General features: G+C 70.5%; 43 protein-coding genes, 1 tRNA gene and 1 pseudogene. 12 read left to right on the forward strand and 33 right to left on the reverse strand.

What is annotated here, in order from left to right; translation table 11 throughout:
• Positions 1-193 precede the first annotated feature (193 nt).
• Together ACFHWY_RS23445 and ACFHWY_RS23450 are read right to left on the reverse strand one after the other, a co-directional pair.
• A complete protein-coding gene (locus ACFHWY_RS23445; RefSeq protein ID WP_416582404.1) occupies positions 194-1246 on the reverse strand; it encodes a C40 family peptidase in 1053 nt (350 codons plus the stop codon).
• Complete coding sequence (locus ACFHWY_RS23450; RefSeq protein WP_416582405.1) at positions 1243-1815, reverse strand: hypothetical protein; 573 nt, start codon at positions 1813-1815, stop codon at positions 1243-1245. Before ACFHWY_RS23450 ends, ACFHWY_RS23445 begins: the two co-directional genes overlap by 4 nt.
• Positions 1816-2116: 301 nt before the next feature.
• Between ACFHWY_RS23450 and ACFHWY_RS23455 the strand changes: the two genes are divergently transcribed.
• The 7 genes from ACFHWY_RS23455 to ACFHWY_RS23485 all read left to right on the forward strand — a co-directional run bounded on the left by ACFHWY_RS23455 (position 2117) and on the right by ACFHWY_RS23485 (position 10482).
• Positions 2117-2302 (forward strand): hypothetical protein, encoded by a 186-nt coding sequence (locus ACFHWY_RS23455; protein ID WP_416582406.1) that lies wholly within the window; start codon positions 2117-2119, stop codon positions 2300-2302.
• A 3-nt stretch (positions 2303-2305) separates the two neighbouring features.
• Positions 2306-3082, forward strand: a complete 777-nt coding sequence (locus tag ACFHWY_RS23460) for a hypothetical protein (RefSeq protein WP_416582407.1) — start codon at positions 2306-2308, stop codon at positions 3080-3082.
• Between the two features lie 91 nt (positions 3083-3173).
• Positions 3174-4535 (forward strand): hypothetical protein, encoded by a 1362-nt coding sequence (locus ACFHWY_RS23465; protein WP_416582408.1) that lies wholly within the window; start codon positions 3174-3176, stop codon positions 4533-4535.
• Positions 4532-6022, forward strand: a complete 1491-nt coding sequence (locus ACFHWY_RS23470; protein WP_416582409.1) for an SCO6880 family protein — start codon at positions 4532-4534, stop codon at positions 6020-6022. The genes ACFHWY_RS23465 and ACFHWY_RS23470 overlap by 4 nt, the downstream gene beginning before the upstream one ends.
• Before the next feature lie 21 nt (positions 6023-6043).
• Positions 6044-7486 (forward strand): hypothetical protein, encoded by a 1443-nt coding sequence (locus ACFHWY_RS23475; RefSeq protein ID WP_416582410.1) that lies wholly within the window; start codon positions 6044-6046, stop codon positions 7484-7486.
• The gene (locus ACFHWY_RS23480) at positions 7483-9318 is read left to right on the forward strand and encodes a type IV secretory system conjugative DNA transfer family protein (RefSeq protein ID WP_416582411.1); all 1836 of its coding nucleotides are present in this window, start codon (positions 7483-7485) and stop codon (positions 9316-9318) included. The genes ACFHWY_RS23475 and ACFHWY_RS23480 overlap by 4 nt, the downstream gene beginning before the upstream one ends.
• 27 nt (positions 9319-9345) lie before the next feature.
• Positions 9346-10482 carry a toprim domain-containing protein gene (locus tag ACFHWY_RS23485; protein WP_416582412.1) on the forward strand — a complete coding sequence of 379 codons (1137 nt, stop codon included), beginning with the start codon at positions 9346-9348 and terminating at the stop codon, positions 10480-10482.
• Positions 10483-10535: 53 nt separating this feature from the next.
• Here the strand turns inward: ACFHWY_RS23485 and ACFHWY_RS23490 are convergent, their stop codons facing one another.
• From ACFHWY_RS23490 to ACFHWY_RS23510, 5 genes are all read right to left on the reverse strand, one after another.
• Entirely contained in the window at positions 10536-11609 is a 1074-nt protein-coding gene (locus tag ACFHWY_RS23490) for a GIY-YIG nuclease family protein (RefSeq protein WP_416582413.1), read from the reverse strand.
• Positions 11610-12177: 568 nt separating this feature from the next.
• Complete coding sequence (locus tag ACFHWY_RS23495; RefSeq protein WP_416582414.1) at positions 12178-12687, reverse strand: DUF4913 domain-containing protein; 510 nt, start codon at positions 12685-12687, stop codon at positions 12178-12180.
• Complete coding sequence (locus ACFHWY_RS23500; protein WP_416582415.1) at positions 12684-13820, reverse strand: hypothetical protein; 1137 nt, start codon at positions 13818-13820, stop codon at positions 12684-12686. The genes ACFHWY_RS23495 and ACFHWY_RS23500 overlap by 4 nt, the downstream gene beginning before the upstream one ends.
• A gap of 19 nt (positions 13821-13839) precedes the next feature.
• Positions 13840-15279, reverse strand: a complete 1440-nt coding sequence (locus ACFHWY_RS23505) for a relaxase (RefSeq protein WP_416582416.1) — start codon at positions 15277-15279, stop codon at positions 13840-13842.
• Positions 15276-15692, reverse strand: coding sequence for a hypothetical protein (locus ACFHWY_RS23510; RefSeq protein ID WP_416582417.1), 417 nt, complete (start codon positions 15690-15692; stop codon positions 15276-15278). Before ACFHWY_RS23510 ends, ACFHWY_RS23505 begins: the two co-directional genes overlap by 4 nt.
• A 361-nt stretch (positions 15693-16053) precedes the next feature.
• On the opposite strand from ACFHWY_RS23510, the gene ACFHWY_RS23515 reads away from it, so the two are divergent.
• Positions 16054-17049, forward strand: a complete 996-nt coding sequence (locus ACFHWY_RS23515) for a gamma-glutamylcyclotransferase (RefSeq protein WP_416582418.1) — start codon at positions 16054-16056, stop codon at positions 17047-17049.
• A 416-nt stretch (positions 17050-17465) separates the two neighbouring features.
• Here the strand turns inward: ACFHWY_RS23515 and ACFHWY_RS23520 are convergent, their stop codons facing one another.
• Positions 17466-18605, reverse strand: a complete 1140-nt coding sequence (locus ACFHWY_RS23520) for a hypothetical protein (RefSeq protein ID WP_416582419.1) — start codon at positions 18603-18605, stop codon at positions 17466-17468.
• Positions 18606-18952: 347 nt separating this feature from the next.
• Positions 18953-19939 (reverse strand): hypothetical protein, encoded by a 987-nt coding sequence (locus ACFHWY_RS23525; protein ID WP_416582420.1) that lies wholly within the window; start codon positions 19937-19939, stop codon positions 18953-18955.
• A 301-nt stretch (positions 19940-20240) separates the two neighbouring features.
• On the opposite strand from ACFHWY_RS23525, the gene ACFHWY_RS23530 reads away from it, so the two are divergent.
• Positions 20241-20492: a helix-turn-helix transcriptional regulator gene (locus tag ACFHWY_RS23530; protein ID WP_416582421.1), complete on the forward strand. Its 252-nt coding sequence runs from the start codon at positions 20241-20243 to the stop codon at positions 20490-20492.
• Between the two features lie 449 nt (positions 20493-20941).
• On the forward strand, positions 20942-22123 hold the full coding sequence (locus ACFHWY_RS23535) for a tyrosine-type recombinase/integrase (RefSeq protein WP_416582422.1): 1182 nt from the start codon (positions 20942-20944) through the stop codon (positions 22121-22123).
• 113 nt (positions 22124-22236) lie between these two features.
• On the opposite strand, the gene ACFHWY_RS23540 is transcribed toward ACFHWY_RS23535, so the two are convergent.
• The 9 genes and pseudogenes from ACFHWY_RS23540 to ald all read right to left on the reverse strand — a co-directional run bounded on the left by ACFHWY_RS23540 (position 22237) and on the right by ald (position 30559).
• Positions 22237-22310, reverse strand: a tRNA-Pro gene (locus tag ACFHWY_RS23540).
• Between the two features lie 160 nt (positions 22311-22470).
• On the reverse strand, positions 22471-23871 hold the full coding sequence (der, locus tag ACFHWY_RS23545) for a ribosome biogenesis GTPase Der (protein WP_416582423.1): 1401 nt from the start codon (positions 23869-23871) through the stop codon (positions 22471-22473).
• The gene (gene cmk, locus ACFHWY_RS23550; protein WP_416582424.1) at positions 23868-24548 is read right to left on the reverse strand and encodes a (d)CMP kinase; all 681 of its coding nucleotides are present in this window, start codon (positions 24546-24548) and stop codon (positions 23868-23870) included. The genes der and cmk overlap by 4 nt, the downstream gene beginning before the upstream one ends.
• 161 nt (positions 24549-24709) lie before the next feature.
• Positions 24710-25480, reverse strand: a complete 771-nt coding sequence (locus ACFHWY_RS23555) for a pseudouridine synthase (protein WP_416582425.1) — start codon at positions 25478-25480, stop codon at positions 24710-24712.
• Positions 25467-26294, reverse strand: coding sequence for an SMC-Scp complex subunit ScpB (scpB, locus tag ACFHWY_RS23560; protein WP_416582426.1), 828 nt, complete (start codon positions 26292-26294; stop codon positions 25467-25469). Before scpB ends, ACFHWY_RS23555 begins: the two co-directional genes overlap by 14 nt.
• Positions 26291-27248 (reverse strand): annotated as a pseudogene (locus ACFHWY_RS23565) (segregation and condensation protein A). The gene scpB and the pseudogene ACFHWY_RS23565 overlap by 4 nt, the downstream one beginning before the upstream one ends.
• A gap of 26 nt (positions 27249-27274) precedes the next feature.
• Positions 27275-28198 (reverse strand): ParA family protein, encoded by a 924-nt coding sequence (locus ACFHWY_RS23570; protein WP_416582427.1) that lies wholly within the window; start codon positions 28196-28198, stop codon positions 27275-27277.
• A 247-nt stretch (positions 28199-28445) separates the two neighbouring features.
• The gene (locus ACFHWY_RS23575; RefSeq protein ID WP_416582442.1) at positions 28446-29447 is read right to left on the reverse strand and encodes a tyrosine recombinase; all 1002 of its coding nucleotides are present in this window, start codon (positions 29445-29447) and stop codon (positions 28446-28448) included.
• Positions 29444-30559: an alanine dehydrogenase gene (gene ald, locus ACFHWY_RS23580; protein WP_416582428.1), complete on the reverse strand. Its 1116-nt coding sequence runs from the start codon at positions 30557-30559 to the stop codon at positions 29444-29446. The genes ACFHWY_RS23575 and ald overlap by 4 nt, the downstream gene beginning before the upstream one ends.
• 290 nt (positions 30560-30849) lie before the next feature.
• On the opposite strand from ald, the gene ACFHWY_RS23585 reads away from it, so the two are divergent.
• A complete protein-coding gene (locus ACFHWY_RS23585; RefSeq protein WP_416582429.1) occupies positions 30850-31107 on the forward strand; it encodes a TM2 domain-containing protein in 258 nt (85 codons plus the stop codon).
• Between the two features lie 59 nt (positions 31108-31166).
• On the opposite strand, the gene ACFHWY_RS23590 is transcribed toward ACFHWY_RS23585, so the two are convergent.
• The 13 genes from ACFHWY_RS23590 to ACFHWY_RS23650 all read right to left on the reverse strand — a co-directional run bounded on the left by ACFHWY_RS23590 (position 31167) and on the right by ACFHWY_RS23650 (position 46621).
• Positions 31167-31772 (reverse strand): NUDIX domain-containing protein, encoded by a 606-nt coding sequence (locus ACFHWY_RS23590; RefSeq protein WP_416582430.1) that lies wholly within the window; start codon positions 31770-31772, stop codon positions 31167-31169.
• A 55-nt stretch (positions 31773-31827) separates the two neighbouring features.
• A complete protein-coding gene (locus tag ACFHWY_RS23595) occupies positions 31828-33564 on the reverse strand; it encodes a CTP synthase (RefSeq protein WP_416582443.1) in 1737 nt (578 codons plus the stop codon).
• A 137-nt stretch (positions 33565-33701) separates the two neighbouring features.
• Positions 33702-36026: a hypothetical protein gene (locus ACFHWY_RS23600; protein WP_416582431.1), complete on the reverse strand. Its 2325-nt coding sequence runs from the start codon at positions 36024-36026 to the stop codon at positions 33702-33704.
• Positions 36026-37201, reverse strand: a complete 1176-nt coding sequence (locus tag ACFHWY_RS23605) for a glycosyltransferase family 4 protein (protein ID WP_416582432.1) — start codon at positions 37199-37201, stop codon at positions 36026-36028. Before ACFHWY_RS23605 ends, ACFHWY_RS23600 begins: the two co-directional genes overlap by 1 nt.
• Complete coding sequence (gene murJ / locus ACFHWY_RS23610) at positions 37198-38835, reverse strand: murein biosynthesis integral membrane protein MurJ (RefSeq protein WP_416582444.1); 1638 nt, start codon at positions 38833-38835, stop codon at positions 37198-37200. Before murJ ends, ACFHWY_RS23605 begins: the two co-directional genes overlap by 4 nt.
• 1 nt (position 38836) lies before the next feature.
• Positions 38837-39703, reverse strand: a complete 867-nt coding sequence (locus ACFHWY_RS23615; protein WP_416582445.1) for a hypothetical protein — start codon at positions 39701-39703, stop codon at positions 38837-38839.
• Between the two features lie 59 nt (positions 39704-39762).
• Positions 39763-40704 (reverse strand): copper transporter, encoded by a 942-nt coding sequence (locus ACFHWY_RS23620; protein ID WP_416582433.1) that lies wholly within the window; start codon positions 40702-40704, stop codon positions 39763-39765.
• A gap of 27 nt (positions 40705-40731) precedes the next feature.
• A complete protein-coding gene (gene steA / locus ACFHWY_RS23625) occupies positions 40732-41910 on the reverse strand; it encodes a putative cytokinetic ring protein SteA (RefSeq protein ID WP_416582434.1) in 1179 nt (392 codons plus the stop codon).
• Between the two features lie 104 nt (positions 41911-42014).
• Positions 42015-43772 carry a DNA repair protein RecN gene (recN, locus tag ACFHWY_RS23630; RefSeq protein WP_416582435.1) on the reverse strand — a complete coding sequence of 586 codons (1758 nt, stop codon included), beginning with the start codon at positions 43770-43772 and terminating at the stop codon, positions 42015-42017.
• A 167-nt stretch (positions 43773-43939) separates the two neighbouring features.
• On the reverse strand, positions 43940-44824 hold the full coding sequence (locus ACFHWY_RS23635; RefSeq protein WP_416582436.1) for an NAD kinase: 885 nt from the start codon (positions 44822-44824) through the stop codon (positions 43940-43942).
• 70 nt (positions 44825-44894) lie between these two features.
• Positions 44895-45755, reverse strand: coding sequence for a TlyA family RNA methyltransferase (locus tag ACFHWY_RS23640; protein WP_416582437.1), 861 nt, complete (start codon positions 45753-45755; stop codon positions 44895-44897).
• A 16-nt stretch (positions 45756-45771) separates the two neighbouring features.
• Positions 45772-45981 carry a hypothetical protein gene (locus ACFHWY_RS23645; RefSeq protein ID WP_416582438.1) on the reverse strand — a complete coding sequence of 70 codons (210 nt, stop codon included), beginning with the start codon at positions 45979-45981 and terminating at the stop codon, positions 45772-45774.
• 100 nt (positions 45982-46081) lie between these two features.
• A complete protein-coding gene (locus ACFHWY_RS23650) occupies positions 46082-46621 on the reverse strand; it encodes a phasin family protein (RefSeq protein WP_416582439.1) in 540 nt (179 codons plus the stop codon).
• A 111-nt stretch (positions 46622-46732) separates the two neighbouring features.
• Here ACFHWY_RS23650 and ACFHWY_RS23655 point away from each other — a divergent pair, with 111 nt between their 5' ends.
• Positions 46733-47071, forward strand: a complete 339-nt coding sequence (locus ACFHWY_RS23655; protein WP_416582440.1) for an SCP2 sterol-binding domain-containing protein — start codon at positions 46733-46735, stop codon at positions 47069-47071.
• 15 nt (positions 47072-47086) lie between these two features.
• Here ACFHWY_RS23655 and ACFHWY_RS23660 read toward each other — a convergent pair whose 3' ends face one another.
• The gene (locus tag ACFHWY_RS23660) at positions 47087-48109 is read right to left on the reverse strand and encodes an HAD-IIA family hydrolase (protein ID WP_416582441.1); all 1023 of its coding nucleotides are present in this window, start codon (positions 48107-48109) and stop codon (positions 47087-47089) included.
• On the reverse strand, positions 48106-49029 hold the full coding sequence (locus tag ACFHWY_RS23665; RefSeq protein ID WP_416582446.1) for a tetratricopeptide repeat protein: 924 nt from the start codon (positions 49027-49029) through the stop codon (positions 48106-48108). The genes ACFHWY_RS23660 and ACFHWY_RS23665 overlap by 4 nt, the downstream gene beginning before the upstream one ends.
• Between the last annotated feature and the right edge of the window lie 413 nt (positions 49030-49442).

Below are 49442 nucleotides of genomic sequence, written 5' to 3' on the forward strand. Positions count from 1 at the left end.
CCGATCAACCCAACTCATCGACGCAGTCACGTAACGTCACCGGTTTTACGCAATGGCCCTGCCCTTCAGCGCGCCGGTCCGGCCGCCAGCCCACCAATCTTTAAGGTGTTCGGGTCTGACTCGCGTGCCCGGCGTTCCGAACCGGAAGCAGTCCAGCACCGGGTGACAACTAGGCCCAGCCACGAGACGTCCTCTACGGCGGCCTTCGGATCGCGGCGACCTGTCGGCTCCAGCCGCTGACAGGGACGACCTTAACGACGTCGCCGGTCTTGGGTGCCTGGACGAGGTACTGACGGGCGCTCCGGTCGGTGCCGACGTACATGCCGACATGGCGAGGCTGAGCCAACGTGCCGTCCGAGCCAGGGATGAAGATCAGGTCGCCGGGTCGCATCGCCGCCAGTGAAGGAACGGCGACACCGGTGTGTACCTGGTCGGCAGTGACCCGCGGAATCTGCACGCCACCTTTCGCCCAGGCTGCCATCATCAGCCCGGAACAGTCGTAGCTGTCCGGCCCTTCAGCGCCCCAGACGTAGGGCTTACCCCGTTGAGCCAGGGCGAAGGAGACGACTGCCCGCAGCCGCGGGTCCCCCGGCAGGAGGTAACCCTCGGGCAGGCCAGCGTCGTCCAGGGGTGGCAGCCCATCCCCGCCGTCGCTGGTGCAGACGATGTTCATGCCATCGCTGAGCAAAGCGACCAGCTCCTGTGCCTCGGGCTGCCACCTCGCGTACGCGTCAGGGAACGCCGACCGCTGAACGGCCTGCGCGGCCTGGGTGAGAGGCATGGTCTGCCAGCCGTCGACCTTGACCAGGCGCTCGTAGAAATTCCGTGCTGCGTAGCGGGGGTCGAGGATCTGCTCGGGAGTGCCCCAGCCCTGACTGGGTCGCTGCTGAAACAGTCCGAGCGAGTCGTGGTCGTTGTCCGCGCCGAGGTGGCCGAGGTTGCGCAGGGTTGACTCCTGCGTTGCGGTGGCCACGGCGATTTCCCAGCCGTAGCGCGGCACGTGCAGTTCGGCGCCCACCGAGACGATGATGGCCGCGTTGCCGACTTGCTCGGAGGTCCAAGAGCCCTGCCCGGGCCAGTTCGCTGGTGCGGCTGTAGCACTGGGAGACCCGTTGGGCGGGCTGATGGTGCAGCCCATCGCCGGGCTCGCTCCGAGCACCGCGAGGGCAATGAGCACGATCAGCGCAAGCGGTGCCAGGACCACGACGGTGAGCCCACCGGCGAGGAGTGGCCACCGTCGGCTCATCGCAGCCCTGCCTGACGGATCTCGTACCCGGCGACCCGCCAGCCGGATCCGTCCGGGCCGCCGCGGCGGAGGGTGCAGTCGACCAGGCTGTGCTCAGTCCAGCCGCGCCATCCGCCTTCGCCGAGGGGAGTCGCGGTCACCCGGACCGCGTGCCGGGCGGTGATCGTCGTGTCTGCTGGCTGCAGTGCGTCGACGAAGGGCTCCACGACGGCGTCGACGTACGCCCGGTGTTCGGCCCAGGTCGCCCAGCGGCCATCTTGACTCGCGGCCGGGCTCTGTCCGGCCAGGGTGCCGCTGGCATAGTGGATGGCGCGCTCGTAGGCGTCGCCTGGACCGGCGTCTCGCCGGGTGTCGGCGCTGTACAGGGCCGCGACGAACCGGTTGCACACCTCCCCGGGGTCGGCGTACCCGAAGCCCCGCTGTGTAGGCGGTGGCACCGGGGCGGCGACGTCAGCCGAACTGAGGGCGGTTGTGCTCGGCTCGGTCGGCGCTGGCCGTCCGGCGGCGGTGCATCCGGTAACGGCCAACGTCAGGGTGAGTGCCGCTGCTGCTCGAGTTCGCGCGTTCATGACCACGACGGTGCCGAGTGGCGAAGGCCGTTACCGCTGCCGGCTGCTACTGGTAGCGGCGGTAACGGTGGCAGCAATGCCAGCGTCAAGGCTGCCGTCAGCCCTACCCGGCAAAGGTCCAGGGCAGATGCCCAACCGAGGGCATCGTGACCTCCGGGAGATTGCTGTGCTCCTCCACAACCTCGCTGGGATCGCGGTTGACGTCCTGGCCGCACCTACTCCCCCGCCGGCAGGACCACCTGCGGCCCCGCCGGCAGCTCCACCGGGCCTCGAAGCCGTCGGGAATCTCTTCATCGGCTGGATGAAGTGGATCCTCATCGTCGCCGGCGTTGGCGGCCTGCTCGTCTGCGGGATCATGATGGCCGTCGGGCGCCGGAACCGGTCGTCGTTCGCCGCGGACGGCGCGGCTGGCATTCCGTGGGTGCTGGCTGGGCTGACGTGCGGTGCGGTTGCTGCCGTGGTCGTCGGCGCAGTCTTGCCGGGTTGAGCCATGACTTACGACGTCATCACTCGCGCCCGCCGCACCACGCGCCGCCGGGTCACCGCCTTCTGTGTGGCCTCTGCGGCGGTGGCCTTCGCCGTCGCCGCTGCGGCGGTGGCCTTCGCCGTCGCCGCTGCGGCGGTGGCCTGCGCAGGCCCGAAGGGTCCCGCCGCCTCACCATTAGGTCCGGTAGTACAGGTCCGTCCCGAGTCCGCCACCGATGGGCGGGCAGTCCTACCTGATGACTTGGATTGGGCTGACGTTGCGGGAGTCCCGGTGCCCGTGTCGCCACAGTCCGGTCCTCGCATCACCAGCGAGGGACAGGCTCGCGGGTTCGCGGACGACCCTGGCGGCGCGGTGCTGGCCGCCGTACACATCGTCGTGCGCGTCAACCCGCAGGTCGGTCCGGCCGTGTTCGACCCCACGCTGCGCACCCAGGTCATTGGAGCCGACGCGGCCGCGATGCGGGTCCAGGTCGCGCAGGCGTACGACGAGTTGCGGGGTCAGGCTGGTGTGGCGGACGGGCAGCCCGTCGGACGCCTGAACGCCACCCTGCTCGGCTATCGGATTCTCAGCTACACCGACGACGAGGTTGTCCTGCGCCTGCTGACCGAGGCAGCGGACGTCTCGGGTAGCTCGCTGATGGTCAGCACCGAGGTAAGCGTGCGCTGGACAGGTTCGGACTGGGCGCTGCTGGCGCCCGCCGGCGGGACGTTCGACCAGGCTGTGACCGTCGTCCTGGATCCCTACACCGCCATGTTCCTTCCCTTCAGCGCAGGCGGGTGACCTCATGCCTATCTGTAACCCCTTCATGCCCGCGACCTGCACCGGCATCATCGTCGAGGGAGTCCAAGCGCCTGGAGCAGTCCGCGACTCAATGGTCAACACGCTCCTCGACGGGCTGGCCAGCGCGGTGAAAGACGCCATCCAGTGGGTCGCCGGCCTGCTGACCAGCTGGACGCTCATCCCGTCGAACAGCCTGTGCCCGACCAGCGGTTCGGACCCCGGGCAGTGGGCCACCGACTGGGTGGCCCAGTGCAACGGGGCGGCCGGGCCCGCGCAGCAGCTGCGCGGGTTCATGCTGCCGATCACGATCCTGGTCCTAGTCGGTGGACTGGTGTGGCAGGGCATCACCATCGTCATCAGCCGCAAGGGTGCGCCGCTTCTGCAGGCGGTCCGGGGAGTCTGGAACACCGCCCTGTGGGGCAGCGTCGGCGTCGCCGGCACCCACCTGGTGCTCAAGGCCGGGGACAGCTACTCGATGTGGCTGCTGAACGAGGCGATCTTCAAGGAGTCCACCGAGCCACCTAACGAGGCGATGAGCGCGGCGCTCGGCGCGCTGCTGCTTCCCGGCGCTTCGGTGGCTCCGTTCGTGATGATCCTGATCGGTGTCGTCGTCATCCTCGCCGCCGTGGTGCAGACGATTCTGATGGTCTTCCGCGAAGGCGCCGTGGTGATTCTGGCCGGACTGCTGCAGCTCGCGGCGGCCGGCTCCATCACCCGAGGCACCAGCCAGTGGCTGCACAAGACCCTCGGCTGGTCGCTCGCGCTCGCGCTGTACAAGCCGGCGGCGGTGTCGGTGTACGCCACCTCGTTCGTGATGATGCGCGGCAACGGACGGGACTGGCTGATGGGCCTCGGCATGCTTGCCCTGTCCGTGATCGCCCTACCCGCGCTGATGAAGTTCTTCACCGTCTTCACCGGCGGCGTCGCCTCCGGCGGCGGGGGCCTCGGCATGGCCGGCGCCGGCGCGGCCGCGGGCCTGCACGCCGCATCGTCCATACGCGGAGCGGTCGGCGGTCACAGTGCCGGCGACCACGCCCGCTACATGGACTCACGGGGACCTGGTAACGGCGGCGGTAACGGCCCGACCGGCGCCATGCCGACCCCCTCAGCACCGTCGCCGACGGGCGGGCCCGGTGGGGGTACGACCGGTAACGCGCCGACCGTGGTCAGCGGTAACGCCACCGCTGGCGGCACCCCGGGTCCGGTAACACCCACGACCACCATGCCCGCCGGTGCCGGCGCTACCGCATCCGCCGGTGGTAGCGCCGCGGCCTCGGGTGGCGCGGCAGCTGGAGGCGGCACGGCTGCGGCCGGGGCGGCGGGAGCCGCGACCGGGCCGGCAGCACCGGTTGTCATCGGCGCCGTTGTGGCCGCGCAGGCCGGGGCCGCGGCAGCGAAGGCGGGAGCCAACACGGCCAGCTCCGCGATGCGGGACGGGAGTACGCCGTCATGAGCAGCGACCAGGCGCAGATCCGCACCTACGGGGGCTGGCGGCGGGCGCGGGGCATGGGCCTGTTCGGCCTCGGACCGACGCAGACCTTCGTCGTCCTCGCGGCGATCACCGTGCTGATCGTCTCCGGATCGATGGGACTGCGGGCGCTGGCCGTTGCCGCCGGTCCCTGTGTGCTGCTTGTGGTGCTGCTGGTCTTACGCTGGGACGGGGTGCCGCTGTCAGCCGGAATCGCACAACGAGTGCGATGGCTGATCGGCACCAGCCGCGGCTACACCTCGTACCGCTCCGGGGTGATGGTGGCCGGCGAACATGCCTGGCAACTGCCGGGTGTGCTCGCCCCGACCACCCTCCTGACCGTCGACGACGAGGGCGGCGGCGGGTACGGGGTGGTCTACAACCGCCGGTTGGGCACCATGACGGTGACGCTGCGCTGCGCGGCCACCTCGACCTGGCTGGCCGACCCGGACGCGAGCGCGGCGTGGGTGGCCAACTGGGGTGGCTGGTTGGCGAACCTGGGCTACCTGCCGATCGTCGACCACGTCACCGTCACCGTGGACACCGCGCCGGATCCCGGCTCCCGGTTGGCCGATCACGTCAGCCGCCGGATCGTCCCGCACGGGCCAGCGTCCGCCCGACGGGTCCTGCAACGACTGGTAGAGGTCTCCCCCGCAGCCGCCGCCGACGTGGAGACCCGGGTATCAGTGACCTTCAAACCGGGCGCCGCCCCCAGCAAACCCAAGAACGACGACGAGGCCCTGGAGGAGATCAGCCGGACCTTGCCGGGTCTGCAGGACTCGCTGGGCAGCTGCGGGCTCACCGTCCTCAGCCGGGCGAGCGCAGAGACCATTTCGGCCATCGTGCGTACGGCGTTTGACCCGGCCAGCCGCGGTGACGTGGCCCGGCTCGCAGCGACTCCCGGCCTGGATCTGACCCGTTGGCTGGACTGGGATAGCGCCGGCCCGGTCATGGCCGAGGAGCACCTGGACCGGTACGTGCACGACTCCGGCACGTCAGTGTCGTGGGCGTGGCATGAGGCACCGCGCCAGCATGTACACGCCGACGTCCTCGCCCGGCTACTGGCTCCTGGTCCGTACCCGAAGCGGGTTTCGCTGCTGTACCGGCCCTTCCCCGCCGGGGAGGCCGCGCGGATCGTGGAGAGCGAGGTCAACGCCGCGGCGTTCCGGGCGGCCTACAACCGGGCGCAGAAACGCGACGAGTCCGCCCGCGACCACGCCGACCGGGAACAGGCCCTACAGACCGCGCGGGAAGAAGCGACCGGCTCCGGGGTGGGCCTGATGTCGCTGTTCGTCACCACCACCGTCGTCTGCGCCGACGACCTCGGCCGGGCCATCGCCGACGTCGAGTCCCGCGCCGACGTAGCCAAGATCCGGCTCCGGCAGCTACGCGCCAGCCAGGCCGCTGGCTTCGCCACCACCCTGCCCTGCGGCGTATGCCCGCCGCAGCTGGCCCGCCACTGGCCCCGCTGACCACACGACCAGGAGAAATCAATGACGAGCACCGCCACAGACGCGGCCGCGCCGGCGCCAGCATGGGGTGTACGGACACCCGGCGCCGGCCGAGCCAGCCACATCTCCCCCGGCATGGAGTACCAGGGCACCACCGTCCAGCTGTGCGGACTGTTCCCCTTCGTCGCCGGATCCGGAGCACCCACCATCGGCGTGCCCATCGGGCGGCACATGCTGTGGGGCGAGGTCGTCTGCCTCGACCCCCTCGAATGGCTCCGCGAAGGCCTCATCACCAACCCCGGCGTGTTCGTCCTCGGCCAACCCGGCGTCGGTAAGTCCACGGTGGTCAAACGGCTGATCACCGGCATAACCGGGTTCGGCACCAGCGCCCTGATCCTCGGCGACACCAAACCCGACTACACCCGACTCGTCGAGCACCTCGGCGGGCAGGTCATCCGCGTCGGCCGCGGCCTCGACCGACTCAACCCACTGGACTCCGGCCCCCTCGGCAGTGCGCTGGCTCGGATGGGCAGCGCCGACGCCCGGCAACTGCGACTGGAGATTCGGGGCCGGCGCATGTCGCTGCTGCTGGCGCTCTGCGCCCTCGTACGCGGGCAGGCACTCAACAACACCGAGGAGATCATCCTCGGGCGCGCGATCGACGTACTCGCCGAACGCCTCGACCACGACCCTACGGTGCCCGACGTGCTGAGCCTGGTCGAAGCCGGCGCCGACGAGCTACTCACCGCCGCCCGGGCACGCACCGACGGCGAGTACCGCCGCCGCGTCGACCAGCTCGTACCCACCCTGGCGCTGCTGTGCGAGGGCAGCCTGCGCGGCGTGTTCGACGGCCCCACCACCAAGCCCCTGGACCTGGACGCCCCGGCCGTCAGCGTCGACATCTCCCAAGTCGCCGCCGCCGGAGACCAACTGGTGGCCGCCGCCATGCTCTGCACCTGGGCGTACGGCTTCGGCATGGTCGACGCCGCATCCGTACTGGCCGACCAAGGCTTCGCACCACGCCGGCAGTACCTCGGCGTCATGGACGAGCTGTGGCGAGCCCTACGCGGCGCATCTGGGCTGGTCGAGCACGCTGACGCGCTGACCCGGCTCAATCGGCAACGGGGCATGGCCAGCGTGATGGTCACCCACTCCCTCGCCGACCTCGATGCCCTACCCACTGCGGAGGACCGGGCCAAGGCACAGGGCTTCATCGAACGCTCCGCCATCAAAATCCTCGCTGGGCTGCCACCGCGCGAGTTGAACCGGGTCAACGAGGTCATCAAGCTGTCGGGGCCCGAACGGGAGCTGGTGGCATCCTGGGCCGCCCCGGAAGCGTGGTTCGCCGGCTCGGTACATCCAGGCAGGGGCAAGTACTTGATCAAGACCGGTGAACGCAACGGATTGCCGGTGTCGCTGACCCTGGTCGGCGACGAGTGGGAGCTCTACGACACCGACGCCGCGATTCGGCAGGTGCAGCCATGAACACCCGGCCCGTCGAGCCGCGCGGATCCGCGGGTGGCCCACTGACGCCGATTCTGATGCTCGGGCTGGTGTGGGCGGTACTCGCCCTGATGTGGCTGTCCTGGCTGGCCGGACGGATCGCCGCCGCAGTGACCGGGCACTCCGCCACTGGGCCCGGCTTCGGATCGGCGTACCTCGAACACCTGCTGCGTACCGAATGGTCGGCGTTGTGGCCCGGGGTGTCCCCCACCGTTGTTGGTCTGGTCTACGCGGTGCTGCTGCTGGTGCTGGTCGGCCTGGTCACCCTCGCGGCGGTGTGGTGGCAGGGGCACAGGCCCGACGCCGAGGACCCGCTGCCGTCGCTGGCCGGCCCGACCGAGGTGCGGGCGATGACGCTGCCCACGGTGGCCGTCAAGGCTCAGCGTCTGCGGCGCGGCCTGGCGGATACGGCGGTGAAGGAGATCTCGGCCGAGTCCGCCGGAGTCGTGCTCGGCGCGCATCGCCGGCGGCGCGGCTCAGGTCCTCGGCTCTACTCCTCCTGGGAGGACGTCGTATTGGCGGTCATGGCGCCCCGCGCCGGTAAGACGACTGCCCTGGCGGTTCAGTCGATCATTGGCGCACCGGGGGCGGCCCTCGCCACCAGCAACAAGCCCGATCTGTGGGCCACGACGGCAGCCGTTCGCGCCGAGCACGGCACCGTCTGGGTGTTCGACCCGCAGTCCATCGCCCACGTGCCGCAGGCCTGGTGGTGGAACCCCCTGGCCGCAGTCGAGGACGTCGAGGACGCCCACCGGCTCGCCAACCACTTCGTCCAGCAGGTCCGCAACTCCCAAGGCAGCGACGACTTCTGGATCCAGGGAGCGCTGGACCTACTCACCTCGCTCATCCTGGCCGCCGCACTGGAGGGCCGCACGCTGACCTCGGTCCAGGCGTGGTTATCGGACTCCACCTCACGAGAGCCAGCGACGATCCTCAAGAGCCACGGGTTCGGCGCTTCCGCCCGAGCCATGTCCGGCCGCCAGGCTGGCGCACCGGAGACCCGCGAAGGGCTCTACGAAACCGCCCGGACCGCCGCGACCTGTCTGGCCAACCCGACCATCATGGCCTGGGTCACCCCACCGGACCTACCGCTGCCGGTGCTGGACATCGAAGCGTTCGTTGAGAGCGCCGGCACGCTGTACCTGCTGTCCAAAGACGGTGCCGGAGCGGCCGCACCGCTCGTCGCCGGACTCACCGACCAGGTGTTGCGGGCCGCAGTGACGCTCGCCGAGGCGCACGGCGGTCGGCTCGATCCGCCGCTGGTCGCCTGCCTGGACGAGGCCGCGAACATCTGCAAAATCGCGGACCTACCGGAGCTATACAGCCACTTCGGCAGCCGGGGCATCATCCCGCTGACCATCCTGCAGTCCTACCGGCAAGGGACCAGGGTGTGGGGTGAGCAGGGCATGGACGCGCTCTGGTCGGCGGCCACAGTCAAGCTGGTCGGCGCCGGCATCGACGACGCCCGGTTCGCAGAGGACCTGTCCCGGCTTGTCGGCGAGCACGATGTCACCGTCGCCTCTCGGACCCGCGACGGGAAGGGCCACACCTCGTACCAGACGTCGGTGCGCCGGCAGCGCATCCTCGACCCGGCGCAGATTCGAGCGCTGCCCAAGGGCTCGGCGCTGTTGTTGGCCACCGGCGTCAAGGTGGCGATGCTCAACCTGCTGCCCTGGTACGACGAGCCGAGCGCCGAGCGGCTGGCCGTCGCCGTCGAAGCGTCCACCGCTGAGATGACTCTTCAGGCGCAGCGCACCCGCGCTGCTCGCCGGGACCGGATGGCGCAGCGTTCCTGGCGGGGACGGGCCGGCTGAAGCTAGCTTGGATATCGGAGGTAGGCCATGGGCGCACCTCGATTGAACCAACCGACGTCCCCGGTACGCGGCACCGGGCTTGAGCCCGCGCGGCTGCTGGCGGCCGTCGACGCCGCGGTGACGTACTACCGTGCCCAGCTCGGATACGTCGAAGGTCCCCGCGCCTACCTCGCCGAACGCGGCCTCGGTGTCGTCGTGAAACGGGAGTGGCCGTGGCGACTCGGGTACGCCCCACCTGGATGGAGCTCGTTGACACGCCACCTGCTTGCCGCCGGCTTTGCGAAGGAGGAGTTGGTAGGCGCGGGCTTGTCGACCCGCACCCGAAGGGAGCCGGACGGACTCATCGATGTGTTCCGGGACCGGATCGTCTTTCCGGTGCGCGATCCGGTCGGGCATGCCGTGGCGTTCCTCGGCCGAGCCGGCCCTGGCACCGCGGATGGTGTGCCGAAATACATCAACAGCCCCGAGACTGCGATCTACCACAAAGGGCAGCTGCTGTTCGGTGTTGCGGAGCAGCAGGATCGCCTCAACGAACGGTGGATGCCGGTCCTGGTCGAGGGGCCGGCTGATGTCCTCGCGGTATGGCTGTCCTACTCCCGGTCGCGCCGGGCGGGCGCGGTGGCTCTCGCGCCGTGCGGCACCATGCTGACCGACGGCCAAGCCACAATCCTGCGAGAGCTGCCTGGTGCCGCACAGGGCATCGTGGCGGCGTTTGATGCGGACCCGGCGGGCCGGGCCGCGGTGGACCGGGCCTGGCAACTGCTCCGGCAGCCGCGCTCGCCCAACCCGCTGCTGACGGCTGAGTTTAGTGCCGGCGCTGACCCCGCCGATCTGCTGCGCCGGCCAAACGGCAGGGCACAGCTGCGGGCCGCCCTACAACAGCGAGCGCGGCCCATGCTCGACACGGTGGTTGACCACCGCCTCAGCCGGCTCATCGAGCGGCATCCCCGGTTGTTGGAGGACATCGACGGCAGGTGCGCAGCGGTACGCGTCTTGGCGCCGCTGCTGTTTGAGTCGGCAGGTCCGGATGAAGCGATCCGGGTGGCCCAACGGATCGCCGCGCAAACCGGGGCCGGGGTCGACACCGTCGTGATCGCCGCGCTTGCGCAATTGGATTCGCGCTATCCACCTCGGACTGCGTATGTACCGACTTCTAACCGATGAGAGGTTCTTGAACTGGGCATGCCTTGGCTGCCGGCGAAGGCGGCAGGGCGCTCTTACGGCATAAACTCGAAATGTTGCTCGAAAGGAATTCCATTAGGTGCTATGCCGGCAACCCGAATGCAGGGGCCACCCGTGGTCCACGTAGGAGGACTGTACCGGTATCCGATGTCGACGCTTTCGTCGAAATCCAGTTCTTCGATATTTGGGACGGTTACGACGGCGTAGCTGGCCCGCGAATCGACGGCGTAGTCATCATCGTCGGTTATCGCCTCGATACTAAGCTCTCGTATGGGGGCGGAATTCCGGTGGGTGCTTACCAAGAATCGTCCCCTGTGCTCCTGCAGGGACACGATATCGAGCTTAGTGGTTGGCATGCTGAAGCGACTTCGAATTGAAGATTCGATAGAATCTATTGTTGGCTCCACCTCGGCCTCAATTGCGCTACTGATCACATCAATAATGGCGCGGTTGTCAAACTGCCGTTGTTCATGAAGGTCTGCAATTAGTTGGGCGCCACGCTGCGAAAACACCGGCGTCGTCACGATAAGGCTGTAGGAGCCAAGTTCGAAGAGAAGCTTGGCCGCTTGCGAGGAATCCGCTGCCAACTCGAAAGATGGAGTTCCACCAGAGGTAACGAAGTCCAAGTCTCGGCGCAGCACGATGTTATCGGCAGCGCCGTTATCGGCAGCGCCTGTGAGCAAACAAGTAAGGGTTGTGGGTGCCTCACCACCTCCCTCGATACTCACCGCAGTTAGCGCCGGATCCAAGAGGGGGCCGTATCGCAGCCGAAGTCCTGCAAGTACGTCAGCTGGGCCCTGCGTCGCTGGTTTGGCGAGGGCGATTCCCGCCTCTTCAAGCAACGCGCTGATCGCCCGTGTTGGTGAAACGTAGAAGAATTCGCGGTCATCATCGTACCGAAATTCCTGAAATCGAGTGTGCAATCGATTCTCGACGCCAAGTGCGTCATCAACGACCTGTGAAAAAAGAACGTGGAACTTGCCCGGAACGCCGGTGGTTCTCAGTTCACTCGCGCGCTTCTCTGCGGCGCGGGTCGTTAAGCCAATCTTGACAAGCCCTTCCCGCAAGCTGCAGTTGTGAAGGATGTAGACTTCGCCACGCTCTCCCATGCGCTCATTGTGGCACAAGCTCGTTGACGGCAGGGTCCGGCCTGGCCAGGGCCGGATGTCCGGCACGGCGAGCTTTTGCGTTGGGAGGTACGACTGAACAAGAGTCATTCGCGTTCGTTTTTCCGCATTGCGCGCATCTGCCGCAGGAGATGAAGACGCGAAAACGCCGACGGCAGTGCACGAGATACTGCAACCATAACGGCGGTTCGTCCGCCCAATCCAAGACCGCTGACCTCGGCGGACTCCATGAGCTACTGCAGGCGATTCTCGGCGGTCACGACTGCACGGAGCAGGACAGCGAAGTCAGGTCATCAGCTCCGAGCTACGACACCTACTGGGCGCTCGAGGTGGCCCTCAAGGCCACCCCGTAACGGCCGCCGCTCCGGAGTTCCACACGCTCGGCGGCGGTCGCCCTCACACCTGGGCGGCGGTCGACTGCGGCGGCCCGTCGCGCGTGAACACCAGGGCGCCGGGCACCGCCTGAACGGATGGGTGGGGACCTTGAAACTCGCTCGCGAAGGAATCGCGAAGCTCCGGCGCGCGTGTCGCTGCCACGCGCGAAGCGACCTCAGTCCCACCAGCTCCACCAGTCCTTTGGAGCGTGCTGGGCAGGGACATCTGCCGACGTGCGATGCCTGCTCTCTCCGAGATCACCGCCCGCGGCGCAATCGCGGAACGGACCGTCGTCGCCATACAGGATGGGCAACTGATGGTCGAGCTCTCGTAGCCAGGGAAGGATGCCGGTCATCTGCAGGCGGGCCTGTTCCCAGCCGTACCACAGGGCTGTCAGCCGTGTGACCGCTTCGTCGTGGCGCCACCATTGCTCGCACCAGTGCCACCGGGTCATGCCTACCTCGCCGACCGGGCGCGGGAAGGTCGGCAGCAGGTAGGTGGTCACCCACTGCTCGACCGTCGAGTACAGCGGCGGCTGATCATCTCCGTCGCCAGGACGGACGCGATCGGCTTGAGCGTGCTGCAGGTCGGCAACCTGCGCCGCCAGTCTCGCCACCTCAGCAGCCAGCTCGTCGAGTCGGGTAGCCGCGTCAGGGCAGGTCCGTTGCGACGTGGTGGCCGTCATCGTGTCCTGCCCCGTATCGGCACCGCGGTGACCGCTGCCGCGGGTTGCTTCCCGGCGACTGCGGGGTTGACCTGGGCTACGCGAAGCTTTGGGAAGGCCTGTACCCAAGCCGGCGTCGTGAGCGTGTCAGCGTGGTGGACGGCGGCGGCGGTGTGATCGGCATTGTCGTCGTGGAGCACGCTCGCCGACTGCCCGGCGGCGTACTCGTCGGCCGGGGTGCGGGGGTTGTCGACCGTCCCGCCGTCGCTGGCTCCGTCGGCACGCTCAGCAGCAGTTCGGTTCTCCAAGTCGCGGGCAAGAGCCTCCTCTATGTGGCTCTGCGCGAGGCGGATCGCCTCCACCGACTCACCGTCGGCGTCAGCGGCCCTGATCGCCTGGTTCATCTCTGCGGCGAGGTCGCGGAGCAGCTGCACTGGTTCGCCAGCGGGGAGTTTCCCCGTGGCGCGCCACTGGCGCTGCAACTCGTCGAGGGCCTCCGGCCAGACGTACTCGGCCAGCTTCATCGCCTCCTGTCTAACGGCGGCGTCGAAGTCGTCGACCAGCCCACGGCCACCGGATGGCAGCGCTGCTGGACCGTCCGGGGTGATCCCCCGCCGGTCGGGCGTCCCGCCGTGCGCGCGAGCTCCGCCGTGCTGACGGTGACCCGAGCGGGCGTCGCGCTCCCACACCTCCCGGGCAGCAGTACGCATGGCCTCAGGGATCGGTGTTCCGGCTTGGCGGTGGCGTTCGTAGGCGGCCATCAGGTCCGGGCGGATCTGCCGCAGCCGTTGCTCGGCGAACTCGGCCGCTCGCTGGGCTACCGGGTCGCTGCTGGCGTGGATCGTCGCAGTACGCCAGACGGCGGCGGCCTCCGCGAAGGTGGCCTTGTTGACCAGCCAATCGCCGTCCAACGACGTTGCCATCCGTTCCCGGTCCGCCCGTACCTTGGCTGTCAGCCGGTCGGCTTCGCGGCGGGCTGTCGCGGCGGCCTGTCCGCGGTGGGTCTCACGTTCCCGTTCGGCGGCCTTGTTCTGGATGCCGACGGCGGCCCAGCGGGCGCCGGCCTCGCCGACGGTCGCCATCGTCGCCAGCCCTTGCAGGAACTGTTGGCGGGTCTCGGCTATCGGGTCCTCGTGTTGCTGCGGGTGCGCCACGTGCACCTCCCTTGCCTGCTCAGCGGCCGCGCGAGGTACGTCGGCCGCCTCCCACTGTCGGTGCAGGTGTTGACGTCGGAGTTAGCGGCAGCGTTACCGCCCGTTGCCGGCCGCCCGCTACCAGCCGCAGTGCGTCGGCTGCGGTTCGGGCCGCTTCGGCTTGATGCAGGCGTTGCTGGGCGTTCCGCAGCTGTTCGAGTGTGTCGGCGAGCCGCGCCAGGTCCATCACCAGCGCGAGGGCCGCGATGGTGTCGTCGTCGCCGGAGATGCGGCCCATGAGCGCTACCAGGCGCGACATGGCGCGCATCTCCTGGGAGCGGCTGGTGGATTTCTGGACCCGGCCGTGTAGGTCCCGGGCTGCCCGGTCGAACACTTCGGCTGCTCGGTGCAGTGGCCCGCGCCGGTCAACCTCCACCGAGGAGGCCAGGCTGGTGAGCAGGTCCGCTGCGGCGACCGCGGTGGCCTGCGCCCGTCCGGGCGCGGAATGGGCGTCGCGGCGGATGTCATCGGCGGCCGCGGTGACCACCTTGGCGGCCTGGCGCATCGCCTCGACCCGTCCGGCCCGGCCGACCGTCGGCGCTGGCGGCAGCGGCGTGGGGATGCCCCACCGCAGCCGCAGCTTCGGCAGGGTCATGTCGGGCGCCAACCGGCCCCCGCTGAAGTACACCGGCTGCCCGCCGGCGGTGCATACCCCGGGAAGCGCCACCGCGTACCCGGTGATCTGGCGGGGGTCGGTGCTGCTGCGCCGGAGCCGGACCAGGATGCCCGCCGCGTGTAGCCGGGCGAAGAACTCGTCCTGCGACCCGGCCGCAGCCACGGCCGTGCGTACCCGCCGCCGCAATTCGTCGCGGGGTGTCTGGGCGCGGCCGGTGCGGCGGGCTTTGCTGACCTCGGCGGGGTGAGGGCGGCGGTGGGCGGTGCGGTCAGCCGGCGGGACCCGGCGGTGCAAGTTGTAGCGGCGGGCGACGTTGTAGGTGGCCTTGACACAGCGCGGGTAGTCGTTGCGCATCCAGTTGTTGCGGCCGTCCTCGCGCACCAGCGTGGCCACGATGTGTACGTGGTCGTCGGCGTGGCGCATTGCGATCCAACGCAGACCCGGGTCGGTGGCGGTGGTCGCGACGCCGACCTCGGTGAGCATCTGCACCGCCATGTTCGCCCAGGTCGTGTCACTGATGCTGCGATGCCGATCCTCGGGGGCGAGCCGCATGCTGGCGTGCCAGACGAACTTGGTCGGCGGCCGGTAGCCGGCGCGGACCGGCTGCTCCAGCAACGCCGCAAGCGCCCGGAGATCCCGCTTGCCGCTGGCGGTGACCTCAGGTCCGAGGTCGGTCAAAGGGCCTGCGCCGTCCCAGGCTGCCACCAGGTGCGGGTTGACGTGTTCTTCGGCCTTGCCTGGGCCCCACAGATAGCGCAGCAGGCCGCCGACCCGCGAGCCCCGCCGGTGCACCCGCGTGATCACCGCAGCTTCCTGTCGATCCGGGAAATCACCTCATCGAGGCGGGCCACCGCCGCCGCGCATAGCCGGACGGCCTCGGCGGCCCAGTCGGGCAGTTGGCCGGTGGCGTTGAACGCTGCGGCGGCCTGGTTGACGTTGTTGCCGAACATCACCACGGCACGGCGAGCGGCGAACAACTCGTGCTGCAGGTCGCGCAGGTCGCCGGTCGCGGCACCGGGTGGCTGCGCCGCAGAGGCGGCGGCGACCGCGGCCTTCGCCGCGTAACCCGTCGCGGTCAGCTGCGCGATCGCCGCCGCTGCGTCGATCGCGGCCTTCTCCTCGTCGGACAGCCTGAGCAACACGGCGTGCGGGCGACCCGGCCGATTGTGGGCACGATGGCGGGCCTTGCGGCGCGGGGCAGGCTGCTCACTGTCCATTGCCGCCACTGTGCGCCCAGGGCGTTGCCGGCGACGTCAGCGCCAGTGGCTACCGGGGTCGGCCGAGCCGACGCGGCTTCGCCCGCTCCCCACTGCCAATCTGCGACCGCGCCCGGTCGCAGATTGATAAGCAATGGCCATATCTTGCTCGCTGTCGCGGGCCCTTTCGGTGCGCCAGCGAATCGCTGGTCAGCGCGTTGATCATCCGCAACGTCCGAGCGGACGCGACAGATGTTGTCCGTTCCGCCTGAAGTGGGCGCTGGAAGCATGGGTGGGGCCCTCGGGTTCCAGGAAACTGGCGATAACGTACTCCCAAGCGACCGATGGCGCGGTCACCGTATGGACCCGTACGTTGTGCGCCATGAAGCCGAACCCGAGGTGCGATGACCAGGTCGCTACGGACGCGTCGGACGAGAAAGAACCGGCCCTCCCCGTTCCCGAGGACGGGCTCGACACCGGCATGTTCGTCTACGACGCTCTCAAGCCGGGTGAAATCGCACACGACCAAATCAGGGCTGAGGTGCTCTGCCCGACCGACGCCTGGGTCGAAGGCTATGTGCTCCGGAACCGCGACGGGCGTCCTCTACTTGTGCGGCAGCGCGGCGGGCGCGTCCACGGCAGCCTGCTGATCTTCAAGAGCCCTCGCGCGGCATACGAGAAGGTCGGTGACTACGAGCCGGCCAACCACTACACCTGGGCGCGTGACGGCATCGAGGTGCAGACAGCCACAGGGGTTGTCGCCGCGAACGCACTCCTGGCGGTCAATGAGCAGAACGGCTCGGAGCTTGAGGAAAGCGATCGCTGGTCTAGCGGTATGGACCCCGTCTTCGTCCACGGTGTTCCCGCCGCAGCGCGCATCGCGCGCCCATACCTCGCGGAGCGGGAGGGGCCTTGGGAGGCGCTGTTCCACATTCAGGCTGCGCATCTGCTCATCTGGTCTGCGGTCGAGCGCTTCGCCGCTCTGATGTTCGGACGGCAGCACACGACTACCAGCCGCCCCCTTCGGCTCGGCAAGGTCGATGACTGGCAGGAGCTGGTCCAGCAGGCACAAATCGAGACCGAAGGCCGGCGGGTGTACGACAGCCGCAGGCCGAGGAATCCGATCAATCTCGGATCCGGTCAGAGGGCCTGGGACTACTGGTATCAAGTTCGCTGTAACCTCGCCCACCGGGGCAAGGGAGGGGGTCGCGACATGAAGATCGTGAGGGATGCGTTCGTCGATGTCCACGACATGCTCCGCCTGTTGCTTGTGCGCTATGCCCCGGGTATCGAGGAGCAGTGGAAGCTTGCCGATCCCGACGGTGCCGACAGACGACCGCAGTGGCGCATCTGGCCAACGCTCAGGGGTAACCAATGAGCTGGATCACTCGTCGTCCGCCCGTGCTGCCACGCTCGCTCGACGACACCCCTCCCGGCTGGACCCGATCGCGCCGGGGCCCAACGATCAATCTTTGTCCCCTCGTCGCAGGTCTCCAGGAACTGGCGATGCGGGCCGGTCAGCTTCGGACTCGATCGGCTGGCGTGCTGCGTTGGCGCAGCGGATCGCGGTCTTATCGTCGAGGCCGATGCTCTCGACCGGACGGTGGCACCGAGAGAACTTGCCGAAGTGGCGCCCATGACGGAATCAGCCATACCTGGTGGACGCTGAGCGATTCGTCCGATACCCGGCACTGGTGGTCGCATCGGGCCCGCACCCGGCAGGCCCACCGCCCCCGTCTGCTTGCTGACACTGGCGGCAAAGACCCTGTCCAGTCGACTGGTCCATCTGCCTGGTCAACTCCTTGTCCGCGCGGTGCCGCCGGCGCCCTGGCTCGGCGGTCGCCGTGAGCGGGAGCGTCCGCGCCCCGCCGCGCCGGCTGGGGCGGGCCGGACCGGCTGGATAGTGGTGGGCAGCGCGTTGACTTCGACGCGGATCGTGTCCAGGGCGTTGACTACGTGGGTCTGCACGATCCACCAGGCTGCCGAATGGTTGGTGATGGGGAAATCCAGACCCAGCGCCGGCATTGCCACGGCCGCCTGGGTCGCGGCGCCGATGTGCTGGCCGCCATTGCGGATGTGCGTTACCTGGAACAGGGTGTCGATGGCTGCCCGTACCGCCGGCTGCGAATCGGCGGACAGCTTGCGGGTCAGGAAACGGCGCATCTTGTCGAACGGTCCAGCGTCCATGTCGGGTGCGGCATCCAGGCCCTTGAACATCTCCCCCAAGGCGCTGAGCCGGTTGTCGAACTCTTCCGGAGTGGTGACCGGCAGAGCCAGCCGAGCGGCACGCTCGGCGCTGGGCACATGCACCAGCTTACGACCAAACTTGAGTTGCCAGACCACGTCCAGGTAGTCGAACGCGGCCACAACGCCAAGCGGGGACACCGGTTGCGGCGCGGCGGTGGGCTCCGGCGGCATGATCCAGGCGCGCATCCGGGTGAGATAGTCGTTGACGTCGCGGACACCGCGGAAACGACGCAGGTGGCTGCTCGGCTGGCAGATCCAAGCGGCGTCGCCGCGCTGCTGCCACCCGTGCCAGGTGGCTGGCTCGCCCTGCAACAACTCCGGCAGCAACCTGACGAGACGTACGCCGTCGAAGCCGAGATCTGTCACCATCTCTGGCCAGGAAATCTCCACCGTTACCACGCGGCCCGGCTCGAACGGCGCGGCCGCGCGCCGGTCGGCCAACTCGTTGACCGCCTGCAGGAACGTCTCGACTACGGAGGCGAACTGATCGAGGTGGGCCATGCCTGCAACAGTCAGCTTCACCGGCGTGCCCTCGCCGCCAGTTCTGTCGCGGTGGATCAGTGAGTAGGCCAGGTGCAGGTGTGAGAAGCTCGGCAGGCTGGCGAACACTACTTCACTGTCCAGCCCGAGGTCGTCGAGCTTGGCCTGCACGTACTGATACACGGGCCAGGCGCCCGTCGCGATCACCGCGTCACCGACGATGGCCAGCAGTTCCTTCTGCGGGCCTCCGAGCGGAAGCAGCAGAGGATCGGTGCCGGCCGAGATCTGGTCAGTCATGATCCCGCCTCACAGTGGTGTCGGGTGGGAGCGATCCGCGGCAACCAGCCCGTCTCGCTGCTGCCACCTGAGGTGTGGGCAGCAGGACAGGATAGCGGTCCGTTCTCCCTTCGTGCACACCGCCTCTGGGAGACGACGGGGTGGCGATAGGTGTCCACGAGGCGGCGGCAGTGACGGGTGGCCGGCCAATCCCGGAATTCGCCGGGATTCCGAAGCCTTCAGCGGCGCGGCGTACCTTTCGGACCAAGGCGAGCGTGTCAGCCGTCGCTCGGCACCGTGATCCGGATGGCGACGGGAATCCCCGCGGCGTTAACGTCCAGGTCGACCGGGAAGAACCCGTCGCCGACGGACGTCATCGCCATCATGATCTGGACGCCGCCGACTTCGATGGTGGCGGCCTCATTCTCGGACGCCCGTACGCCTGCCATGACCCGCCAGTGGTGTGAGTGCGGGCGGAAGTCAAAGGCGAACAGGCCCGGCGGAGCAGCGTTCTTGCGATCGCTGAGCGCGACCGCCCGCGCATAGGCATCCCGCACCGGCAAGTTGAGCCAGCCGTAGCCGTCCTCCCCCGGCGTGCCGGTGCGCTGAGCACCGAACTCGGCGGCGATCTGCTCTTCGTCCCTACCCCAGAACACCACGTCGGCAAGACCATCGAGAGGATGGTTGTGGACCCACGAGCCGAGTGCGTCCGCGTCGGCAAAGACGAAGCGGGCGTAGTCCACCCCGATGCTGCCGAGCCGGCGGGCAGCAACGGCATTGCCCTCGCGCAGCCCGATGCGGATCTGCGACCAGCCCCACTCCCCAGGCACTGCGGTCACCGGCAACGGCCGATCTGTTGGCACACCGCCGACGGGGATGACCGGCACACCCGTGATCAGAAAGTCAGGATCCCCCTCGGTGATTGAACGTCGGACTCGATCCCGATGCGGAATCCGCTGAGGGAACGGGCGCAGCGAAGCGTCATAGGCGTGTTCGCGGCAATGCTGGTCGAACAGCCTCGAGAACTCGTCGGTGCCGTGCTGCGGGATGTCGTACAGCGTCCGGCCGGACTGGCGATCGAACGACCTCGCCGCGGCCTCCGCGTCGGGGCCGACGATCTCAAAGTCGGACGCCGGCATGTCCTTGAGGCCGTCGACCTCGTCGGGCGACCGGTCTCCCGACCACAACTCCAGGTAACCACCGTCCACCAGGACGAGCTCTCCTGACGGGCACGTCACCTCGCCGAGCAACACGGTCTCTCCCATGATCGAGAAAGTCTAGGTGACCCCTCATGGGCCACGGGATCACCTACCAGGCGGGCCCAAGCTGCCGAACCTCACAGCCAGCGAATGTGCGTGTCCTGCCGGTTGCGGTGCCGTCAACGCCTTCAACGGTGGCCCTTGCTGGATGAACAATGCGCTACCAGACGCTCCGGATCGCGCAGCCAAGGGGAGGTAGCGCCACAAGCAACGCTCAGACCGGATGGTCGTGTCGAGACATGCCAGACCGTGCCTGTCCAGCCGGACGCCACCGGCGTCCGCTCCCCTCGACCTAAGGAGCAGGGTGATGATCGCCAGCACTCTCAACCGGGACGAGCTACTCCAACTACCCGCGATGATCGATCTCGCGACCGCCGCTCGCGCTCTCGGCGTGGGCCGCACCAAGGCTTACGACCTGGCGAAGAGCGGAGACTTCCCCTGCCCGGTGCTTCGGATCGGAAGCTCCTACCGGGTACGCACGGCGGACCTGCTCAAGCTCGTCGGCGTCGAACGGCAGCAGCCCGACCGCGAGGACCGTCCAGGCCGGACGGACACGTAACTACGTCTCTCGCTGGCGGCCGGCCCCTTCGGGCGCAGCGGCCGCCCACGCCGGCTGGTACCGCCCGGCGAGCACGTCATCGACGAGCAACGCAACAATCCCGGACGGCGTGAGGTCAGGCCGCATCACCGCCAGCCTCGCTATCTCCGAAGGTGTGAGCCGAATCTTGACCTGCTGATCCCGCTTCTCCCTCGCAGGCAACGGCGGCAGATTCTCGGCGACAGGACGCTGTCGCGGCATGCCTCAACTCCTCGGCGAGCACTGGACGGCTGGATGACGAGTCGAGGTTCCCACATCCCACATCGGTTATCACCAACCGCTATCGCTTGGGCGCCTTCGGGACCGCAAGTAGGTACCGTTTTTTGGTACCATTGCATCAAACTCGCCGCCGTTCCCGGGGCTGAAGCCAGGGCGCCAACCCATCCCTCCGCGAAAGGAACAGGACCAACGTGAGCACCTCGGACCCGATCAAGAAGATCACGCTTCGCAGCGGCAAGACCCGTTACCGGTTCGTCCTCGACGTCGGACGCAAGCCGGACGGGCGTCGGGACCAGCGGACGTACACCTTCGACACCAGGAAGGAAGCCAAGGCGGAGTACGCCCGGATCAAGCACGAGACCGACCGCGGCACATACGTCAAACCCGGCAAGATCACCGTCAACGACTTCCTCGACGAGTGGCTGACGTCCGCCACACGGGATGTCGAGAAGGCCACCGCCGCCAACTACCGCGATGCGCTGCTGCCGGTCCGCGTCCGCCTTGGCAGCAAGCCACTCCAGGACGTCACCGAGGCCGACGCCGAGGCTCTGATCGACTGGATGCTGACGGAGGGCCGGAAACGTGGCGGCAAGCCGGGAACGGGGCTCGGTGTTCGGTCAGTGCGCCTGACGCTCGGCCGGCTCCGGACCGCGCTGAACGTGGCGGTTCGCCGCCAGCTCGTGGTCCGCAACGTTGCAGCGTTCGTGGCCATCCCCAGAGCGGCCGCGAAGGCCGCAGCCGAGGCACAGGCCGAGCGTAAGCCCTGGACCCAGGAGGAGGTGAAGGCGTTCCTGACCGGCATCACGGGCGAACGTTTGTACGCCGCCTGCCTGCTGTCGCTGATGGGCCTCCGACCGGCCGAGGTGTGCGGGCTGCGGTGGTCCGATGTCGACTTCGAGGCCGGCACGATCGCAGCCGGGGACAACACCCGGACGCTCGTTGATGGTGAGATCGAAGAGAAGGAAGCCAAGTCGGCGGCTGGCAAACGCGGTCTGCCGATGCCCGCGACGGTAACGAAGGCGCTCAAGGCATTCCACACCCTCCAGAAGAAGGAGCGCTTGAAGGCCGGTAACGCCTACGTCGACAGCGGCTACGTCCTGGTCAACGAACTCGGCCAGCCGCAGCGCACCGACTGGCTCCGCCGCCGGGTCTACGAGCTGATGGCCAAGGTCGGAGTCCGCAAGGTCCGGCCGTACGACGCGCGGCACGCCTGCCTGACCTACCTCGCCGGCGCCGGAGTTCCCGATGTCGTCCTCGCGGCCTGGGCCGGCCACGCCGACGGCGGCACGCTCGCCAAACGGGTCTACGTCCACCCCGACAGCAGCCACCTCAAGGTGGCGGCCGAGCACCTCGAATCAGGCCTGTTCGGGTGACTCGAACGCCCGAGATTCAGCAGTACGCGCGTACGTGAGAAATTGTGAGACGAAACGGCAAAAGGCCCCGACTCACCGAAGTGAATCAAGGCCTCTGACCTGCCGAAACTCTGTCGGGACGGCCGGATTCGAACCGACGACCCCTTGACCCCCAGTCAAGTGCGCTACCAAACTGCGCCACGTCCCGATGCCCTTGCATGGTCTCCCCAGCAACAGCCGCTACAGCGTAGCGCAGGATCTTCCGTTCGCCGCACAGGCCCCCACCATCGGGTGATCGACTACACCACCGCTACAGCGTCCTAGGAGGGTGGGATCCAGCGGGGTCTCCCGCTGGATCCCGGAGATGGTCAGCCGTGTGCTTTGCCCCGGCCGCCGGGGCCGAGCTTTTTGCGCGGGCGTACCGAAATCTCGATCGGGCTGCCCTCGTAGCCGAACTCCTCACGGAGTTTGCGCTCGACGAAGCGCTGGTATCCGGCGTCCAGTGGCCCGGTGGTGAAGAGCACGAAGCGCGGCGGGGCCACGCCCGCCTGGGTCGCGAACAGGATTCGCGGCGCGCGACCGCCCCGCACCGGGTGCGGGGTGGCCTGCACCAGGGCGGTGAGCCACACGTTGAGCTGCGCGGTGGGGATCCGTGTCTCCCAGCTGGCCAACGCCCGGCGTAGGGCGGGAGCCAGCTTGTCCACCGCCCGCCCGGTCACCGCCGAGAGGTTCAGGCGGATCGCCCACGGGATCCGACGCAGTTCCCGGTCGATCTCCTTGTCCAGGTAGTACCGCCGGTCGGCGTCGACCAGGTCCCACTTGTTGAAGGCGATCACCAGCGCCCGGCCGGACTCGGTCACCATTGCCAGGATCCGCTGGTCCTGCTCGCTGATCGGCTCGCTGGAGTCGAGCAGCACCACCGCCACCTCGGCCGCTTCGATCGCGGAGGCGGTACGCAGGCTGGCGTAGTACTCCGTGCCGCTGGCCCGGCCGACCCGCCTGCGCAGACCGGCCGTGTCGACCAGGTGCCAGATCTCGCCACCGATCTCGACGAGGCTGTCCACCGGGTCGACGGTGGTGCCGGCAACCGCGTCGACCACCGCCCGATCCTCGCCGGAGAAACGGTTGAGCAAACTGGACTTGCCGACGTTCGGTCGGCCCACCAGGGCCACCCGGCGGGGCCCGCGCGGGCGGTTCTCCGCCACCTTCGGCGCCTCAGGCAGCGCCGCCAGGATGGCGTCGAGAAGGTCGCCGGAGCCCCGCCCGTGCAGCGCCGACACCGCGTGCGGCTCGCCGAGGCCGAGCGACCACAGCGAGGTGGCCTCCAGCTCGACGTTGGTGTTGTCGGCCTTGTTGGCCACCAGGATCACCGGCTTGGCGCTGCGTCGCAGCATCTTCACCGCCGCCTCGTCGACGTCGGTGGAGCCCACCGTCGCGTCGACCACGAACACCACGACGTCGGCGGTGGCCGCGGCTGTCTCGGCCTGGGCCGCGATAGCCGCCGCCCGGTCCTTTGCGTCCGGCTCCCAGCCGCCGGTGTCCACCACGGTGAACGCCCGGCCGGACCACTGCGCGTCGTAGGGAACTCGGTCCCGGGTCACGCCCGGCACGTCCTCCACGACCGCCTGGCGGCGGCCGATGATCCGATTGACCAAAGTCGACTTACCGACGTTGGGACGACCAACGACCGCCACCACGGGCTGCGGCCCGGCCGGCTCCTCGATGTCGAGGTCCGGCTCCCGCAGCTCCACCCAACCGTCGTCGTTCACGCCACTGACCGTTCGGCGAGCAGCCCGCGGAGTCGTGCCACGACCTCGTCGATACCCAGCTCGGTGGTGTCCAGCACCATTGCGTCGGGTGCCTGCGCGAGCGGGTCGGCATTGCGGGTCGAGTCCAACTGGTCACGCCGGGCAAGGTCGGCGGCGGTGGCCGCGACGTCGGTGGCGTCCTCGGCGCTGCGCCGCGCGGCACGGGCCGCCGCCGAGGCGGTGAGGTAGACCTTCAGGTCGGCGTCGGGAGCCACCACGGCGCCGATGTCCCGACCCTCGACCACGATCCTGCCCGCCTTGTCGATCATTTCTCGTTGCCGGGAGACGAGCAGCGCGCGGACCGCCGGCACGGCCGCCACGGCGGAGACTGCGGCGGTCACCTGGGGCCCACGGATCTTGGCCTCGACGTCCACCCCGTCGGCGGTCACGCCGTAACCCTGAGGATCGGTGCCGATCCTCAGGTCGACCTCGCCGGCGACCTTGGCCACCGCCTGCGCGTCGCTCAGGTCGACGCCGGAGCGCAGCACGGCCCAGGTGATCGCCCGGTACATCGCCCCGGTGTCGAGGTATCGTCCGCCGAGGCTCGTGGCGAGCCGCCGGGAGACGGTGGACTTCCCCGATCCGGACGGCCCGTCCACCGCGACCACGCATCGCCCAGCCGGTACGTTTTCCTCCACCGTTGTCCTCCTCAGCCCGTACCTCACGATCCGCCACAGGCGACGGACGCGAGCGGTTGACCGCACGTCTTCAATGATGCCCGGCGCCGCGGCAGGCACCCTGCCGGACGCCACCGGGCCGCCAGGCAGCCTACCCTTCAGCCGTACCCGCGACCGCGCCGTCAGTCACCCACGGCCTTGAACAGGGCGGCGACCTCCGCGTTGGTCAGCCGCCGGGTGCGCCCGGAGCGCAGGTCGCCCAGCCGGATCGGCCCGATGGAGGTACGCACCAGGCGGCTCACCGGGTGGCCGACCTCGGCGAGCAGCCGCCGTACGATGTGTTTGCGGCCTTCGTGCAGGGTCAGCTCGACCTGGGCGGTACGCCCCAGGCTGTCCACCACCCGGAATGCGTCCACCGTCACCTGGCCGTCCTCCAGTTCCACCCCGGCCGCCAGCCGCTTGCCGAGGTTTCGCGGGATTGGGCCGGAGACCTCGCACAGATAGGTTTTCGGCACCCCGAAGGAGGGGTGCGTCAACCGGTGCGCCAGGGTGCCGTCGTTGGTGAGCAACAGCAGGCCCTCGCTGTCCGCGTCGAGCCGCCCGACGTGGTAGACCCGCTGCTCGACCCGGTTGCCGATGAAGTCGACCAGCGCGGTGCGGCCCTTCTCGTCGGCCATCGTGGAGACGACACCGCGTGGCTTGTTCATCGCCAGGTACACCAGCCGGGTGTCGGCCGCCAGCCGCTCGCCGTCGACGTGGATGACCGCGGTGGTCGGGTCGACCTTGTCGCCGAGTTGCGCCACCCGACCGTCGACTGTCACCCGCCGGCGGAAGATCAGGTCTTCGCAGGCACGCCGGGAGCCGACACCGGCGGCGGCGAGCACCTTCTGCAGACGCTCGGGACCGGTGTAGACGGGCGCGTCCGGGGACGGGGTGCGGTTATCGCGTGGCATCGGCAAGCTCTTCTACGTCGTCGGGGAGGAACGGGGCCAGCGGCGGCAGGTCGTCGAGGCTGTTGAGGCCGAGCTTCTCCAGGAACATCGTGGTCGTCCGGTACAGGTACGCCCCGCTGTCGGTCTCGGTGCCGCACTCCTCGGCCAGGCCCCGGGAGACCAGGGTACGGATCACGCCGTCACAGTTGACACCGCGGATGGCGGAAATGCGCGACCGGGTGACCGGCTGCTTGTACGCCACCACGGCCAGGGTTTCCAGCGCGGCCTGGGTCAGCCTGGCCGACTGCCCGTCCAGAACGAACCGTTCGACGTAGGTGGCGTATTCCGGGCGGGTGTAGAGACGCCAGCCACCGGCTGCCCGGCGCAGCTCGAACCCGTGGCCGGCGGCGGTGTACCCGGCGGCGATCTCGTCCAGCATCGGACCGACCCGCTCGGCGGACTGCTCCAGCACCTGAGCCAGGTTCAGCTCGCTGACCGGCTCGTCGACCACCAGCAGGATCGCCTCCAGCGCGCCGCGCAGCTGCGCGTCGTCCAGCACCGGCGACGGTTCGGGAACCACCCGAACGCGGACACCCGGCCGCCTTCTCGCCCCGCTCTCCCCCGTGTCGCTCTGGTCGTCATCCGAGCTCGCCGGGCTCCTGCTGGGTGGGTGCCCCTGCAGGGGCACCTGCGTGTCACGATCTTCGGTGTCGTCGGGTTCGCGCCGGGTGACAAGGTCCTCCGGGGCGAGTTGGGGCGGGCTGGAGCGCTGCCAGGGCGGTACCCAGGCGGCAGCCTGGTCGGCCAGGGAGTCCCGACGGTCCTCGTCGCTCATCCGGCTCGCTCCTTCGTCGTTTCCGCTGGATCCTCGCCCACGGCGGCACCCGGGTCGCCGTCCGCCGCCAGCTCGGCGTCCACCGGCTCGGGCGGGTTGCCGGCGTACTCGTCGACGGTCAGGGCGGGGCTGTCGTCGACGGGACCTGTCCAGCGTACGGTCAGCTCCTCCAGGGCTTGCTCCTGCACGAAGGCGACGACGTCCTGGCGGTACAGCTCCAGCAACGCGAGGAACCGGGCGACCACCTCCAGGGTGGCCTCGCAGTCCGCACAGAGCAGCGAGAAGGTGGCGGTGCCGACCCGGCGCAACCGCTCGGCGATGATCCCGGCGTGTTCCCGGACGCTGACCCGGACCATGTGCACGTGGGCGATGGAGACCTCGGGCACCGGCTTCGGGGTCATCGCCCTGACGGCCAGCTTGAGCAGCCGCTGCGGGCCGATACCGAGCACCAGATCGGGCAACGCCTCGGCGTAGCGGGCTTCGAGGGTGACTGCCCGGGGGTAGCGGCGTCCACCGACCTCTTCCAGCGCGGCGATGTGTGCCGCCGCCTCCTTGTACGCCTTGTACTGCAACAGCCGGGCGAAGAGCAGGTCCCGCGCCTCCAGCAGGGCGAGGTCCTCCTCGTTCTCCACCTCGGCGGCGGGCAGCAGCCGGGCCGCCTTCAGGTCGAGCAGGGTGGCGGCGACCAGTAGGAACTCGCTCGCCTCGTCCAGGTCCCAGTCGTCTCCCATCGCCCGGATGTAGGCGATGAACTCGTCGGTCACCCGGTGCAGCGCCACCTCGGTCACGTCGAGCTTGTGCTTGCCGATCAGTTGCAGCAGCAGGTCGAACGGCCCGGTGAAGTTCGCCAGCCGCACGGTGAACCGGCCGGAGTCCGCAGTCACCACAGGCGCGGTTTCCGCCGCGGCGGTCGGCTCGATGGGCGGCGCACTCACGTCGACGACCGTAGTCCACGGCCTGGGCACCTGGAAATTGTCGGCCTACCGCTCCGCCTGCGCGGCGATCACCTCGCGGGCGAGTTGGCGGTAGTTGCGGGCCCCGGAGGATGCCGGGTCGAGGGTGGTGATCGGTGAGCCGGCGACCGTGGACTCGGGGAACTTGACGGTCTTGGTGATCACTGTCTGGTAGACCTTGTCGCCGAACGCCTCCACCACCCGCTGGAGCACCTGGCGGCAGTGGGTGGTGCGGCTGTCGTACATGGTCGCGAGAATGCCCTCCAACTCCAGGTCGAAATTCAACCGCTCGCGCACCTTGTCGATGGTGTCCAGCAGCAGGGCCACCCCGCGTAGACTGAAGAACTCGCACTCCAACGGGATCAGTACCCCGTGCGCCACGGTCAAGGCGTTGATCGCCAGCAGGCCGAGCGACGGCTGACAGTCGATCAGGATGTAGTCGTACTCCTTGCGGACGCTCTTGAGTATGCGGGCCAGGGCCATCTCCCGGGCGACCTCGTTGACCAACTGGATCTCGGCCGCGGAAAGATCGATGTTGGCCGGCAACAGGTGCAGGCTTGCCACGTCGGTCTTGATCAATACGTCTTCGGCAATGACGTCGTCCTGCATGAGCAGGTTGTAGACGGACAGATCAAGGTTGTGCGGGTTCACACCCAGCCCGACGGAGAGGGCACCCTGCGGGTCGAAATCGACAAGCAGCACCTTGCGGCCGTACTCGGCGAGGGCGGCGCCGAGATTGATGGTCGTGGTGGTCTTGCCGACCCCGCCCTTCTGGTTGGCCATCGCGATGATCCGGGCCGGGCCGTGCCGGTCGGTGGGCATCGGCTCGGGGATCGGCTTGCGCATCGTGTAGGCGGCCGGGTCGGCGGGGCCCAGGTCCGAACCAAGGGCGTTCTGCTGCTCGCGGAGCTCCGTCGTCCAGGTCTCGGCACGGTCACCGTTGCCAGCCATGTTTCGTTGCCCCCTCCCGACGACCGTCCGGCGTCGGAGCCGCCCGACGTCCTTCGCGGCGCCGCTGCGCACCCCGGTCCACTTGCCGCGAGGGCCGCGCCGATGCCGACTGTACGCCACCGTCGAGCAGGGCGTTCGGCACCCGCTCGGCGTGTCGGTCGACGGCACCGACGAGCCGCAGTTCAGCGCCGCGCCGGCAGCAGTTGGCGGCGGCCGTCCATCCCGGATCAGCCGCCGCGAGCGGCGGTCAGCCCCGGGCGCGGGGGTGGGCGGTGGCGTAGACCTCGCGTAGTCGTTCGACGGTCACGAGGGTGTAGACCTGGGTCGTGGTGACGGAGGCGTGGCCGAGCAGTTCCTGCACCACCCGGACGTCGGCACCGCCGTCGAGCAGGTGCGTGGCGTACGAGTGGCGCAGGGTGTGCGGCGACACGGCCCGCGGCCCGTCGGCGGCCAGACCGGCTCGTCCAGCAGCGCGTCGCAGGATGGCCCAGGCGCCCTGCCGGGTCAACGGACCGCCCCGGGCGTTGAGGAAGACCGCCGGAGTGCCCCGACCGGCGGCGGCCAGGCCGGGCCGGGCCCGCACCAGGTAGGCGCCCAGCGCCCGCAACGCATACCCGCCGATCGGCACCAGCCGGGTACGGCCGCCCTTGCCGTGCAGCACCGCCGCGCCGTCGTCGAGGTCCACGTCGTCCACCGCCGCGCCGACCGCTTCCGAGATGCGCGCCCCGGTGCCGTACAGGAACTCCAGCAGCGCCCGGTCGCGCAGCGCCAGCGGCGCGGCGGCGCCGGCCGCGTCCACCGGTCCGGCGGTCTCCAGCAACCGGACCACGTCGTCGAGGGGCAGCGCCCGGGGCAGCCGACGCGGTGGGGTGGGTGGCCGCACGTCGCGACTCGGGTCGGCGTCGACCAGCCCCTCGCGCAACGCGAACCGGTGCAGGCCACGCACCGCGCTGGCGGCGCGGGCGGCCGAGGAGGCCGCCAGCGGCGGCTGCCCGTCGGCCCCCGAGCGCAGCCGGGCCAGGTGCCGTTCGATCTCGCCGGCCGAGACCGCGGAGAGGTCGCTCACCGCGGCGGCGGCCAGCGAGTCGAGATAGCGGTCCAGGTCGCGGCGGTACGACGCGAGCGTGTTCGCCGACAGTCCACGTTCGACGGTGAGGTGGTCGAGGTAGCCGCGCACCGCGCGCCGCAGGGCCGGCGCGGGCACCTCGCCCGCGTCGGACCCGTCACCGGTCGACTGCTCGCCGGTCAGACCAACACCTCGGCCAGGGGCAACATGGGCAGGCCGTGCGCCTCGGCGACCGGGCCGTAGACGACCTGACCTCGGTGGGTGTTCAGACCCAGCCCCAGCGCCGGGTCTCGGCGCGACGCCTCACGCCACCCGTGGTTGGCCAACTCCAGAGCGTACGGGAGGGTCACGTTGGTCAGCGCGTAGGTGCTGGTGTTCGGCACCGCACCGGGCATGTTCGCCACACAGTAGAAAATCGACTCGTGCACCCGGTAGACGGCGTCGGCGTGCGTGGTGGGTCTCGAGTCCTCGAAGCAGCCCCCCTGGTCGATGGCGATGTCGACCAGTACGCTTCCGGACTTCATCCGCGAGACCAACTCGTTGGAGATCAGTTTCGGGGCCTTCGCACCGGGCACCAGCACCGCGCCGATGACCAGGTCCGCGTCCAGGACCGCCCGCTCGATCTCGTACGCGTTGGACGCCACGGTCTGCAGGTGCCCCCGGTAGATGGCGTCGGCCTGCCGCAGCCGGCCGACGTTCTTGTCCAGCAGCAGCACCTCGGACTGCAGGCCCAGGGCGATCGCGGCGGCGTTCATGCCGGAGACGCCGGCGCCGATGACCACGGTCTTGGCCGCGTACACGCCGGAGACGCCGCCCGGGAGCACCCCCCGGCCGCCGCCGGTACGCATCAGGTGGAAGGCGCCCACCTGCGGGGCGAGCCGCCCGGCCACTTCGGACATCGGGGCGAGCAGCGGCAGCGACCGGTCCGGCAGTTCGACGGTCTCGTAGGCGATGCCGGTGACCTCGCGGTCAAGCAGCGCCTGGGTGCACTCCCGGGACGCGGCCAGATGCAGGTATGTGAAGAGCACCTGCCCCGCACGCATCCGGTGGTACTCCTCGGCAACCGGTTCCTTGACCTTCAGCACCAGATCCGCGGCGTCCCACACCTCGTCGGCGGTATCCAGGATCTTGGCACCGGCCGCGGTGAACTCCTCGTCGGTGATGCTCGACCCGATCCCGGCGCCAGCCTCGACGAAGACCTGGTGACCGCTGCGGGTGAACTCGTTGACGCCCGCTGGTGTGATCGCCACACGGTACTCGTGGTTCTTGACCTCGCGTGGGATGCCGACCTTCACGATGCAGACACCTCTCTTCGGGACTGTCCGCCCCGATCGCGCGGTGCCGCGACGGCCCCTTTGCCGCCACGGTCAACCGGTCCCGTCGGCGGCAGTCTAGGCGTGCCGGCAGCCCACCGGAGCCTGCACTGTGACACCCGGTAGCGGTTGCCGTTGACGATGTGTCAGGTGTGGAGAGCAGGCCGGCGGTGGAAGCCACCACAGCCGTCAGGACGGTGTTCGACATCATCGTCCCACTTGGTGCCCACCGGTGCGGACAGCGGCTGAGTGGATCACTACTGTATCGCCTCATGACTACTCCTCCCATCCAGCCCGGGTACCCCCAGGGCGTTTCTGACAAGAGCAAGGTCGTCGCGGGCGTCCTGGGCATCCTGCTCGGTTTCTTCGGTGCCGGCCGGTTCTACATCGGTGACACCAAGACCGGCGTCCTGCAGCTCGTCGTGAGTGTCTGCACTTTCGGTCTCGGCAGCATCTGGGGGCTCATCGACGGCATCCTGATCCTGGTCAACGGCGGTGTGGACGCGCAGGGTCGCCCGCTGCGCGACTGAGCTTCGGAGCCACCCGAGGGCCGTGCGGTCTACCGCACGGCCCTCGCGTCGCACAACGGTCAGCGGGGTAGTGGCGTGTCCGCCCGGCGGAGCACCGACCAGCCGGCGTCACGGGCACGGACGGCGGCGAGCAGCCCGGCCACGCACGACGCGTTGGTGATCTCACCGGCCAGCACCATGCCGACCGCCTCGTCCAGGTCGATCCGGACAACCTGCAGGTCGGCTTCCTCGTCGTGCCGATCGTGCCGCTGCCCCGCCGGCACCTCAGCGAGGTCCCGGGCCAGGAAGACCCGGACCAGTTCGTCGGTGAACCCGGGCGAGCTGTGCAGGTCCACCAGCACGTCGAACCGGGCGGCGGTGAGGTCGGCCTCCTCGGCCAGCTCACGCGCCGCCGTCGTCGCCGGATCCTCGCCGGCCACGTCGGCAAGCCCGGCCGGCAACTCCCACAGCCGCCGGGCGACCGGCTGACGGTACTGCCGGATCAGCACCACCTGACCGGCGTCGTCCAACGCCACCACCGCCACCGCGCCGACATGCCGGACGAGGTCGCGGGCCGCCGTCCGGCCGCCGGGCATAGTCACCTCCTCGGTGACCACGTCGAAGATCCGGCCGTGGTAGCGCACCTCACGGGAACGCACCTCGTAGCGGTGCTCCACACCACTCACCACGTCGTCCCGGCCCGCGCCGCGTCGGCCAACACCGCACACCCCTCGCGCCCGCTCACGGGGCGGCGGTCGCCTTCGCGGCGACACCGTTGCGGGTGACCCGCGCAGCGCTGTCGTGCAGATTGACCGGCAGCTGGTCGGCCTCCGAGTACACCACCGCGGCCTGTACGAACGCGACGAACAGCGGGTGCGGTCGAGTCGGGCGGCTCTTGAGCTCCGGGTGTGCCTGGGTGGCCACATAGAACGGGTGCAGGTCGCGGTCCAGCTCGACGAACTCGACCAGCCGACCGTCCGGCGAGGTGCCCGAGATGTGCAGGCCCGCCTTGGTGAGCTGGTCGCGATAGGCGTTGTTCACCTCGTACCGGTGCCGGTGCCGCTCGCTGACCTGCGTGCTGCCGTACGCCTGCGCGACGAGCGAGCCCTCGGCGAGCGACGCAGGGTACGCGCCCAGCCGCATGGTGCCGCCCAGGTCGCCCTTGCCGGCGACGATGTCCTCCTGCTCGGCCATGGTGGCGATGACCGGGTGCACGGCCTCGGCGTCGAACTCCAGCGAGTTCGCCCCGTCCAGGCCGGCCAGGTGGCGGGCCACCTCGATGGTCATGCACTGCAGGCCGAGGCAGAGCCCGAGCAGCGGGATGCCGTTCTCCCGGGCGAACCGGGCGGTACCGATCTTGCCTTCGATTCCGCGGACGCCGAACCCGCCGGGGATGACGATGCCGTCGACGCCCGCCAGGGCCGCCGCCGCTCCGGCCGGAGTGGCGCAGTCGTCGCTGGGCACCCAGCGCAGCTGCACCCGGGCGCGGTGGCCGAAGCCGGCCGCCCGGATCGCCTCGCTGACCGACAGGTACGCGTCGGGCAGGTCGACGTACTTGCCGACGAGGGCGACGGTGATGGTGTGCCGGGGCTGGTGCACCCGCTCCAGCAGGTCGTCCCAGCCGTCCCAGTCCACGTCGCGGAAGGAGAGGTTGAGGCGGCGCACCACGTACGCGTCGAGACCCTCCCGGTGCAGCACCTTGGGGATGTCGTAGATGCTCGGCGCGTCCGGCGCGGCGATGACGGCCTCGGCGTCCACGTCGCAGTAGAGGGACAGCTTGTGCTTGAGCTTCTCCGGGATGTCCCGGTCCGAGCGGCACACGATGGCGTCGGGCTGGATACCGATGCTGCGCAGCTGGGCCACCGAGTGCTGGGTCGGCTTCGTCTTCAGCTCGCCGGAGGGGGCGAGGTAGGGCACCAGCGAGACGTGCAGGTAGAAGCAGTTGTCCCGGCCCAGGTCATGGCGGACCTGGCGGATCGCCTCCAGGAACGGCAGTGATTCGATGTCGCCGACCGTGCCGCCGACCTCGGTGATCACCAGGTCCGGGGTACGGCCGTCGTCGTCCGGGTCGGCCATCGCCAGAATCCGAGACTTGATCTCGTTGGTGATGTGCGGGATCACCTGAACGGTGTCCCCCAGGTACTCGCCGCGACGTTCCTTGGCGATCACGTCGGAGTAGATCTGGCCGGTGGTGACGTTCGCCTTGCCCGAGAGGGCCCGGTCCAGGAAGCGCTCATAGTGGCCGACATCGAGGTCCGTCTCGGCGCCGTCCTCCGTCACGAACACCTCACCGTGCTGGAACGGGTTCATCGTGCCCGGGTCGACGTTGAGGTACGGGTCGAGCTTCTGCATCACCACGCGAAGACCTCGCGCGGTCAACAGATTGCCGAGGCTGGAGGCGGTCAGCCCCTTACCCAGCGAGGAGGCGACGCCCCCGGTGACGAAAATGTGCCTGGTCGTCCGTGCTGAAGGGGCCAACGCCTGCTCCCGTGTCATCCGTCGCGGTCGTGCAGACCGCCGAGCCGATCAGCGAAGTGATCACGCGATCCACGGGATTCCACGCTAACACCTCCCCGCAGGCATGCCAGGGCCGCACCCGGGTGGACCGTTTCGCATCACCCGGTCGCGACCTCGGCCGATGACCGCACGGCCCGGCCCGGTCCCCGCCCGGCGGCCGGCGCGGCACCGGGATCCGGTCCCGCCTGCTCCTCCGGCCGCACGCCAGAGCCCTTTCCCGGCGGCGCCGCACCGCTCGGCGTACCGACCTGGTCGGACGTGGTGTCGGCGGCACCGGATGGTCTGGCGTCGGCCGGTGCGACGTCGGACGGACGGTCCGCCGCCGGCGGCCGGGTCCGGTCCGCAGAGTGGTCCAGCACCCGCAGCGCGGACAACGCCGCCATCGGCACCACCACCGCGGCGGCCGCACCGGCGACGTCCAACGCCGCGGCACCCAGTACACCGCCGATAACCGCTGCCACGGCGGTGCCCGCTATCGCCGCCCGGATGGCCGGGTAGATGCCGAAAAGCCGCATCAGCCCACCCCACGGCTGCAACAGCGCGAACCAGACCAGCAGGGCGCCGGCAAGTGCCAACACGGTCAACGGACTGTTGACCAACGTCTCGTAGCTGGAAGCGCTGGAGCGTTGCACGGTGAGTCCGCCGGAACCGTCACCGAGTGCCGCCAGGAACCTACCCAGGCTGCCCCGATCGGACGGCGAACGATTCAGGTCCACCACCGCGAAGCCGACCGTCACCGCCAGCCCGGCCATGGCCGCCCAGGCGAGCCGGGTCAAGGTCAGCCAGCCGCCCGCGCTGATCGCCGCTGCCACGCTCACCCCGGCGGTCAACGCGATCGCACCGATCGGGTCGGCACCCAGGTAGGGACTGCCGACCACCACCACGGCGACACCACCCACCAGCACCATCACGGTGGTCCGCCAGCCACGGGGTACCCGCTGGGCCAGCCAGCCCGCGCTCAGCAGGGCGGCGGCGGCGAACACCCCGAGCCCGACGGTGCCGAGCCCGGCATACCGGCCGCCCTCCAGCGCGGAGTAGCCGATCACGCCGTTGAGCTGCAACCGGGAGCCGGTGACGACGTCCAGGCCGACGGTCAGCGCGGCCAGTCCCGCCACCACGCCGAGCGGGCCGAGAGTGCTGCCGTAGCCGGGGGTCAGCCGCACCAGCAGCGTCGCTGCGGCCAGCAGCGCGGCGGTCAGCCCGACGAACGAGGCGGCCGGGTGGGCATAGCGCCACCACGGTGCGGCCTCGGCGAGCAGCGCGGCCGGCACCGCCAGCGCGGCGGCGACGAGCAGCAGCTCCACGGTGGCCACCACCCGCCTGGGCACCGGCTTCGGCCCGTACGGTCCGGCGTGCCGGCGGGCCCGGCGCAGCAGTGGCAGCACCGCCACGGCGAGCGCCACCTGAACGGCGGCCAACACGACGAAGTACCCGCCGGCCAGCTCCCGCTGGGCGGCGGCTTCCCGGTCCGCGTCGGCGGGCTCGGCGATGGCGGCGGACAGGTCGGCCGGCCGGCCGCCGACCGCCTCGGCGGGCCGGCCGATGAACGGGCGGTCCGGCATCGGACGCCCCAGTGCGGCCAACGCGGTCGGGGCGAGGTCGACCAGCTGCAGGTAGCCCCGGCGGCCCGTGCTGGGCGACGTCAACCAGCCGTCCTCCCAACCGGGACCGTCGGCGATGGCCACATGCAGCCGCGAGGGCCGTTCGGTGTCGGAGACCCCCGCGACGATCACCAGGGACCGTGGTGGCCGGCCGGCGAGCACCCGGGCCAGTCGTGCGTCGGCGGCCCGGGCCGCCGACGCACGCTCCACCGGATCCTCGCCTTCCACCGTGCCGGCGTCGACGATGCTGAGCACGCAGGAGCCGAGCAGCTCGGCCGGTTCAGCGGGCAGGTCCGGCTCGTACCGGTCGACCCGGCCGAACGGGCGGGCCGCGGCCACCGCCGCTCCCGGGCCCACCGCCACCGAACAGCGCACCGATTCCGACAACGCGCCCGGAACCGTGCCCCACGACAACCGGTTCTGGTTGTGCAGCACCACGTTCTCCTGGTCCGGCAGGTTCGCACCGATGCCGTCCGGCTGGTCCACGGTGATGTCGACCGGTGGACACCGCCCGTCGCCACGACTACCGGTCCAGGCGGCGAAGCTGCCCGCGCCTAGGGTCAGCCAACCATCCACCGGGCAGGTCGGCCACTGCGCGGAGCGCACCGACAACGACCCGATCGACCCGTCGCGGGCCAGCGCCCACAGCGTCGGAGTCCGCTGCGGATCCACGTCGTCCCAGCGCAGCCCGGCCACCCCGACCATCACCACGTAGTCGGCGCTCCGCTGCGCAGGCGGCGTCTGCGGGCGGGCGGCCAGCGCGGTGACAGCCAGCGCCACCACGACCAGGGTGAGCAGGATCGGAGCGATTCGACGCACCATCACCGGCGTCCCGTCGACGGCGCGTCGGCGTCCGGTGTGGTCGGGCCGGCCGGACCGGTGGTCAGCTCCGCGTAGAGCGCGTCGAGTTGAGCCGCCGTCTCCGCCTCAGTCGGCCAGGTCGCCGCCCGCGCCGCGCCCCGCCGACCCAACTCGACGCGGCCGGTGTCGTCGTCGAGAAGTCCGCGGACCGCCGCGTCGACCGCGTCGACATCGCCCGGCGGCACCAGCAACGCCCCGTCACCGACCAGCTCCGGCAGGCCACCCACGGCGGTGGCCACCAGCGGCACGCCGGCCCGCAGCGCCTCCTGCGCGAACAGTTGCCGAGCCTCCCAGTCGCTGGTGACCACAGCCAGATCCGCGCCGGTGAGCAGGTCGGCCACGTCGCTGCGGTGCCCCAACAGGGTGACCGGCGCCCGGACGGCACTGACCCGGGCGGCCAGCGGCAGATAGGAGGGACCGCTGCCGGCGATCACCACGACCGGCGGTGGGTGACGCTCCCGCCATCGGGCGGCCGCGTCCACCAGCACGTCGTACCGCTTCTGCGGGTGCAGCCGGCCCACCGACAGGATCAGTGGCTGGTCGGTGGCGACGGCGAACTCGGCCCGCACGGCGGCCCGACGTCGGCGCGGCGCGGGCAGCTGCGGGGCGGCGACCGGGGCGAGCCGGGCGTCTGCCGCACCCAACGCGGCAGCCCGCTCGACCAGGTCCGCGGAGGCACCGAGAGTCACCTGGGCGCCTCGGGCGACGACCCGCTCCGCCAGCCGGGACAGCCCACCGCGTAGCCCGCGGGCGAGCACCGCGTTGTGCCAGGTGACCACGAGCGGCACGGCGGGTCGGGCGAGCACCCCGACCAGCCCGGCGCGTAGCCCGTGCGCGTGCACGACACGGACCTGCTCGGTGGCGAGGACCCGGCGCAGCCCGGCGACCGCCCGGGCATCGGCGGGGGTGGGGTTGGCCGGGATCTCCACCGGCTGGAAACGGGCACCGGCGGCAACGAAATCGAACTGGTCCTGGGTCGCGGCCGGCCCGCAGACCAGCACCGCCGTCCCGCCGACGGTCAGCGCCCGGGCCAGCGCACGCAGGTGCTGCCCGACGCCGCCGGTGCTCGATGCGAGCAGCAACAGCACAGTGCCGTGTCGTGCGGGGGTGGCCGTCGATGCACTCCTCGCGCTCACCGGTTGAGCTCTCCCTTCCTACCCCGCGCCCGGATCCGGCGCAGGCGTCGACTCAGCCCGGCCAGCAGCGGTCGCAGGTCCTGCCGGTCGACCAACCACACCATGCCGAGGAACACGACACCGACCAGGACTCCGGACAGCATGCCCTGCGTCAGAGCCGTCCAGCGCGCCGGGGTGCCGTCGCCGGTCGGCAGCGACCACAGCAGCGCCAGCGCGGCGACGGCGGCGGTCGTGCCGGCCACCAGCCCGGAGCAGCCGGCCCGGCCGGCGCCGGCGAGCGCCTCCCGGCCGGCCGAGCGACCCACCGCGACCAGCAGCAACGCGCCGAGCAGCAGCATCCCGACCGAGTTGGCGCCCGCCACCGCGAGCACCCGGTCAGCCACCGGCAACAAGGTGGACAGCGGCAGCAGCACCAGCGGGACGGCCAGCCAGCCGGCGGTGATGGCGACGGTGGCCGCCCGGGTCGCGCCGCGGGCGTACAGTGCCCGCGACAGCACGGCGTACAGGCCGTAGCCGATCAGCCCGGGGGCATAGCCGACGACCGCGACGGCGGTGGCGGCGCTGTCGAGCGGGAAGAACCGCCCGATCGGCCCGGCCGCGCCGACCAGCACCGCCGCGCCGAGGCAACTGCACAGCAGCACCCCCCGGACGGTCCCGGACAGGACGTTCCGGAAGGTCCGCTCGTCGGCAGCCGTGGCCGCGGCGGCCAGGGTCGGGTAGGCGACGGTGGCGAGGGGCACCGCCAGCACCGCCCACGGCAGCAGGTAGAACGTCTGCGCCAGGTTGAACACCTGGAACGCCTCGGTCGGGCCGCTGGAGAGCCGGTACAGGATCACCGCCAGCGCCACCTGTTGGGCGGCGACCGTCACCACCCCGGCCACCGCCAGCCCGCGCACCCGGGCCCGGGCGTCGACCGGGAACGCGTACCCGGGGCGCAGCGTCAGCCGCAACCGGCGCAACGGGATCAGCAGCGACAGCGACAGCACCACCACACCGAGGGTGGTACCGACCGACAGGATCAGCTCCGCACCCCGGCCGGCCTGCGCCACGCTCGCTCCTGCGCCGGCGACGTCGGCGAAGACCAGGTAGGCGACGATGACCGTGAGGCTGGACAGCAGCGGTGCGATCACCGGCCAGGCGAACCGGCGGTGGGCCTGGAGCACTCCGGCGAGCACGATCCCGATGCCGTAGAGGGGCAGCTGCGGAGCGAACACCCGCAGCATTCGGGTGGCCGCCGCCAACTCCTCCGGTGACCGGCCGTCGCCGAGCAGGGAGACGACCGGACCGGCTGCCAGGGCCACCAGCACCGCCAGTGGCACGAGCAGCGTGACGGTCCAGGTGAGCAGGGCGCCCGCGGTCGCCGCCACCGTCCGCCGGTCGCCGTCCGCGACCGCTGCGGCGAGCAGCGGTACGACGAGACTCGCCAGCGCCCCACCCGCGACGATCTCGAAAATGATGTTCGGGATGGTGTTCGCGAGGAGATACATCGCGCCCAGGTCGCTGCCCTGCACCACCCAGGTGAAGACGGCGGTACGCCCGAACCCGGCCAGCCGGCTGACCACGGTGAGTACGGCGATGAGCACGGCCGCTCCGGCCACCCGGCCGGCGCCGGCGAGGGGTGCCGGTCTGGTCACGTCAGTCGGTGCGCCGGCCCAGGGCGTCGAGTTCACGCAGACCCGGGGTGTTCGCGATGACCGTCGTGAAGCTCACCTTCTCGCTGGCAGCGGTCAACCCGGCGAGCACCGCGAGCAGTCCGGCGCGACCGACCGGGCCGGTTCGGACGGCCAGCGCCACGCCGAGCAGGGCACCCAGCGCGTTCGCGCCGCTGTCGCCGAGCATCACGTCCTCGTCGAGATCCACGGGCAGCAGTCCGGCGGCGGCGCCGACGGCACCGGCGGCGATCCCGCCGTGTCCACCGACGGTCAGCGGCGTGCCGAGCAGCAGGCCCGACTTCAGCGCCCGCCCGGGCCGCAGGTCGAGCAGGTTGACCAGGTTCGCCGTGCCCGCCACGACGCCCGCGCCGAGAAGCACGTCGACGCCACGGCCGATCGCGCCCTGGCGCTGTCGACGGGGGTGCCCGGCGACCCGGGAGTCGGCGGAGAGCAGTATCCCGGCGGCCAGTCCAGCCGCGCCCACCCCGACGATCTTCACCAGGCCGGTGGTGATCCGTCCCTGTCGCAACGCGGCCAGGTGCCCGGCGAAGCCCTTGGCGGCCTTCTGCTCCGGCCGTGCGCCGACCACGTCGTCGTAGAGTCCCACGGCACCGGCACCTAGCCCGGCCACCAGAGTCGCCGCCCCGGCCGGGACACTCGTCGCGCCAGCCGCCGCCGCGCCGACCGCGCCGACCGCGAGCGCCGGTCCGGCGGCCAGGGTGACCGTGCGCCCGCGGAAATTGGTCCGCTCCAGCGCCGGCCCCGCCGGGGAGGTACGGATCTCGCGAAGCGCGTACCGGGCTGCGGCCGCCCCGATGCCCGCCACCAGCAGTCGACCGAGCACGCTCAGGTCCCCCCTTCCGCCGGCCGGCGGAGATCCTCAGAATCGGACGTCGGCGCACCGACGACTCACTGGGGCAGTCTAGGCACCAGCGAGCCCGCGTTGTCGCCGACGCCGTACTGCCCAGCCTTACGCTCGGTGAGCTGCTGCACCAGTGCCAGGGTGGTGACCAGTTGGCCCTGCACGGTGTTGGCATTGTCGATCGTCGAGATGGTCTGCGTGAGCACGGCGTCTCCCCGGACGAACGCCACCAGGTTGCCGTCGGCCGAGCCGGTGCCGGCCACCACGATCCCGCCGGTGCGGTCGAACTGCTCGGCGATCTTCACCACCGACTCGTCCTTCTTGGCGGAGTCCTTGTCCACGTACGGCTGTCCGCTGACCACCACGACCGCTTCGGCGGGCGCCGTGACCCGGTCCGAGGTGGTCAGGTAGTTGGCGTTGCCGTAGGCCGCCAGCACCGCCCGCCGGTCGGCCTCGGTGACCGGCTCCGCGCTGGCGGGCTGGTCCAGCAACACGGTCGCGAGCAGTGCGCTGGAGGTCTCGACGCCGTGGCCGTTGCCGGGCAGGCCGGCGGTCGGCGCGCCGGTGGGTCGGGCGGCGGTGACCGCGAGCTCAAGCAGGTTGTTGTTGTTCTCCGGGTTGATGAACTTGTCCTGCAGGTCGACCCGCCCGGTGACATCGGCGCCGGCCAACTGGAGCATCTTGAGCACACCTTCGGTGTGGTCGCGGCCGGTGGGCAGGCTGAGCACCAGCACCCGCTTGCCGGTCAACTTGCCGGGCAGCATGACCTGGGCCATCTCGGCCGCGAAGTCCTCTTCGAGCTCCAGCTCGCGCTGCATGTTCTGGACCGCCTGGCGCATCTGCTGGTTGTCCTTGCGCAGCGAGTTGACAGTCTCCCTCAGCGAGTCCGCGACCGGGCCGTTGAGGGCGGCTGTGCCGACGACCAGACCGATCGCCAGGGCGAGGAAGACCGCGGTCAGGGACACCACGTGGTACCGGAAGTTGATCACGCTTGAGGCCTCTTGATCGGTCGGGAGCTAGAGGAGCTGGCCGAGCTGGAACACAAAATTGTCCCACCACTCGGAGACCACACCCAGGTAGGCCTTGCCGACGGTGGAAACCGCCACCGCCGAGGCCATCGCGGCGAGCGCCGAAAGAACCAGCAGCAGCAGCGAGGAGCCCGAGAGGCTCTGCCGGTAGAGCCGGCTGACGCCCTTGGCGTCGACCAGCTTGCCGCCGACCTTGAGCCGGGTCAGGAACGTCGATGCCATGCCACCGCGCCCCTTGTCGAGGAACTCGACGAGGGTGGCATGGGTGCCCACCGCAACGATCAGCGAGGCACCCTTCTCGTCGGCCAGCAGCATGGCGAGGTCCTCGCTGGTGGCGGCGGCGGGGAAGGTCACCGCCGGCACCCCCAGGCCGTTGACCCGGGGCAGCCCGGGAGCCCGCCCGTCCGGGTACGCGTGCACAATCACCTCGGCGCCGCACCGCAGCACGTCATCGGTGACCGAGTCCATGTCACCGATGATCATGTCCGGGGTGTATCCGGCCTCGACCAGGGCATCCGCGCCACCGTCGACGCCGATCAACACCGGCTTGAACTCCCGGATGTACGGGCGCAGCACGTCCAGGTCGGCCTTGTAGTCGTAGCCCCGGACCACGATCAGGCAGTGCCGACCCTGCACCTCGGTGGCGATCTCGGGCACGCCGACACCGTCGAGCAGCAGGTCGCGCTCCTGCCTGAGATAGTCCATGGTGTTGGCGGCGAACGCCTCCAACTGCACCGACAGGCCCTCCCGGGCGTCGCTCATCGCCTTGGCCACGGTCTCGGCGTCCTGCAGGCTGCCGTGCGCCACCGGATCGTCACCCAGAAAGACCGTGTTGCCCTCGATCCGCACCGTGTCACCCTCGCGGACCCGCTCGAAGACCCCCTCGCCGAGGTCGTCGAGCAGCGGGATGCCCGCCGAGATCAGCACCTGCGGCCCGAGATTGGGGTAGCGGCCGGAGACCGACGGCTTGGCGTTGAGCACCGCGCCGACGCCGACCGCGACCAACGAGTCAGCGGCGACCCGGTCCAGATCGACGTGGTCGATCACCGCGACGTCGCCGGGACGGAGCCGGCCGACCAGCCGCTTCGTACGGCGATCGAGGCGCGCGGTGCCGAGGATCTGTCCGGGTTCCGCGTTCCGGGCCCGGCGCAACGTGGGTAGACGCATCGTGACCATCCTGGCATGTGAGGCAGGCGAATCTGTCGCGACATGCCTGAGCAGGGAAGCACATCGGAGCGAGGGCCGGTGTGCCTCCGCTCACACTCGCGGTCTCAGGACCGCCGTTCCCTGGCCGCCACGGCCAGCAACTCCTCCGCGTGGGCGATACCCAGATCTGAATCCGGCAAACCCGCCAACATGCGGGCGAGCTCCCGGGCACGTTCGGTGTCCTCCACCACCCGGACCCCGCTGGTGGTCACCGCGCCGCCGGTGTCCTTCGCCACCACCAGGTGCCGATCGGCGAACGCAGCGACCTGCGGCAGATGTGTCACGACCAGGACCTGGTGACTACGGGCGAGCCTGGCCAACCGTCGGCCGATCTCCACCGCCGCCTGACCGCCGACCCCCGCGTCGACCTCGTCGAAGACCAGCGTCGGCGGCCCACCGGAACCGGCGAAGACCACCTCGATGGCGAGCATCACCCGGGACAGCTCGCCACCGGAGGCGCCGCGCTGCAACGGCAGGGCCGGCGCGCCGGGATGAGCGAGCAGCCGCAGCTCGACCTCGTCGCCGCCGTCCGCCGCGACACCGACCTCGACCCCGTTGACCGGCAACGTGGGCTCGGCCCGGCCGGCCGGGCGGGCCAGCACCACCACCTCGACCCTGGCGTGCGGCATGGCCAGCCCGGCCAGCTCGACCGTGACCTGCTCGGCGAAGCGCACCGCCGCCTCCTGCCGGGACACCGACAGCCGACCTGCCAGCTCGGCCACCTCGCCGGCCAGCCGGGACGCCTCCCGGTCCAGCTCGTCGAGGAGGTCGTCGGAGGTGTCCAGGTCGGAGAGCCGGCCCCGGGCCCGCTCTGCCCAGGCGATGACCCCGTCCACGTCGTCGGCGTACTTGCGAGTCAGTGCGCGCAGCGCCGCCCGCCGCTCGTAGAGCGCCTGCAACCGGGCCGGGTCGGCGTCCAGACCGGCGAGGTACGTCGACAGCTCCACGGAGACGTCAGCCACCAGGGTGGCCGCCTCCTCGAGTCGGGCGGAGAGCTCACCGAGGGCCGGATCCGTGGCGGCCTGCGCCTCCAACGTCCGCCGGGCGGCGCCGAGCAACGTCGAGACGTCGGGTGTGTCGTCGGTCGCCTCCAGCCCGCCGGCAACGCACTGGTGGGCCAGCTGCGCCGCAGTACGCAGACCCTCGGCGTGCTCCAGCCGCTGCGCCTCCGCCTTCAGCTCGTCGTCCTCGCCCGGCTGCGGATCGACCCGGGTAATCTCGTCGAGACCCAGCCGCAGCAGATCCGCCTCCTGGTGGCGTTCCCGCGCGTTGCGTCGCCGATCCGCCAGGTCATCGACCGCCCTCCGCCACTGCGTGTACGCCTCGCGCGTCGCGTCCAGCACCTTCTCGTGCTCCGGGCCGGCGAACCGGTCCAGCGCCGCCCGCTGCTCGGCCGGACGCAGCAGGCGCAGCTGGTCGGACTGGCCATGCACCGCCACCACCTGCTCACCGACCTCGCCGAGCATCGACACCGGCATGCCACGCCCACCCAGATGCGCCCGGGAGCGGCCCTCCACGGTCACCGTGCGGCTCAGCAGCACCGCCCCGTCCTCGTCGGGCTCGCCCCCGGCGTCGACGATTCGGGCGTGCACCACCCCCGCGACCCGGCCGTCGAGGCGCAGCCGGCCCTCGACGACGGCACGGCCGGGCTCGGCCCGCACCCGCCCCGCGTCAGCCCGACCGCCGAAGAGCAGGCCGAGGCCGGTCACCACCATCGTCTTGCCGGCACCGGTCTCCCCGGTGATGACGTTCATACCCCCGGTCAACGACAGTGTCGTGTCCTCGATGACGCCCAACCCGGTGATCCGCAACTCCTCCAGCACAGCACCCGACAGTAGACGCGAGGCACGACACTTGACCAGCCGACGCGACGCCCCACGGCCCGGCGGGCAGCGTCGCGGGGCGGGTCGGACCAGCGGCGACACCCGTCTCTCGAACGTCTGAGAACGCCGAGCACCGCGCTCCGGCCCGTCCACCGCCGCCCGGGCCGTCAGCGACGACTGCCCCGCCAGCCGTGCACCGGCAGGTCGAACTTGGCCACCAGGCGGGCGGTGAACGAACGGTCCCGCAGCCGAACGACCCGCACCGGCAGAGCACCCCGCCGGACAGTGACCCGAGCCCCCGGCGGCAGGTCGTAGACCCGCCGCCCGTCGCAGCACAGCACCGCGAGCGTGGTGAACGGGTCGACGGTGATCGAGAAGGTCGAGGTGGGCGCGGTCACCAGTGGCCGGCTGAACAACGCGTGCGCGCTGATCGGCACCAGCAGCAACGCCTCCACCTCCGGCCAGACCACCGGTCCGCCGCCGGAGAAGGCGTACGCCGTCGAGCCCGTCGGCGTGGCACAGACCACGCCGTCGCAGCCGTAGCGCGACAGCGGTCGCCCGTCGACGTCGACGAGCAGCTCCAGCATCTGGGCCCGCTCGCCCTTCTCGACACTGATTTCGTTCAGAGCCCACGACTCGATCGTCGGCCCGCCGTCGAACTCCGCGGTCACGTCGAGGGTGAGCCGCTCATCGACGCTGTAGTTGCGGCCCACCACATCGCGGACCGCCACGTCGAGATCGTCGATCTCCGCTTCGGCGAGAAACCCGACCTTGCCGAGGTTGATGCCGAGCAACGGCACCTTGGCCGGCCGGGCCAGCTCCGCCGCCCGCAGGAAGGTGCCGTCCCCGCCGAGCGCGAAGACGATCTCGGCACCCTCGGCCGCCTCCGGTCCGGTTACCGGCACCACTCCCGGCAGATCGAGGTCCTCGGCCTCCTCGGCCATCACCCGGACTGCGAAGCCGGCGGCGATCAGGTCGGCGGCGACTGTACGGGCGTGCTCGGTGCTGCGCCGACGGCCGGTGTGCGTCACCAGCAGTGCCGTGCGGCTCACCGCGACGCCCGCCCGCCCAGCACCACTCGGCACCCCGACGCGCCCTGCTGGTTCACTCGCTGACGCTCGCTCACGTGGCCACCTCCTCCGTCGCCTCGGTCGGCACGTCGCCGGACGCCACCGCTCCCGGCGGTCCCGCCGCCACCACGGCTCGCACCCGCTCCGGGTCGGCCGGCGGCGCGTCCCGGCGTAACCATACGAAGAACTCGACGTTGCCGCTCGGCCCTGGCAGCGGACTGGCGGCCACGTCCACCAGACCCAGCCGCGACGCCGCGGCGGCCGCCGCCACACCCAGCACCGCCTCAGCCCATAGCGCCGGGTCGCGGACCACCCCGCCCGCGCCGACACGCTCCTTGCCAACCTCGAACTGTGGCTTCACCATCAGCGCCAGGTCGCCGTCGGGGCGGGTGCAGCTCGCCAGCGCCGGAAGGACCAGCCGTAGCGAGATGAATGACAGGTCAGCGACGGTCAGCTCCACCTGACCTCCGATCACCTCGGGGGTCAGCGCCCGCACGTTGGTCCGTTCGAGGACCCGCACCCGCTCGTCGGTGCGCAGTGACCAGGCCAGTTGCCCGTAGCCGACGTCTACCGCCACCACCTCGGCCGCCCCGCCGCGCAGCAGCACGTCGGTGAAACCGCCGGTGGACGCGCCGGCATCGAGGCAGCGCCGACCGGTGACGACCAGCCCTTCGGGCGCGAACGCGGCGAGCGCTCCGGCCAGTTTGTGGCCCCCCCTGGAGACGTACTCAAGGGTGGGATCGGCGCCTTTGACCAGTAGCGGGTCGGCAGGGTCGACCATCGCGGCGGCCTTGCGTGCGGGCACCCCGCGCAACTGGACCCGACCCGCCTCGACCAGCGCCGCCGCCTGTTCGCGGGAGCGGGCCAGGCCACGGCGGACGAGTTCGGCGTCCAACCGGTTTCGACGTGCCATGGGGTGGACGGCCTCCTCAGGCCTGGTCGATGGTGGCCAGCGTTTCCCGCAACGTCTGGTATGCGGCCTCGTACTGGGCGATCTGTTCCGCCGGGGCAAGCGTCGCAGCATAGGCGACAGCCCGCACCGCGGCGTCCACCGCCGGATGGCCGGCGTCCCCGGTGCCGTCACCGGACCATTGTCGGGGCTGCGGGCCCGGCGGCGGACCGGGGCGGGGCGCGCTCACGCCTCCACCTCGACCCGCCGGGCCACAACGGTGACAGCCCGGTCGGCCCGCCCACGACGCACCGGACCGCCGAGGCAGCTGACCCGCTCGGCCGACCGACTCACGCGGCACCATCCGGCCGCGGTCGGCGGGCCGGCGTGGCCTTCGCCGGCCGGGCCGTCGGCCTGCCATCGGCGGTACTCGCGACCGTTCCGGGCTCCTTCTTCGCCACGGTCTTCTTCGCCACGGTCTTCTTCGCGACCGCCTTGCTCGACGGGGCGGCGGCCGCGGTGGCCGGCGTGCCGACAGACGGCGCCTCAGCGTGGGTCGCGGCGCCCGCGCTGCTGACTGCGGGCACCTCGGAAGCCGCGCGCAGCTGGCGTTCCAACTCGCGGACCCGGCGTTCCAGCTCGACGACCTCCTCGGAAGTGGCCAGGCCCACAGCACCGAGCGCACGCTCGACCTCGAACCGCACCAACTTGGTCAGCGCCTCGCGGTTGGCCGCGCCGGTCGAGCGCAGCTCCTCGGCGAGCGTCTGAAGCTGTGCCGCCGTCGCTCCGGTCGAGCCCACTGCCCGACGCACCGCGTCCTGAGCCTTCTTCCGGGGCGCCTCCGTCAGGCCCATGGCCAGTTCGAGGTATGCCCGCCACGCGTCTTGCATGCCTGAGTCCTTTCACCCGGCGGCTCTGCAGGTGTCACGCTACCGGCCGCCGGTACCGTCCCGTGCGGTACGGTGCCCGGGAGACGACGTGGTGTGGCGAGGGAGGCGATGGTGGCCACCGTTGACGAGTGTCGGCAGGCGTTGCGGGATCTGGCCGCACGGCTCGAACGCAACGCGGAGACCGTGCGTGAGCGGATCGACCTGGACCGCACCCTTGCCTGCCGGATCAACGATCTGGAGACTGCCTTCCATGGACGGCTCGCCGGCGGCAGGCTGGTGAACCTGAGCGACGGTGACGACCCCAAGGCGAAGATCGCCATCAGCGCCAGCAGCGACGACCTGGTCGCCCTGGTACAGGGTGACCTCGACGTGACCCGCGCGGTCGCCAATCGCCGAGTGTCGATCAAGGCGAACCCGTTCGACCTGATAAAGCTGCGCAAGCTGCTTTGAGCAGAACGGCGCCGGTCAGGATGTCAGACCGAGGGTCTCCAACGCCTTCGCCGCGTCCGGGGACGACGACCTGGGCGGACCGGCCAGCTCCCGCCGCCCCCAGGCAACCGCGCAGAGGGTGGCGAGGGCGTCCAGCGCACGCCCCGAGCCGGAGAGTTCCCAACCGCCCGCTGCGGCCACCACGTGCCAGCCACCGCTGTCCGCGCCCGGAGCCGGAACCCGCACCACCTCGGTCGGGTCGAACAGCCCGGTCAGATCCCACGACACGTACGTCGGCCGGCGGGCCGGCGGGGCGGCGAGCAGCTCAGCGGTGTCGCTGACCCCGGTGAGGACCAGCAGGCTGTCCAGGCCGGCCCGGTTGGCGCCCTCGATGTCCGTGTCCAGGCGGTCGCCCACAACCAGCGTCCGGCCCTCCGCCGCCCGACGGGCTGCGGTGGCGAACAGCTCCGGCGCCGGCTTGCCGACGATTTCGTCCGGCTGCCGGCCGAGGGCGGTGGCCAGCGCCGCGACCAACGCTCCGTTGCCCGGCAGCGGTCCGCGTCCGCTGGGCAGGGTCCGGTCGGTGTTGGTGGCGATCCAGGTCGCACCGCCGCGTACCGCCACCGCCGCCTCGGCCAGGTCGGCCCATCCCACCTGCGGGCCATACCCCTGGACCACCGCGACCGGCGACTCGTCGGCGCTGGACACCGGAGTCAGGCCCGCCTCGCGGATCTCGGTGCGGAGCGCCTCGGCGCCCACCACCAGCACCGGTGCGCCGGCAGGCAACCGCTCACCCAACAGCTTTGCGGTGGCAGCTGCGCTGGTCAGTACCTCCTCCGGGCGCGCCTGGACACCCATACCGGTGAGCAGATCGGCGACGTCACGGGCCAGTCGCGAGGCGTTGTTCGTGGCGTACGCCACAGCTCGGCCCTCACCGTGCAGCCGCGCGACGGCCTCGACCGCACCGGGGATCGGCTGGTCGATCAGGTAGATCACCCCGTCCAGGTCGAAGACGACCAGGGCGAAGCTGTCGACCAACCGTTCCCCGGCACCGTTCATCGCTGCTGCGCCTCCGGCTGCTGCGGCCTGTCGTCCTCACGGCGGCCCGTATCGTCAGCCGACGTGGCCTCGACCGCTCCGCCGCCGGCCGCTGCGCCATCGGCAGGGTCACCGCCGGTCGGGTCGTCGTCCACGGCTTCCTCGTGGGCCGATTCGTCGTCCACGTCGCCCTCGGCAGACCCTACGACCGGCTCATCGAGCGCGACCGCTTCGCCGGACACCTCGGTGTTCGGTCGGTGCGGCACCACACCGGGGACGACAGGATCAGCGGCGAGCTCGTCGGCAACCTCGTCCTGGTCATCCTGTTCGTCGCCCTCGATGACCACGCCGTCGAGTTCGAGCAGCCGCTCGGCCGCATCGGTTTCCGCGTCGGTGTCGACCTCAGACGCGCGGGAGAACCACTCCCGTGCCTCGGCACGCCGACCAACGGCCAGCAGCGCGTCGGCGTACGCATACCGAAGCCGGGCCGTCCACGGCTGGGCGATGTCGGTGGTCAGCTCGGGGACCTGGAGCATCGCGACGGCAGCGTCCCGCTGGCCCAGGTCGCCTCGCGCGCCGGCGGCCACGATCAACAGCTCGGTCGCGACAGCCGGGTCGAGCTTCTCCCGCTCCGCTCCGCGGAACAGGTCGATGGCACGGTCCGGCCGCCCCATGGCCCGCTCGCAGTCCGCGATCACCGCGAGGTGACTTTGCGCGCCGCTCATCCGGTGGTAGGTCCTCAGCTCGGCGATCGCCGACTGCCACTCGCCCGCGTGGTACGACGCCAGACCGACCGCCTCCCGGACCGCGGAGATCCGCGACGCGAGACGGCGTGCGGCCAGTGCGTGGGCGAGCGCCTCCGTCGGCTGCTCGTCGATCAGTTGGCCGGTTGCCACCAGGTGACGGGCGACGGTGTCCGCGATCGGCTTCGCCAGCGACAGCAACTCGGCGCGTACCTCCTTGTCCAGGTCGGTCGCGACGATCTCGTCGGACAGCTCGGGGGCCTGCGTACGCTGGTCCTCGGCCTGATCGCGCCCGCCCCGGTCGTCCCGCCGTGCCGGCCGGCGCTCGCCGCCCCGGTCGTCCCGGAAGTCCCGCTCCCGGCGCTCGCCGCCTCGCTCGTCCGACCCCTGACGGAAGCCACCGTCGCGACGCTCACCGACACCACCCGACGGGGATCGGTCCCGGTAGCCGCCCTCACGACGCTCACCACCACGAAAACCGGCGGCGCCACCATCACGGGAACCACCGGAACGACGATCATCGCCACGGAAACCCCCGGCACGCTCCCGACGCTCGCCGCCTCGCTCGTCCGACCCCTGACGGAAGCCACCGTCGCGACGCTCACCGACAC

Origin of the sequence: Micromonospora sp. LOL_024 (assembly GCF_048060415.1) — a bacterium.
Taxonomy (GTDB): domain Bacteria; phylum Actinomycetota; class Actinomycetes; order Mycobacteriales; family Micromonosporaceae; genus Micromonospora.

Bases quoted from the DNA above. Each gene is read 5' to 3' on its own strand.
- scpB (WP_416582426.1), bottom strand. From the start codon at position 26,294: ATGAGCGACGAGGACCGTCGGGACTCCCTGGCCGACCAGGCTGCCGCC.
- ACFHWY_RS23525 (WP_416582420.1), bottom strand. From the start codon at position 19,939: ATGGGAGAGACCGTGTTGCTCGGCGAGGTGACGTGCCCGTCAGGAGAG.
- ACFHWY_RS23455 (WP_416582406.1), top strand. From the start codon at position 2,117: ATGAAGTGGATCCTCATCGTCGCCGGCGTTGGCGGCCTGCTCGTCTGC.
- ACFHWY_RS23530 (WP_416582421.1), top strand. From the start codon at position 20,241: ATGATCGCCAGCACTCTCAACCGGGACGAGCTACTCCAACTACCCGCG.
- ACFHWY_RS23460 (WP_416582407.1), top strand. From the start codon at position 2,306: ATGACTTACGACGTCATCACTCGCGCCCGCCGCACCACGCGCCGCCGG.
- ACFHWY_RS23640 (WP_416582437.1), bottom strand. From the start codon at position 45,755: ATGGCACGTCGAAACCGGTTGGACGCCGAACTCGTCCGCCGTGGCCTG.
- ACFHWY_RS23475 (WP_416582410.1), top strand. From the start codon at position 6,044: ATGACGAGCACCGCCACAGACGCGGCCGCGCCGGCGCCAGCATGGGGT.
- ACFHWY_RS23450 (WP_416582405.1), bottom strand. From the start codon at position 1,815: ATGAACGCGCGAACTCGAGCAGCAGCGGCACTCACCCTGACGTTGGCC.
- ACFHWY_RS23490 (WP_416582413.1), bottom strand. From the start codon at position 11,609: ATGGGAGAGCGTGGCGAAGTCTACATCCTTCACAACTGCAGCTTGCGG.
- ACFHWY_RS23650 (WP_416582439.1), bottom strand. From the start codon at position 46,621: ATGCAAGACGCGTGGCGGGCATACCTCGAACTGGCCATGGGCCTGACG.
- ACFHWY_RS23510 (WP_416582417.1), bottom strand. From the start codon at position 15,692: ATGGACAGTGAGCAGCCTGCCCCGCGCCGCAAGGCCCGCCATCGTGCC.
- ACFHWY_RS23570 (WP_416582427.1), bottom strand. From the start codon at position 28,198: ATGGCTGGCAACGGTGACCGTGCCGAGACCTGGACGACGGAGCTCCGC.
- ACFHWY_RS23660 (WP_416582441.1), bottom strand. From the start codon at position 48,109: ATGAACGGTGCCGGGGAACGGTTGGTCGACAGCTTCGCCCTGGTCGTC.
- ACFHWY_RS23515 (WP_416582418.1), top strand. From the start codon at position 16,054: ATGAAGCCGAACCCGAGGTGCGATGACCAGGTCGCTACGGACGCGTCG.
- ACFHWY_RS23480 (WP_416582411.1), top strand. From the start codon at position 7,483: ATGAACACCCGGCCCGTCGAGCCGCGCGGATCCGCGGGTGGCCCACTG.
- ACFHWY_RS23600 (WP_416582431.1), bottom strand. From the start codon at position 36,026: ATGGTGCGTCGAATCGCTCCGATCCTGCTCACCCTGGTCGTGGTGGCG.
- ACFHWY_RS23495 (WP_416582414.1), bottom strand. From the start codon at position 12,687: ATGACGGCCACCACGTCGCAACGGACCTGCCCTGACGCGGCTACCCGA.
- ACFHWY_RS23585 (WP_416582429.1), top strand. From the start codon at position 30,850: ATGACTACTCCTCCCATCCAGCCCGGGTACCCCCAGGGCGTTTCTGAC.
- ACFHWY_RS23470 (WP_416582409.1), top strand. From the start codon at position 4,532: ATGAGCAGCGACCAGGCGCAGATCCGCACCTACGGGGGCTGGCGGCGG.
- ACFHWY_RS23485 (WP_416582412.1), top strand. From the start codon at position 9,346: ATGGGCGCACCTCGATTGAACCAACCGACGTCCCCGGTACGCGGCACC.
- ACFHWY_RS23445 (WP_416582404.1), bottom strand. From the start codon at position 1,246: ATGAGCCGACGGTGGCCACTCCTCGCCGGTGGGCTCACCGTCGTGGTC.
- ACFHWY_RS23465 (WP_416582408.1), top strand. From the start codon at position 3,174: ATGGTCAACACGCTCCTCGACGGGCTGGCCAGCGCGGTGAAAGACGCC.
- ACFHWY_RS23555 (WP_416582425.1), bottom strand. From the start codon at position 25,480: ATGCCACGCGATAACCGCACCCCGTCCCCGGACGCGCCCGTCTACACC.
- steA (WP_416582434.1), bottom strand. From the start codon at position 41,910: ATGCGTCTACCCACGTTGCGCCGGGCCCGGAACGCGGAACCCGGACAG.